The 57,671-nt window shown below is 30.2% G+C and carries 58 protein-coding genes and 1 pseudogene (2 of these 59 cut by a window edge); 41 read left to right on the top strand and 18 right to left on the bottom strand.

The features are described 5' to 3' along the window. The 13 genes in view from secF to SR62_RS05290 are tightly spaced (at most 9 nt apart) and all read left to right on the top strand, a layout consistent with a single transcriptional unit that may run on beyond the window. A protein-coding gene (secF, locus tag SR62_RS05350; RefSeq protein ID WP_002858025.1) for a protein translocase subunit SecF crosses the window boundary here: on the top strand, window positions 1-420 show its 3' end. The gene continues 552 nt to the left of window position 1, outside the view; the window shows 420 of its 972 coding nt (coding positions 553-972); the start codon falls outside the window, past its left edge; the stop codon is at window positions 418-420. Between the two features lie 9 nt (window positions 421-429). Continuing rightward, window positions 430-2,859, top strand: coding sequence for a leucine--tRNA ligase (gene leuS, locus SR62_RS05345; protein WP_002872537.1), 2,430 nt, complete (start codon window positions 430-432; stop codon window positions 2,857-2,859). Continuing rightward, a complete protein-coding gene (gene lptE / locus SR62_RS05340) occupies window positions 2,856-3,368 on the top strand; it encodes an LPS assembly lipoprotein LptE (protein ID WP_002867193.1) in 513 nt (170 codons plus the stop codon). Before leuS ends, lptE begins: the two co-directional genes overlap by 4 nt. Then, entirely contained in the window at window positions 3,352-4,749 is a 1,398-nt protein-coding gene (locus SR62_RS05335) for a hypothetical protein (RefSeq protein ID WP_147502294.1), read from the top strand. The genes lptE and SR62_RS05335 overlap by 17 nt, the downstream gene beginning before the upstream one ends. Continuing rightward, a complete protein-coding gene (locus tag SR62_RS05330) occupies window positions 4,715-5,899 on the top strand; it encodes a folylpolyglutamate synthase/dihydrofolate synthase family protein (RefSeq protein WP_074484149.1) in 1,185 nt (394 codons plus the stop codon). Before SR62_RS05335 ends, SR62_RS05330 begins: the two co-directional genes overlap by 35 nt. Beyond that, entirely contained in the window at window positions 5,886-6,788 is a 903-nt protein-coding gene (locus SR62_RS05325; RefSeq protein WP_002866112.1) for a M23 family metallopeptidase, read from the top strand. The genes SR62_RS05330 and SR62_RS05325 overlap by 14 nt, the downstream gene beginning before the upstream one ends. Beyond that, window positions 6,725-7,120, top strand: coding sequence for a polymer-forming cytoskeletal protein (locus SR62_RS05320; protein WP_002868630.1), 396 nt, complete (start codon window positions 6,725-6,727; stop codon window positions 7,118-7,120). Before SR62_RS05325 ends, SR62_RS05320 begins: the two co-directional genes overlap by 64 nt. Beyond that, a complete protein-coding gene (locus SR62_RS05315; protein WP_002892221.1) occupies window positions 7,120-10,056 on the top strand; it encodes a DEAD/DEAH box helicase in 2,937 nt (978 codons plus the stop codon). The genes SR62_RS05320 and SR62_RS05315 overlap by 1 nt, the downstream gene beginning before the upstream one ends. 1 nt (window position 10,057) lies before the next feature. Beyond that, window positions 10,058-10,819 (top strand): ATP-binding protein, encoded by a 762-nt coding sequence (locus tag SR62_RS05310; RefSeq protein WP_002892222.1) that lies wholly within the window; start codon window positions 10,058-10,060, stop codon window positions 10,817-10,819. Then, window positions 10,816-11,502: an endonuclease III domain-containing protein gene (locus SR62_RS05305; protein WP_002892223.1), complete on the top strand. Its 687-nt coding sequence runs from the start codon at window positions 10,816-10,818 to the stop codon at window positions 11,500-11,502. Before SR62_RS05310 ends, SR62_RS05305 begins: the two co-directional genes overlap by 4 nt. Then, complete coding sequence (thiD, locus tag SR62_RS05300; protein ID WP_002892225.1) at window positions 11,499-12,311, top strand: bifunctional hydroxymethylpyrimidine kinase/phosphomethylpyrimidine kinase; 813 nt, start codon at window positions 11,499-11,501, stop codon at window positions 12,309-12,311. The genes SR62_RS05305 and thiD overlap by 4 nt, the downstream gene beginning before the upstream one ends. Beyond that, the gene (gene thiE, locus SR62_RS05295; protein WP_002892226.1) at window positions 12,301-12,933 is read left to right on the top strand and encodes a thiamine phosphate synthase; all 633 of its coding nucleotides are present in this window, start codon (window positions 12,301-12,303) and stop codon (window positions 12,931-12,933) included. The genes thiD and thiE overlap by 11 nt, the downstream gene beginning before the upstream one ends. Further along, window positions 12,911-13,540 (top strand): uroporphyrinogen-III synthase, encoded by a 630-nt coding sequence (locus SR62_RS05290; protein WP_147502293.1) that lies wholly within the window; start codon window positions 12,911-12,913, stop codon window positions 13,538-13,540. Before thiE ends, SR62_RS05290 begins: the two co-directional genes overlap by 23 nt. On the opposite strand, the gene SR62_RS05285 is transcribed toward SR62_RS05290, so the two are convergent. From SR62_RS05285 to fliW, 5 genes are read right to left on the bottom strand one after another with little or no spacing between them, the layout of a single operon-like run. Further along, complete coding sequence (locus SR62_RS05285) at window positions 13,537-13,989, bottom strand: hypothetical protein (protein ID WP_002869049.1); 453 nt, start codon at window positions 13,987-13,989, stop codon at window positions 13,537-13,539. The two genes, SR62_RS05290 and SR62_RS05285, sit on opposite strands and share 4 nt — an antisense overlap. Continuing rightward, a complete protein-coding gene (locus tag SR62_RS05280; RefSeq protein ID WP_002866103.1) occupies window positions 13,986-14,648 on the bottom strand; it encodes a hypothetical protein in 663 nt (220 codons plus the stop codon). Before SR62_RS05280 ends, SR62_RS05285 begins: the two co-directional genes overlap by 4 nt. Further along, window positions 14,645-14,947 carry a transformation system protein gene (locus SR62_RS05275; RefSeq protein WP_002855822.1) on the bottom strand — a complete coding sequence of 101 codons (303 nt, stop codon included), beginning with the start codon at window positions 14,945-14,947 and terminating at the stop codon, window positions 14,645-14,647. Before SR62_RS05275 ends, SR62_RS05280 begins: the two co-directional genes overlap by 4 nt. After that, a complete protein-coding gene (locus SR62_RS05270) occupies window positions 14,944-15,675 on the bottom strand; it encodes a pyrroline-5-carboxylate reductase (RefSeq protein WP_002880800.1) in 732 nt (243 codons plus the stop codon). The genes SR62_RS05275 and SR62_RS05270 overlap by 4 nt, the downstream gene beginning before the upstream one ends. Next, a complete protein-coding gene (fliW, locus tag SR62_RS05265) occupies window positions 15,675-16,064 on the bottom strand; it encodes a flagellar assembly protein FliW (RefSeq protein WP_002852982.1) in 390 nt (129 codons plus the stop codon). Before fliW ends, SR62_RS05270 begins: the two co-directional genes overlap by 1 nt. 160 nt (window positions 16,065-16,224) lie before the next feature. Here fliW and SR62_RS05260 point away from each other — a divergent pair, with 160 nt between their 5' ends. Together SR62_RS05260 and lon are read left to right on the top strand one after the other, a co-directional pair. After that, window positions 16,225-16,872: an outer membrane protein assembly factor BamD gene (locus SR62_RS05260; RefSeq protein WP_002852961.1), complete on the top strand. Its 648-nt coding sequence runs from the start codon at window positions 16,225-16,227 to the stop codon at window positions 16,870-16,872. Window positions 16,873-16,888: 16 nt separating this feature from the next. After that, on the top strand, window positions 16,889-19,264 hold the full coding sequence (lon, locus tag SR62_RS05255; RefSeq protein ID WP_002892228.1) for an endopeptidase La: 2,376 nt from the start codon (window positions 16,889-16,891) through the stop codon (window positions 19,262-19,264). Window positions 19,265-19,324: 60 nt separating this feature from the next. On the opposite strand, the gene rpsR is transcribed toward lon, so the two are convergent. From rpsR to SR62_RS05200, 10 genes and pseudogenes are all read right to left on the bottom strand, one after another. Then, window positions 19,325-19,585 carry a 30S ribosomal protein S18 gene (rpsR, locus tag SR62_RS05250; RefSeq protein ID WP_002853032.1) on the bottom strand — a complete coding sequence of 87 codons (261 nt, stop codon included), beginning with the start codon at window positions 19,583-19,585 and terminating at the stop codon, window positions 19,325-19,327. A gap of 10 nt (window positions 19,586-19,595) precedes the next feature. Then, the gene (locus SR62_RS05245) at window positions 19,596-20,144 is read right to left on the bottom strand and encodes a single-stranded DNA-binding protein (RefSeq protein WP_002892229.1); all 549 of its coding nucleotides are present in this window, start codon (window positions 20,142-20,144) and stop codon (window positions 19,596-19,598) included. 8 nt (window positions 20,145-20,152) lie between these two features. Continuing rightward, window positions 20,153-20,530 (bottom strand): 30S ribosomal protein S6, encoded by a 378-nt coding sequence (rpsF, locus tag SR62_RS05240; RefSeq protein ID WP_002812868.1) that lies wholly within the window; start codon window positions 20,528-20,530, stop codon window positions 20,153-20,155. A gap of 86 nt (window positions 20,531-20,616) precedes the next feature. Further along, complete coding sequence (locus SR62_RS05235) at window positions 20,617-21,483, bottom strand: VirK family antimicrobial peptide resistance protein (RefSeq protein ID WP_002892230.1); 867 nt, start codon at window positions 21,481-21,483, stop codon at window positions 20,617-20,619. After that, entirely contained in the window at window positions 21,476-22,582 is a 1,107-nt protein-coding gene (gene rseP, locus SR62_RS05230) for an RIP metalloprotease RseP (RefSeq protein WP_002892231.1), read from the bottom strand. The genes SR62_RS05235 and rseP overlap by 8 nt, the downstream gene beginning before the upstream one ends. Beyond that, window positions 22,579-23,115, bottom strand: coding sequence for a CDP-diacylglycerol--glycerol-3-phosphate 3-phosphatidyltransferase (gene pgsA / locus SR62_RS05225; RefSeq protein WP_002812871.1), 537 nt, complete (start codon window positions 23,113-23,115; stop codon window positions 22,579-22,581). The genes rseP and pgsA overlap by 4 nt, the downstream gene beginning before the upstream one ends. A gap of 124 nt (window positions 23,116-23,239) precedes the next feature. Beyond that, window positions 23,240-23,845 (bottom strand): NAD(P)H-dependent oxidoreductase, encoded by a 606-nt coding sequence (locus tag SR62_RS05220; protein ID WP_002880781.1) that lies wholly within the window; start codon window positions 23,843-23,845, stop codon window positions 23,240-23,242. Beyond that, window positions 23,845-24,464, bottom strand: a pseudogene (locus SR62_RS05210) (nitroreductase family protein). The gene SR62_RS05220 and the pseudogene SR62_RS05210 overlap by 1 nt, the downstream one beginning before the upstream one ends. Window positions 24,465-24,527: 63 nt before the next feature. Further along, window positions 24,528-24,953 carry a GNAT family N-acetyltransferase gene (locus tag SR62_RS05205; RefSeq protein ID WP_002892233.1) on the bottom strand — a complete coding sequence of 142 codons (426 nt, stop codon included), beginning with the start codon at window positions 24,951-24,953 and terminating at the stop codon, window positions 24,528-24,530. Window positions 24,954-24,964: 11 nt separating this feature from the next. Continuing rightward, a complete protein-coding gene (locus SR62_RS05200; RefSeq protein ID WP_002892234.1) occupies window positions 24,965-26,053 on the bottom strand; it encodes a CinA family protein in 1,089 nt (362 codons plus the stop codon). A gap of 98 nt (window positions 26,054-26,151) precedes the next feature. Here SR62_RS05200 and ileS point away from each other — a divergent pair, with 98 nt between their 5' ends. From ileS to SR62_RS05090, 22 genes are all read left to right on the top strand, one after another. Continuing rightward, on the top strand, window positions 26,152-28,905 hold the full coding sequence (ileS, locus tag SR62_RS05195; protein ID WP_070306629.1) for an isoleucine--tRNA ligase: 2,754 nt from the start codon (window positions 26,152-26,154) through the stop codon (window positions 28,903-28,905). Further along, the gene (locus SR62_RS05190) at window positions 28,899-29,009 is read left to right on the top strand and encodes a hypothetical protein (RefSeq protein WP_070306630.1); all 111 of its coding nucleotides are present in this window, start codon (window positions 28,899-28,901) and stop codon (window positions 29,007-29,009) included. Before ileS ends, SR62_RS05190 begins: the two co-directional genes overlap by 7 nt. Beyond that, window positions 29,006-30,367 carry an Asp-tRNA(Asn)/Glu-tRNA(Gln) amidotransferase subunit GatA gene (gene gatA, locus SR62_RS05185; protein WP_070306631.1) on the top strand — a complete coding sequence of 454 codons (1,362 nt, stop codon included), beginning with the start codon at window positions 29,006-29,008 and terminating at the stop codon, window positions 30,365-30,367. The genes SR62_RS05190 and gatA overlap by 4 nt, the downstream gene beginning before the upstream one ends. A gap of 9 nt (window positions 30,368-30,376) precedes the next feature. Next, the gene (gene guaB / locus SR62_RS05180) at window positions 30,377-31,834 is read left to right on the top strand and encodes an IMP dehydrogenase (protein ID WP_002856408.1); all 1,458 of its coding nucleotides are present in this window, start codon (window positions 30,377-30,379) and stop codon (window positions 31,832-31,834) included. Further along, window positions 31,831-32,004 carry an exodeoxyribonuclease VII small subunit gene (xseB, locus tag SR62_RS05175; RefSeq protein WP_002853034.1) on the top strand — a complete coding sequence of 58 codons (174 nt, stop codon included), beginning with the start codon at window positions 31,831-31,833 and terminating at the stop codon, window positions 32,002-32,004. The genes guaB and xseB overlap by 4 nt, the downstream gene beginning before the upstream one ends. Then, window positions 31,997-32,773, top strand: coding sequence for a carbon-nitrogen hydrolase family protein (locus tag SR62_RS05170; RefSeq protein WP_002853489.1), 777 nt, complete (start codon window positions 31,997-31,999; stop codon window positions 32,771-32,773). Before xseB ends, SR62_RS05170 begins: the two co-directional genes overlap by 8 nt. Before the next feature lie 11 nt (window positions 32,774-32,784). Next, complete coding sequence (locus SR62_RS05165; protein ID WP_002912775.1) at window positions 32,785-34,758, top strand: LTA synthase family protein; 1,974 nt, start codon at window positions 32,785-32,787, stop codon at window positions 34,756-34,758. A 63-nt stretch (window positions 34,759-34,821) separates the two neighbouring features. Further along, window positions 34,822-36,120, top strand: coding sequence for a UDP-N-acetylmuramate--L-alanine ligase (gene murC / locus SR62_RS05160; RefSeq protein ID WP_023890496.1), 1,299 nt, complete (start codon window positions 34,822-34,824; stop codon window positions 36,118-36,120). Continuing rightward, complete coding sequence (locus SR62_RS05155) at window positions 36,113-36,463, top strand: hypothetical protein (RefSeq protein WP_002779109.1); 351 nt, start codon at window positions 36,113-36,115, stop codon at window positions 36,461-36,463. The genes murC and SR62_RS05155 overlap by 8 nt, the downstream gene beginning before the upstream one ends. Then, on the top strand, window positions 36,456-38,663 hold the full coding sequence (locus SR62_RS05150) for an endonuclease MutS2 (RefSeq protein ID WP_074484147.1): 2,208 nt from the start codon (window positions 36,456-36,458) through the stop codon (window positions 38,661-38,663). Before SR62_RS05155 ends, SR62_RS05150 begins: the two co-directional genes overlap by 8 nt. An 8-nt stretch (window positions 38,664-38,671) precedes the next feature. Next, window positions 38,672-42,511 carry a restriction endonuclease subunit S gene (locus SR62_RS05145; protein ID WP_074484146.1) on the top strand — a complete coding sequence of 1,280 codons (3,840 nt, stop codon included), beginning with the start codon at window positions 38,672-38,674 and terminating at the stop codon, window positions 42,509-42,511. Between the two features lie 42 nt (window positions 42,512-42,553). Beyond that, a complete protein-coding gene (locus SR62_RS05140) occupies window positions 42,554-43,255 on the top strand; it encodes an SIR2 family NAD-dependent protein deacylase (RefSeq protein WP_002866083.1) in 702 nt (233 codons plus the stop codon). Continuing rightward, window positions 43,248-43,847 (top strand): LysE family translocator, encoded by a 600-nt coding sequence (locus SR62_RS05135; RefSeq protein ID WP_002779102.1) that lies wholly within the window; start codon window positions 43,248-43,250, stop codon window positions 43,845-43,847. Before SR62_RS05140 ends, SR62_RS05135 begins: the two co-directional genes overlap by 8 nt. A gap of 3 nt (window positions 43,848-43,850) precedes the next feature. Further along, window positions 43,851-44,948 (top strand): succinyl-diaminopimelate desuccinylase, encoded by a 1,098-nt coding sequence (gene dapE, locus SR62_RS05130; protein ID WP_002877725.1) that lies wholly within the window; start codon window positions 43,851-43,853, stop codon window positions 44,946-44,948. A 9-nt stretch (window positions 44,949-44,957) separates the two neighbouring features. Continuing rightward, window positions 44,958-45,149, top strand: coding sequence for a sulfur carrier protein ThiS (thiS, locus tag SR62_RS05125; protein WP_002858367.1), 192 nt, complete (start codon window positions 44,958-44,960; stop codon window positions 45,147-45,149). Further along, window positions 45,146-45,949: a thiamine biosynthesis protein ThiF gene (thiF, locus tag SR62_RS05120; RefSeq protein ID WP_074484145.1), complete on the top strand. Its 804-nt coding sequence runs from the start codon at window positions 45,146-45,148 to the stop codon at window positions 45,947-45,949. Before thiS ends, thiF begins: the two co-directional genes overlap by 4 nt. A 2-nt stretch (window positions 45,950-45,951) precedes the next feature. After that, the gene (locus SR62_RS05115) at window positions 45,952-46,728 is read left to right on the top strand and encodes a thiazole synthase (RefSeq protein ID WP_002868652.1); all 777 of its coding nucleotides are present in this window, start codon (window positions 45,952-45,954) and stop codon (window positions 46,726-46,728) included. Window positions 46,729-46,730: 2 nt separating this feature from the next. Next, window positions 46,731-47,876 (top strand): 2-iminoacetate synthase ThiH, encoded by a 1,146-nt coding sequence (gene thiH, locus SR62_RS05110; protein WP_147502290.1) that lies wholly within the window; start codon window positions 46,731-46,733, stop codon window positions 47,874-47,876. Beyond that, window positions 47,866-48,471: a thiamine phosphate synthase gene (locus SR62_RS05105; protein WP_002866073.1), complete on the top strand. Its 606-nt coding sequence runs from the start codon at window positions 47,866-47,868 to the stop codon at window positions 48,469-48,471. The genes thiH and SR62_RS05105 overlap by 11 nt, the downstream gene beginning before the upstream one ends. Continuing rightward, a complete protein-coding gene (locus SR62_RS05100) occupies window positions 48,468-49,358 on the top strand; it encodes a helix-turn-helix domain-containing protein (protein WP_002852985.1) in 891 nt (296 codons plus the stop codon). The genes SR62_RS05105 and SR62_RS05100 overlap by 4 nt, the downstream gene beginning before the upstream one ends. 62 nt (window positions 49,359-49,420) lie before the next feature. After that, window positions 49,421-50,272: an ATP-binding protein gene (locus SR62_RS05095; RefSeq protein ID WP_002866072.1), complete on the top strand. Its 852-nt coding sequence runs from the start codon at window positions 49,421-49,423 to the stop codon at window positions 50,270-50,272. A gap of 7 nt (window positions 50,273-50,279) precedes the next feature. Further along, on the top strand, window positions 50,280-51,443 hold the full coding sequence (locus tag SR62_RS05090; protein ID WP_002866071.1) for an MFS transporter: 1,164 nt from the start codon (window positions 50,280-50,282) through the stop codon (window positions 51,441-51,443). On the opposite strand, the gene murG is transcribed toward SR62_RS05090, so the two are convergent. Then, window positions 51,414-52,442: an undecaprenyldiphospho-muramoylpentapeptide beta-N-acetylglucosaminyltransferase gene (gene murG, locus SR62_RS05085; protein WP_002866070.1), complete on the bottom strand. Its 1,029-nt coding sequence runs from the start codon at window positions 52,440-52,442 to the stop codon at window positions 51,414-51,416. The genes SR62_RS05090 and murG overlap by 30 nt on opposite strands. Continuing rightward, complete coding sequence (ftsW, locus tag SR62_RS05080) at window positions 52,439-53,602, bottom strand: putative lipid II flippase FtsW (RefSeq protein ID WP_002853553.1); 1,164 nt, start codon at window positions 53,600-53,602, stop codon at window positions 52,439-52,441. The genes murG and ftsW overlap by 4 nt, the downstream gene beginning before the upstream one ends. A gap of 139 nt (window positions 53,603-53,741) precedes the next feature. On the opposite strand from ftsW, the gene SR62_RS05075 reads away from it, so the two are divergent. The 4 genes from SR62_RS05075 to SR62_RS05060 are packed head-to-tail and all read left to right on the top strand — an operon-like array spanning window position 53,742 to window position 56,968. Then, window positions 53,742-55,187, top strand: coding sequence for an acetyl-CoA carboxylase subunit A (locus SR62_RS05075; RefSeq protein ID WP_002859175.1), 1,446 nt, complete (start codon window positions 53,742-53,744; stop codon window positions 55,185-55,187). A gap of 3 nt (window positions 55,188-55,190) precedes the next feature. Then, window positions 55,191-55,442, top strand: a complete 252-nt coding sequence (locus SR62_RS05070) for a hypothetical protein (protein ID WP_002853000.1) — start codon at window positions 55,191-55,193, stop codon at window positions 55,440-55,442. Continuing rightward, window positions 55,442-56,161 carry an arginyltransferase gene (locus tag SR62_RS05065; RefSeq protein ID WP_002853863.1) on the top strand — a complete coding sequence of 240 codons (720 nt, stop codon included), beginning with the start codon at window positions 55,442-55,444 and terminating at the stop codon, window positions 56,159-56,161. The genes SR62_RS05070 and SR62_RS05065 overlap by 1 nt, the downstream gene beginning before the upstream one ends. Further along, window positions 56,162-56,968, top strand: a complete 807-nt coding sequence (locus SR62_RS05060; RefSeq protein ID WP_002852998.1) for an adenylosuccinate lyase — start codon at window positions 56,162-56,164, stop codon at window positions 56,966-56,968. It begins immediately after the preceding gene. Window positions 56,969-56,991: 23 nt separating this feature from the next. On the opposite strand, the gene cmeF is transcribed toward SR62_RS05060, so the two are convergent. Next, window positions 56,992-57,671, bottom strand: the end of a protein-coding gene (gene cmeF / locus SR62_RS05055) for a multidrug efflux RND transporter permease subunit CmeF (protein ID WP_038401396.1). Its footprint extends 2,338 nt past the window's final position; only the last 680 of its 3,018 coding nucleotides appear in the window; the start codon falls outside the window, past its right edge; its stop codon occupies window positions 56,992-56,994.

Here is a 57,671-nt window from a genome sequence, read left to right as displayed (position 1 = left end):
GATGTCAATTTAGATACTTTGGCTGCTGTTTTAACTGTGCTTGGGTACTCTTTGAATGATACAATTATTATTTTTGATAGAATCAGAGAAGGTATTAAAACAAGTAAAAAAACCGAACTTGCACCTATTATCAATGAAAGTGTTTCAGCAACTTTATCAAGAACGGTTTTAACTTCAGGGTTGACTTTAGCAACCGTTGTGATACTTTATTTCTTTGGCGGGGAAATGATACAAGGATTTTCTTTGGCTTTAATTGTAGGTATTATAGCGGGAACTTTAAGCTCTATTTTTGTTGCAAGTCCGACATTATTATGGTTTAAATTTAGTGTGCTTGAGTTTAGAAATAAAGAAATTGAAAAAGCAAAAAGAAAACAAGATAAAGAACGCAATCGTGCAATGTATGAAAAAGGAACTGTGTAAGGAGAATTTATGGCTTATGAAGCAAGTTTAATAGAAAAAAAATGGCAAAAAATTTGGGATGAAAATGAATATTTTGAGCCAAAAGATGACTTAAATTTGCCTAAAAAATATATTTTATCGATGTTTCCTTATCCTAGTGGACGCATTCATATGGGGCATGTAAGAAATTATACTATAGGTGATGCTTTGGCAAGATATTATCGCAAGATAGGTTTTAATGTTTTACATCCTATAGGTTTTGATAGTTTTGGTATGCCTGCTGAAAATGCAGCTATTAAACATAAAATTCATCCTAAGTCATGGACTTATGAAAATATAGCTTATATGAAAAAAGAACTTTTTTCTTTAGGGTTTTCTTTTTCTAAAAAAAGAATGCTTGCTACTTCAGATCCACTTTATACAAAATTTGAGCAAGAATTTTTTATTAAGATGTTTGAAAAAGGTTTGATTTACACTAAAGAAGCAAATGTAAATTGGTGTGAACAAGATCAAACGGTTTTGGCTAATGAGCAAGTTGAAGACGGAAAATGTTGGCGTTGTGGTCATGAAGTGGTGCAGAAAAAAATGCCAGGTTATTATGTAAAAATCACTGCTTATGCTGAGGAACTTTTAAAAGATTTAGAAGAATTAAAAGATAAATGGCCTAATCAAGTTTTAACTATGCAAGAAAATTGGATTGGTAAAAGCGAAGGTTTGGAATTTTCTTTAAATTTAGACGAAGAAAGCAAGCAAAAAGCCAAAGAAAGTTCTTTAGAAGTTTTTACTACAAGAGCAGATACAATTTATGGAGTTTCGTATATCGCTTTAGCTCCAGAACATAAGATTGTTCAAAATTTGCTTTCACAAAATTTATTAAATCAAGATGTATTAAATAAAATCAAAGTTATTCAAAATCAAAGCCCAAGAGAAAGACAAAGTTCTGAAAAAGAAGGTTATTTTTTAGGAATTTATGCCATTCATCCTTTAAGCGGAGAAAAAATTCCTTTATGGGTGGCTAATTTTGTCTTGGCTGATTATGGTAGTGGAGCGGTTATGGCTGTTCCAGCTCATGATGAAAGAGATTTTGAATTTGCAACAAAATATAATCTTGCCATCAAACAAGTTATTCAAACTCAAGAAAATTTACCTTATATGCAAAAATTAGGAAAATTAATTAATAGTCAAGAATTTGATAATCTTGATTGTAATGAAGCAAGATTAAAAATCATTTCTCAGTTTGAAGCTAAAAATATAGGAAAAAGGGTTGTAAATTTTAAAATTCGTGATTGGGGTGTTTCGCGTCAAAGATATTGGGGTGCGCCTATTCCTATGATTAAATGTCAAAGTTGTGGTGTAGTGCCTCAAAAACTAGAAAATTTACCTATTACTCTGCCTGAAGATGTGCAAATTACAGGTGAGGGTAATCCACTTGATAAACATCCAACTTGGAAAAATTGTATCTGTCCAAAATGTGGTAAAGAGGCTCAAAAAGAAAGTGATACTTTAGATACTTTTTTTGAAAGTTCTTGGTATTTTGCACGTTTTGCAAGTGATGAGAAAACTTGGCAGGAAAAAGCTTTAGATGAAAAAAGTGTAAAGTATTGGATGAGTGTGGATCAATATATAGGTGGTATTGAACATGCAATCTTGCATTTACTTTATGCGAGATTTTTCCAAAAAGCTTTAAGAGACTTGGGTTATTTAACACAAAATGAACCTTTTGATAGACTTTTAACTCAGGGTATGGTGTTAAAAGATGGTGCTAAAATGTCAAAATCAAAAGGCAATGTTGTAGATCCTGATGAGATTATAGAAAAATACGGTGCTGATACCGCAAGACTTTTTATACTTTTTGCTGCGCCTCCGGCTAAAGAGCTTGAATGGAATGATGATGCGGTTGAAGGGGCTTATAGATTTATTTGCAAACTCTATGATAGGGCGCAAAATGTTAAAAAAGGTGAGCTTGTAGAATTAAAACAAGAAAATTTAAATAAAGAAGAAAAATATGCAAGATTAAAGGTATATGAAGCTTTAAAAAAATCTTTTGAAGTTTATCATCAGAGTTTTACTTTTAATACTTTAATTGCAGCTTGTATGGAAGCTTTAAATGCTTTAGCACTTTGTAAAAATGAGGCTTTGGAGCAAGAGGCTTTTTATATTATTTTAAATATCTTAGAGCCTATTATTCCTCATGTTTGTTTTGAGCTTAGCGAGGAGCTTTTTAAATGTAAAAATTTCAAAAAATTAGAACTTAAAGAAGAGGTTTTTGTAAAAGATACTTTAAATTTAGCTGTAAGCATCAATGGTAAGAAAAGGGCTGAATTTGAAATTTCAAGTAGTGCGAGTAAAGAAGAAATTTTAGCTTTTGCAAAAGAAAATACCGCTAAATGGCTTGAAGGTAAAAGTATAGTTAAAGAAATTTATGTGGAAGGAAAGCTAGTTAATCTAGTAATCAAATGAAAAAGATTTTGATTTTTTGTATAGGTTTATTTTTAGGTGCTTGTGGATATGTTCCTACATCAAAAATCGCTAATAATATTTTTGATGAGAAAGTTTATGTTAATGTTGAATTAAGTCAACAAGACCCAAAAAATAGTATCTATGTTGCCGATACTTTAAAAGAAATGGTGATTTCAAAACTAGGGCGTAAGCTTGCTTTAAAACATGAAGCTGATGATGTAATCAATGTTAAAATGAACAATTTAGAATTTATTCCTTTGGCCTATGATAAAAATGGCTATGTTATTAGTTATAAAGCTAAGTTAAATTTAGATTTTAATGTTGTTTTTAAAGATGGCTCAAGTCAGGCTTTTAGTACAAGTGGGAGTTATAATTTTGAAATTTCTCCAAATAGCATTATTAGTGATTCTGCAAGGTATGAGGCTATTAGAGCGGCTTCAAGTGAGGCATTTGATGAGTTTATTTCTGTAATTGCTATTAAAGGGCAAAAACGTGGTTCCAAATACTAATGAAATAGCAAGGCAAACTTTAATTACATTAAAAGAAAGAAAACTAAAGCCAACCCCTGAAAATTATACGGAAATTTTTGAAGAATTGTCTTTAAAATATGGTATTACAAGTTCAAATAAGGCTAAACTTGATAAATACAAAACCTTGCTTTTACCGATTTATCAACAAGAATTAAATTCTAAAACTATAAGAAGTTTAGAAGAGTTAATTAGTTTTTTAATTTCTGTTTTAAATAGACAAAGCGGAAAACAATTTAGTGAATTTTTTGATTTTTTATCTACCATATCTAAAACTTTGCAAATAAGTAAAGACAAAAAGATAAGAGATTTGGCTAAAGTGACTTCGATTAGAATTTCTAAAACTATGGATAGTGAAAGTATTTACTTGCTTACTAAAAAATGGAAAGAGCTTGAAAGAAATTACGATGAAAATGACTTAGAGGAACAAGCTCGTAAATATGGCGTTAGCAAATATGATGATTATGATAGTGTGATTAAAAAACTTTTAGTCAAACTTGAAGAGCGTAGTTATGAGCGTTTTAGTGAATTATTATGTTTAGGTTTAAATCCTTCATTGGTGGAAGATTTAAAAATTCAAGGTTTTATACAAAATTTAACACAAAAGCCTTTTGTAATAGGCGAAGAAAATTTCAAAAACGAATTAATGGAATTTATAAATCATCGTATAATGGTTGATAATATGTATGTCCAAAAAAATTTAAATTTTTTTAATGATAATCTAAAAAAAATCTATGAATTGCTTGTCTTGCTTAATAAATCGAATGAAAAAAATATGGATTTTATCAATACCTTAAAACCAGATGAAAATGGGGAAGTAAAACTTAGTTTTGAGGATTTAAAACTAAAATTTAAACAACTTGGAGAAAAAATTACATCTTTAAATAATCAAATTGAATTCACGCAAAGCTTAGAAGAGAGAGAGGCTTGGAGTGTTCTTAAAGAGCTTGATAAAATGGATGAAAATTTTAATAAGTATAAAGTTAATTATTCTTTAGCTTTATTTTCTATAGTAAATTACCGTTTCATTATGGAAAAATATGGTATGGGAAGTTTGAATGAAATTTTTGTTCGATTTAAAAAAATTTTAAAAGATTCTTGTAGCGAATTTGATGAACTATGGATGATAGATGAAAAGAGTTATTTGATTGTTTCGCCAGGAAAAAGCAAAGATGAAATTACACAGCTTGTAAATACAAATCTTAAAACTATAGAAAATTTTAGATTTATTTATAAGCAAGATATTATAACTCCTAAAATTCACGTGGCTTATCTTGATAAGCAAAGTAAGCCAAGTATTAATATTTTAGATGAGTTAATAAAGCAAATTGCAGCGGTTAATGAACAACATAATGAAAGTTGAGAATTTTTTAGCTCAAAAAAGTATAAATTACGATAAAATTGATCGTTTTTTGATGTTTAGAATGTATGAAAAATATAAGAAATATTTTAAAAATATTCCTATAATCCAACTTATAGGCACAAATGGTAAAGGTAGCACGGGTAGATATTTAACCCAACTTTTAGAAAATTTAAATTATAAAATAGGGCATTATACTAGCCCGCACATTTTCAGTTTTAATGAAAGATTTTATCTTGATGGTAAGATTGCGAATGATGAAGAATTAGAACAAGCTCATATAAGACTTGAAGAAATTTTTAAACAAGACTTGCAAAAATTAAGTTATTTCGAATATGCTACTTTTTTAGCTATGATTTTATTTCAAAAATGTGATTTCATTGTTTTAGAAGCAGGAGTGGGTGGAGAATATGATGCTACTTCTGTTTTTGAAAGAAGAATGAATATTTTTACAAGAATTGGATTTGATCATATTCAAATTTTGGGCAATTCTTTAGAAGATATTGCAAGAACCAAGCTTAAAGTTATGGCGCCTATAGCACTTATAAGTGATGAGCAAGAGCAAAATGTTTTAAATTTAGCAAAAAAAATTGCTTTTTTAAAAAAAGCTAATTTGCAAGTTTCTTCCTTAAATCCTTTTTTGAAAGAAAAATTTGAGATTTATTGTAAAAAGTTTGTTTTACCTTGTTTTTTAAAGCATAATTTAAAGCTTGCATTAAAGGCTTGTGAAATTTTAATTTCGCAAGAAAAAACCTTAGAAGCTTTAAAAAAGTTACAAGAGTTAAATTTACAAGGAAGATGCCAAGAAATTTCTCCAAATTTTTTTGTTGATGTGGGTCATAATCCCATGGCTGCTAAGGCTATGCTTGATAAATTTCAAGGAGAAAAAATAAATCTTATTTATAATGCTTATTTGGATAAGGATATTTTTCAAATTTTAAATACATTAAAGCCTATTATTGATACAATACAAATATATAAATATAAAAGTGCAGAACGAAAGCTGGCCGATGATGAAATTTATAGTATTGCATCAAAGCTAGGTATACAATGTAAAGAATTTGTAAAATTAGAAGAGAATAAAAAAAATCTAGTTTTTGGTTCTTTTATGCTGGTAGAAAATTTTTTAAAGGAGTGGTGTGGTAAAAAATAAATTCACTATTACCATTACAGATATTAACGGTTCAAGACATTTTTATTTAAATCAAATAATCAAAAAAATAGTTTTTTATACTATTGCTTTTATTGTTTTATTTTTAGTTTTTAGTGGTTTTTATATCAAATATCTCGATAGCAAACTTAGCGATATCAGTGAAAAGCGTGAGGAGCTTTTGAAAAAAAGCAAAGAATTGGAATTATCTAATTCGCAAATGCAAAAAAGCATAGAAGAAAAAACTCAGCAGTATGCAGCTATAGAAGATAAAATAGCTTCTTTTGAAGAGGCTTTGGGCTTAGAAGCAGAAAATAATCTTACAATTAGTGCAAGACTTGATAATCTTCAGCTTACCAATGAGCAGCAACTTGGAATTTTGGGACAAATTCCTAATGGATGGCCTATTGAAAATAAAGGCATTACAGGAAATTTTGGCTGGAGAGAGCATCCGCTTTTAAAAAGAAGGGAATTTCATCCTGGTATTGATTTAAGAGCAGAAATTGGTACCCCTATTTATGCACCAGCAAGTGGAGTAGTGGAATTTTCAGGTTATAGTGATAATGGCTATGGCTATAATGTAATTTTATTGCATAATTTTGGTTTTAAAACAGTATTTGCTCATATGATGCGCAAAGAAGTAGTCAAAGCAGGTCAATTTGTTAGCAAGGGGCAGTTGATAGGTTATAGTGGCAATACAGGTCTTTCTACGGGACCGCATTTGCACTATGAGGTAAGGTTTATTAATAAAACTTTAGAACCTTTGTATTTTTTAAATTTGCAAAGAAAAAATATGAATGATTTTTTTAATCAAGAAAGGAGAGTTCCATGGCAATCTTTAATAAAGGCGGTATCAGCCCAACATCCAGCTCTAGCTCAGAAACAACAGTAATTTCTTCAGGTGCGAGAATTGAGGGTAAATTTTATTTTGCTTCTATGCTTCATGTTGATGGAGAGTTAAGTGGTATTATTCATTCTGAAAGCATTGTGGTTATCGGAAAAAATGGAAATTTAAAAGGTGAATTACAAGCAGATAAAATTGTAGTAAATGGGTATTTTGAAGGGCAACTTGAGGCCAATAGTTTAGAAATTTTAGCAGGCGGAGTTGTTAATGGCGATATTTCAACGCAAAAAATTTCTATAGAAAATGGCGGTCGCTTTAATGGAACTAGTAAAATTAAAGAAGATACTATCAAACTTATTGAAAATAATAACGAAGAATAATGCAAGCTTCATTTTATGAATACCTACAAAATCCAAAAATTTGTGAACTTTTGCTTTGTAAAGATGAAAAACAAGCAGATTTACTTGCTCAAGTTTCACGATTTAAGGGTTTAAAAACCTTTGTTTTACCTGATTTTAGAGCGCAGTTTGGAGATGATTTAAGGGCTTTTTCCAAAGAACTTTTTGATCTTTGCAAGATTTTAAATGCTTATCATAAAGAAGAAGAAAAAAAAATCCTTATTTCTCCTTTAAATACTGTTTTAAAAAAACTTCCTTCAAAAAAACATTTGCAAAATTATCATATCGATAAAAAACAAAATTTTAATTTGAAATGTTTTAAAGATGAAATTTCAAGATTGGGATACGAATTTGTAGATATAGTTCAGGATAAAGGTGAAATTTCAATTCGTGCGGATATTATTGATATTTTTTGTATCAATGAAGAAAATCCTATTAGAATTTTGCTTTTTGGCGAAGAGATTGAAAGTATAAGATATTTTGATTTGCAAAGTCAAAAGTCTATTCCTAATGAACTAGAACATTTTGAAATTTGTCCTTTTTTAAAATATTTTGACAAAGAAAATTATGAAATTTTTAAGGACAAATTAGAAGATTTTCAAAGTGATACTTTAATACATGATATCAATTCTTTAGGGTTTTGGTGTATTGATGATTTTTTTGATTATTTAGAACTTGATTTTTTAGCTTGTGAAAAGTTTGATATTAACGAATATGAAAAAGATATAAGTTTTGTGAATGCAAAAATTTTACCTCAAGCTAAAAAATTTAAAGAATTGCAAAGTTCTTACAATAAAGATTTTTTTGAATTTCATAAAAATAAAAAAATCACACTTTTAGCTAAAAACGAAGCTTTGTTTAAAGCTTTGGAGCTTGAAGATACTCAAAATATCCATTTTGTAAAAAGTGATTTAAGGCTTAATCTTATTAGTCCTGAAGAGCTAATCATTTCTTTAAATCAAAAAGAAAAACAAAAAACAAGAAAAAAAGCTAGTTTGATTATAGATGAGCTTAAAAATGGGGATTATATAGTACACGAAGATTACGGAGTGGGTAAATTTTTAGGTCTTGAGATGATAGTGATAAGCGGAGCAAAAAAAGAGTTTGTTGCTATAGAGTATCAAAATTCTGATAAGCTTTTATTACCAGTGGAAAATCTTTATTTAATTGATAAATATTTGGGCGTGAGTGGATCTATTCCAAGTTTAGACAAATTAGGTAAAACAAGCTTTATTAAACTTAAAGAAAAATTAAAAACTAAACTTTTAGCCATAGCTTCTGAAATTGTTATTATGGCAGCTAAAAGATCTTTAGTGCAAGCAAAAAAAATCACAGTGGATTTAAATAGACAAGCTGATTTTATAACTAGTGCGGGTTTTATTTATACAAGCGATCAAGAGAAAGCTTGTCATGAAATTTTGCAAGATTTTCAAAGTGGAAAAGTTATGGATAGGCTTTTAAGCGGTGATGTGGGTTTTGGAAAAACTGAAGTCGCTATGAATGCTATTTATCCAGTAGTTAAAAGTGGATTTTGTGCATTTTTATTTGCGCCTACAACTTTGCTTTCTCATCAGCATTATAAAACCTTAAAAAAGCGTTTTGATCCTTTTGATATAGAGGTTTTTAAACTGGATCGCTTTACAAGTAGTGCAGAAAAAAAACAAGTTCTACAAAATTTAAAAGAAAATAAAGCTTGTGTAGTTATAGGAACTCATGCGCTTTTAAGTGTAGAATGTGAAAATTTAGCCCTTGTTATTATTGATGAAGAGCATAAATTTGGAGTGAAGCAAAAAGAAAAGCTTAAAGAAATCACTCAAAATTCACATATTTTATCCATGTCAGCAACCCCTATACCAAGAAGCTTAAATCAAGCTTTAAGTTCTATAAAATCTTATAGTGTTTTGCAAACTCCACCAGAAGATAGAATGGATGTAAGAACTTTTGTCAAAGAAAATGATGACGCACTTTTAAAAGAAGCTATAGCAAGAGAGTTAAGACGTGGTGGGCAAATTTTTTATATTCATAATCATATTGCAAGTATAGAGCAGTGTAAAAAACATTTATTAGAACTTTTTTCCACTTTGCGTATTTTGATTTTGCATTCTAAAATCGATGCCAAGGTGCAAGAAGAAGAAATGTTGAAATTTGAAAACAAAGAATATGATTTGCTTTTAAGTACCTCTATCGTAGAAAGTGGGATTGATTTACCTAATGCAAATACTATTATAGTAGAAAAAAGCGATCGTTTTGGTATGGCTGATTTGCATCAATTGCGTGGGCGTGTAGGAAGAAGTGATAAGCAAGGTTATTGTTATTTTTTAATCGAAGATAAAAATGCTATCACAAAAGATGCTTTAAAGCGTCTAGTTTCTTTAGAAAGTAATTCTTTTTTAGGTGCAGGTTCTGTTTTGGCTTATCATGATCTTGAAATTCGTGGCGGTGGAAATTTATTAGGCGTAGATCAAAGTGGACATATCGAGCAAATTGGATATAGCTTATATCTTAAAATGTTAGAAGATGAACTTAATGCTTTAAGTAAAAATGAAGTGGATCAAAAAGAAAATAAACTTGATTTAAAACTCAATGTTAATGCCTTTTTAAACAGCGAACTTATCAGCGAAGATCGCTTAAGATTAGAACTTTATAGAAGACTTAGCAAGTGTGAGCAAGTTCATGAGGTTTATGAGATCGAAGGTGAAATTGAAGATCGCTTTGGAAAACTTGATGTTTATACTAAGCAATTTTTATCTTTGATTATCATTAAAATTTTAGCTTTAAATAAATTTAAAAGTATTAGCAATTATGAGCAAAATATTCAATTTACTGCTTTAAATGATGAAAAAGAACTCATCAAGGCAAAAAGCAAAGACGATGATGATATTTTAGAGGCAATTTTGACGCATTTAAGAAAGGCTTAAAATGGATTGGAATAAAACTTATGCAGCAATTTATAGAGCAAGAAAAGACTATTTAAAGCCTATTTTTGAAATCGATCCTATCACTTTAAAAGATTTAGTAGGTATGGAAAGTCAAAAAAAAGCACTTTATGAAAATACTTTAAATTTCATTCAAAATAAAGGAGCAAATCACGCACTTTTATGGGGATCTAAGGGCACTGGAAAATCAAGTTTAATTAAAGCCATATTTAACGAATTTAAAGATCAGGGCTTAAGACTTGTCGAATTAAATAAAGAAGATTTATTTGCCTTAGCAGATATCATCGATGAAATCAGATTAGAAAATTTTAAATTTATACTTTTTTGTGATGATTTTTCTTTTGAGAAAGGAGATGATAGTTATAAATTTTTAAAACCTTTGCTTGAGGGAAGCATAGAAAAAGCCCCAAATAATGTAATTATTTATGCGAGTTCAAATCGTAGGCATTTATTAAGTGAAAGTATTGCTGATAATCTTGATACGCAAATTGCACATACAGAACTTCATTTAAGCGATGCTGCCGAAGAAAGATTAAGCTTGAGTGATAGATTTGGTTTGTGGTTAAGTTTTTATCAAGGAAATTTAGAAGAGTATTTAAAGATGATAGATTTTTATTTTAAAGATTATTCTTGTGATAAAGAGCTTTTACACGCTAAAGCTAAAGAATTTGCTACTCTAAGAGCAAGTAGAAGTGGTCGTACTGCAAAGCAATTTTATTTGGCTTTTAAGGAGAATTTTAAATGACTGGAGCACAAATTTTTACCAAGCTTTTAAATTTGGATTTAAATTATCATGATTTTGATTGGCTTGAAAATCAAGGATTGAGTGAATTTGAGCTTTTAATTTCTGTGATTTTAACTCAAAATACAAATTGGAAAAATGTCTTAAAAGCTTTAGAAAATTTAAAAAAAGAAAATATTGCAAGATTAGAACAAATCAATACTTTATCCAATTTAGAACTTGCAACTTTAATCAAGCCTAGCGGATTTTATAACACCAAAGCCAAGCGTTTGAAAGGCTTAGTAGAAAGTATCATAAACACTTATGAAAATTTAGAAAATTTTAAAACAAATGTAAGCAGAGAATGGCTTTTAAATATCAAAGGTTTGGGTTTTGAAAGTGTTGATGGTATTTTAAATTATCTTTGCAAAAGAGAGATTTTGGTTGTAGATAATTATAGTTTGCGTTTGGCTTTTTGCTTAGGCTATGAGTTTGAAAATTATGAAGAATTAAGAGAATTTTTTCAAAGTGGTATAGAGAGTGAGCAAGAAAATTTGTGTAAAATTTTAGGGAGAAAATGCGAACTTTACGAACTTTATCAAATTTTTCATGCTTTGATTGTAGCTTTTGCAAAACAGAGTTTTAAAGGACAAAAATTAAGCTCTAAGGGTGAAGAATGGATCAAAATTTTAAAGGAAGATTTATGAAAGCAAAAGGAAGCGAACTTATACCTGTTTTAACTATAGCAGGGAGTGATTGTAGTGGTGGAGCAGGGATACAAGCCGATCTTAAAACCTTTAGTGCGCACAATCTTTTTGGTATGAGTGTGGTTTTAAGTGTGGTAGCTGAAAATACCGCAAGGGTGATTTCTGTACACGATATACCTACTCAAAGCGTAGATGAACAAATGCTTGCCGTATTTGAAGATATAGTGCCAAAGGCAACTAAAATCGGAATGATAGGATCTTGTGAATTAATGAGCTGTGTAGCTAAAAATTTAAGCGAGTTTAAACCTCAAAATGTAGTGATTGATCCTGTAATGTTTGCTAAAAATGGCTATGCTTTAATGCCGCAAGAAAATTGTGATTTTTTCAAACAAACCATAGTAAAATTTGCAGACATTCTTACGCCTAATATTCCTGAAGCAGAGTTTTTATGTGGTTTTAAGATCGCTAATGAAGAGCAGATGATAAAAGCAGCTAAGCATTTATGCAGCTTGGGGGCTAAGGCAGTTTTGCTTAAAGGCGGACATAGTGAAACAAATGCCAATGATGTGCTTTATGATGGAAAAGAAATTTATATTTTAAAAGGCGAACGCATAGAAACTAAAAATACTCACGGTACAGGTTGTACGCTTTCTTCGGCTATTGCTAGTAATTTAGCTAAAGGCAAGGATTTGTTTCATGCTGTTAGTGAAGCTAAAGAATATGTAAGAAATGCGATTTATTATTCACTCAATCTTGGAAAAGGTTGTGGTCCTACAAATCATTTTTTCAAGTTTTTAGATGAAAAATAAATTAGATCTTAGTCTTTATCTAGTTGCTTCTCAGGGAAATAAAAGCGAGGAGTGTTTTTTAAATACTTTAGAAAATGCTATAAAAGGCGGAGTAAGTATCATACAACTTCGTGAAAAAGAGCTTAATGCAAGAGAATTTTATAAACTAGGCTTAAAGGTGCAAAAACTTTGCAAGGCTTATAAAATACCTTTTTTGATTAACGATAGAGTGGACATAGCTTTAGCCTTAGATGCTGATGGGGTGCATTTAGGACAGGAAGATTTAGAAGTAAAACTAGCTAGAAAGCTTTTAGGAGATGAAAAAATCATAGGCTTAAGCCTTAAAAAGCTAGAACAACTTGAGTTCATACAAGGAGCAAATTATTTAGGTTGTGGAGCTATCAAGGCAACGCCTACTAAAGAAAGTTCGCTTTTAAGCCTTGAGCTTTTAAGCCAAATTTGTGATAAAAGTCCTATAGGGGTTGTAGCTATAGGAGGGGTTGATAAAGCGGTGCTTGATGAGTTAAAGAGTATAAATTTAAGCGGCGTGGCTGTGGTTAGGGCGATCATGGATGCTAAAGATGCTTTTTTGGCAGCTAAAGAGCTAAAGTGTAAAATCTATGAAAATTTATCTCTTAAATGAAACTCCTTTTGAAGGGGTAGAAAATCTTATTTTAAATGAGATTGTTTTTTATGATTTTAGTATAGATTTGAGTTTGTATGATGCTTTAATCTGTACTTCAAAAAATGCTTTAAAAGCTTTACAACATGCAAAAATCACTTTAAATTTCAAACTCAATTTATACGCTGTAGGACAAAGTACAGCTCAATACGCTAAAAATTTAGGTTTTAAAAAGATTAAAATTTCATCAAAGGCTTATGGAAAAGATCTTTTTCTTGAATTTAAAGAGGAATTAAAAACGCAAAAATGTTTGTATTTAAGGGCTAAAAATATTGTTTCAACTTTAAATTTGGATCTTAAAAATGCAGGTGTGGATTTAGATGAAGTGATTGTTTATGAAAATGTTTTTAAAAAAGGTGACAAAAAACTTACTCATCCTGCTATTTTTATATTTACCTCTCCTTTAAGTGTAGAAAATTTTTTAAAATTGTATAGCTTAAAAGAAGAAGATAAGGTTGTAGTTATAGGACAAAGCACAGCAAAGAAGCTTTTAAATTTTAAAAATCTTTATATATGCGAAAATCAAAGTCTTTTAGAGTGTGTTAAGCTTGCTAAGACTTTGGTTTAATTTTTTAAATTCCAAAAATTTTCTTTGGGATAAATGATAATGCTTTTTGTGAGTAAAATTTCATCATTGACATTTTTATCACGATTTAAAGCAATGCTAATGTGGGCTATAATAACACCATCTTTGTTTAAATTTGCATCGGGATTGAAGTTGGAAAATTTAAAATTAACACATTGTGCAATAGGATAAAAATATTTTATTTTAATCAAAGCTTTTGCGTAATTAAAATATATATTATCTAAACATTCTTTATTTTCTTGCTTTGCTTGATATAAAAAATATTTAGAAAATTGTGTTGCATTGTGACTTAAAATTTGAGCTTGAAGGTAGTAATAACTATCTTGGATTATTTTTGGAGTGTAGCTAGATATGTTTAAGGTCAAGCTCATCCATAGACTTATTAGTAGTATTAAAAAAATTGTCCAAATTAAAACATAAGCTTTTTTCATAGTAAAATTCTTTTTTCAAGGCAATATTTTGTTTGTCTTTTTAGGCAAATTTTTAATTTATTGTTTTGCAGGTTAAATGAGCTTATGTTTTTAGAAATTAATCCTTGTTGGTTTAATTGTTCATTAAATTTTGGCTTTATTTCATATATAAGTTCTTCATTTTGCAATTTGATAACTAATTGAGCTTGCAAAGGAATAAAACTACCTGTAAAATTTGTAGATATACCATTTTCTAAGATGGATATTTTTTCAATCTTATTAATTTTATAAGCATAGCTAATATGCTCATTGTCATTGTATAAATCTTTTCTATTTTGGAGTTGTGTTTTAAAATCAGAATGAGGTGAATAAAGTGTATGATTATTTTCTAAAATAAGAGCAGAATTAATAAGATAAAGTTTATTATCTTTTAGGCTAATTAACTCATCTTTTAAAAGACATTTTAATGTATTTTGTGAAAATGTAATATTAATACAATTTTGTATTAATTTTTCTATTTTAAGCAAGTTTAAATGTGCTTGAGTGATAAGATTGTTTGTATGTAAAGCAGTGAAATTTAAATGATAAAAATCCATTAAAGGTTTTGAAAGTAAGCTAGTTATAAAAGTAAAAAGTATTAGTGATATTATAAGTTCAAAAAGTGTAAAAGCTTTGCTCATTCTTTAAAATAAACGCTATAATTTTGATCTTGAAAGTATAATTTTTGAAATTGAAATATACCATCATTAACAAACTGTTCTTGTAAAACTATAGGTTTTAAGGCTGAAGTTTGAAGTATGATGGTTTTAAAAATGGGCTTTTCATATAATTCTTCTTGAAGTTTATAGAGTCTTTCAAAAATATTTAAATTTTCATAGTTTTTGTAAAGTTGAGTATAGTAATAAAAAATGCCAATGAAAATTAAAGATATGATCGTTATAGCACTAATACTTTCTATAAGTATGAAAGCCTTTTTCATTTAGTGCTGCTAGCATTTATGGCTTCAAAAAAACTTCCGCGAATTCCTTTTTGTTCGAGTATTTTTATGCCTTTTATTGTAACTCCGCCAGGGGAGCAAATATTTTCTTTGATAATAGCTGGATGTTCATGTTCTAGTAAAGCACTAGAGCTTTTAAATAAAGAGCGCGTAAGATTAAGACTAAGTTCTTTTGATAAACCTTCATAAACTCCAGCATTAGCAATGCTTTCTGCTATAAGTGCTAAAAAAGCAGGAGCGCAGCCGCTAATCGCCATAGCTGCATTCATTTGTATTTCATTATCTAATTTATAAGCCGAGCCAAAAGTTTTTAAAATGTCTAAAATTTCATTTTCAAAATGAGAGTTTTTAAGTATATATGGTGTGGTTGAAGCCTTGTATTTAGCTGCTGTATTGGGTATTATTCTAACATAATTTTGAGCTTTGATGGTTTGTAGTTTTTCAAAATCAACATTGGCTAAAACAGAGATTAAGATACGTGCTTGTCCTTTTAGCATTTGAGCAATATTTTCTAAAGCATAAGGTTTAAATGCTAAAATAACATCTTTACCTTCTATGTTAAAATCTTTGTAAAGTAAGGTTTTAAAGCCTTCTTTGGCGAGGGCTTGAAGTTTTTCTATACTTCTTCCTACTATACAAATTTCATAATCATCTTTTAATCCATAGGCTAAGGCTGTTGCCATAGATCCATTTGCAAGTATATAGAGCATTATTTTTTAATATAATTAGCAATTTGATCAGCTTGAAAAAAGTCGGGATAATTAACTGTATCTAGTATCACTTGTACCATAGTATTATTATCAAGATTAATGACTACTGGAGCTAGAAAATTCACTGTCGATTCTTCAATGCTTTTTGCTATGGCTACTATATTAAAAATTTTCATATTAGATTCAGGTGTTAAAGAAAGAAGCTCTTGATAATAAGTTGGTATATCAAATTCATAATCAGGTCTAATCAAATAAGGATTAATTAAAACAAAAGAAAAGTCTTTACCATCAAGACTTTTAAGTCTTACAAATACTTCATCGATAGTTGAAAATTCCATATTTTTGGTTTCTTCAAAACCTAAGATAGGGCATTTAACAGCTAGGGTCATGTTTTCTCCTTAAGTTATAATGTTTAATATTTTAACATAAAATAAGCAATAATCATTCCAAAATTTTAAATTATTTAATTAATTTTATTATAATTTTAGAAGAACATAATTATAAAATCGTTAAAATATATATTTTTGAGAATATAAATCAAGGTGAAGTATGAAAAAAGGTATTTTTTTATTGGTTTTTTTAAGTGTTTTTTTTAGTGCGTGTAGTACGAAAAATGATGAAGGTTTATACAATCTTAGTGCTAGTGAGTGGTATAAGCAAATTATTAAAGATTTGCAGGACAAGGATTTGGAAAAAGCTGATGATCATTATAATGGTATGGCAAGTGAGCATGTTGCCGATCCTTTATTGGAAACTACTTTAATTATTTTAGCACAAGCTCATATGGATGAAGAGGAATATAAGTTAGCTGAATTTTATTTAGATGAATATAATAAAAAATTTGGAAATTCACGCAATGCTGATTATATTCGTTATCTTAAAATTAAAGCAAAATTTGATGCATTTGCAGTGCCAAATCGTAATCAGGCTTTAATGCTTGAAAGCCAAAAAGAAATAGATACTTTTTTGAAAGATTATCCTTATACAGAATATGAACCTTTGGTTCAAACAATGCTTACAAAATTTAATTTAGCGGTTTTTTATCTTAATAGTACTATAGAAAATCTATACCAGCGCATAGGGCATGATGAAAGTGCGCAAATTTATAAACAAAGACTTCAAGAAAGTGAATTTTATCAGCAAAGTATTATCAAACCTGAGCTTCCTTGGTATAGAAGTATATTTGAAAGATTTTAATAAACAAGGAAAATAAATGCAGATTGAAGAGATACAAAATTATCCAGCAAATTTACCAGTATTGGTTGAAGATGAATTATTTTTATATCCTTTTATGATAACTCCTATTTTTATTAACGATTCATCCAATATGAAAGCTTTAGATCTTGCGATTAAAAATGATAGTATGCTTTTTGTTGCACCTTCAAAGTTGGAAAATGGAAGAAATTTTGATGAAATTTATAATTGTGGAGTGATTGGGACTATCATGCGAAAAGTTCCTTTACCCGATGGAAGGGTGAAAATACTTTTTCAAGGATATGCTAAGGGCAAAATTATAGAGCAAATTTCTAATAAACCTTTAGAAGCCAAGATAGAACTTATAAAAGAAGACTTTTTAGAAGGAACTAAAAAAGAAGCGCTTCTTGAAGTTTTAAAAGAGAAGGTAAAAAATTTGGCAAATATTAGTCATTATTTTTCTCCAGATCTTTTAAGAACAATTGAAGAAGGTTTTGATGCGTCTAGGATTTGTGATTTGATTTTAAATACTGTGCGTATTAAAAAACAAGTTGCTTATGAGTTTTTTGTTTTAACAGATCTTGAGCAAAAATTAGTAAAATTAATAGATTTAATTGCCCAAGAAATAGAAGCCAATAAAATTCAAAAAGAAATTAAAAATAAAGTACATTCTCGTATTGATAAGGTAAATAAAGAATATTTTTTAAAAGAACAATTAAGACAAATTCAAAAAGAGCTTGGTTCTGATACACAAAAAGAAGATGAGGTTAGAGAGTATCAAAAGCGTCTGGAGTTAAAGAAGAAATTTATGCACGAAGACGCTTATAAAGAAATCAAAAAGCAAATTGAAAAATTTGAACGCATTCATCAAGATAATTCCGAAGCATCGATGATTCAAACTTACATAGAAACAGCATTAGATATTCCTTTTGAAAAAATTTCTAAGAAAAAACTTGATATTAAAGAAGTTTCAAAACAGCTCAACCATGATCATTATGCATTAAACAAACCAAAAGAACGCATAGAAGAATATTTTGCAGTTAGGGAACTTTTAGAAAAAAGAAAAATAGCAGAAAAAGATGGTGCTAAAGTTATACTTTGTCTTTATGGACCTCCTGGCGTGGGTAAAACTTCACTGGCAAATTCTGTTTCAAAAGCTTTAAAAAGAGAGCTTATTCGCATAGCCTTAGGCGGACTTGAAGATGTTAATGAGCTACGTGGTCATCGTAGAACTTATATAGGCGCTATGCCTGGACGTATTACCCAAGGACTCATAGAGGCAAAACAAATTAATCCTGTAATTGTATTGGATGAAATTGATAAATTAAATCGCAGTTTTAGAGGCGATCCAAGTGCGGTGCTTTTAGAAATTTTAGATCCAGAGCAAAATTCTAAATTTAGAGATTATTATTTAAATTTTAATATTGATTTAAGTAAAGTCATTTTTATAGCAACGGCAAATGATATTAGCAATATTCCTACACCTTTAAGAGATAGAATGGAATTTATAGAACTTAGCTCTTATACTCCAAGTGAAAAATTTCATATAATGAAAAAATATTTAATTCCAGATGAGCTTAAAAAACATGGCTTAAAATCCAATGAATTATCTATTGATGATGAAACTATAGAGTTAATCATTAGTGATTATACTCGTGAATCAGGAGTTAGAAATTTGCGTCGCAAAGTGACAGAGTTGTGTCGTAAGAGTGCTAAAAAACTACTTTTAGAAAATATTAAAAAAGTCATTATTAATACAAAAAATTTGAATGAATTTTTAGATAAAAAAGTTTTTGAAATAGAAAAAAATAATGGAGAAAATCAAGTAGGTCAGGTTAATGGTTTGGCTTGGACAAGTGTAGGTGGAGATGTTTTAAAAGTAGAGGCTGTAAAAATTAAAGGTAAAGGAGAATTAACGCTCACGGGAAGTTTGGGTGATGTAATGAAAGAATCAGCTAGAATTGCTTTTAGCATGATAAAAGTTTTAATCGATGAAGGAAAAATAAAAATACCTAAAAAAATAATTATCGATCCTAAAGTTAATGTTTATGATAGTTATAATATTCATATACATGTGCCAGATGGAGCTACTCCAAAAGATGGCCCAAGTGCAGGCATTACGATAAGCACAGCCATTGCTTCTATTTTTAGTGATAAAAAGGTTAAAGCAGATGTTGCAATGACAGGTGAAATAGATTTAAAAGGAAAAGTTTTACCAATAGGCGGATTAAAAGAAAAATTAATTGCAGCTTATAAAGCAGATATAAAAACAGCTTTAATCCCAAGAAAAAATTACGAAAGGGATTTAAAAGATATTCCTAGTGAGGTTAGAGACAATATGGAAATCATTGCTGTTGATACTTTTAGTGATGTTTTAGAATATACTTTGGTTTAATTTTATTTTGAGAATAAATGTATAAGAAAGCAAACTTTTTATAAGTTTGCTTTTAAAAGATTATAGTCCTTCAAAAGGATTATTGATTACTTCTTTTCTATCCACTATATAAGGGATAAGAGCTACATGTCTTGCACGTTTGATTGCAACTTCTACCATTTCTTGGTATTTTTTGCTTGTACCTGTTAAACGGCGTGGCATGATTTTAAATCTTTCAGATAAAGCATGTTTTAACATTGCTGTATCTTTATAATCAATAAATTCAACTTTTGCTTCAGTGTATTTGCAATATTTGCGAGAGTATTTTCTTTTTTCTGCCATAGTTTATCCTTTAAAATGGTAAATTAGTATCATCGCTATCATAAGCATCGATATCAATTTCTTTTATTTTTTCTTCGTGTTGTGGGTTTTGGTTTCTTTGTGGAGCAGGGTTTGCTTTTGCTTTATTAAAATTTTGATTTTCACTCATATAAGGATCATAGCTTTGATTTTCATAGTTTCCACTATAATTGTTGTTTGAAAAGCTATTATTGCCAATTCCACCTTGTTGTGGAGTGCTGGAATTTCCAAGCATTTCCATATTTTCAACTTGTATGCTATGTTTAGAGCGATTTTGTCCATTTTGATCACTCCACTGTTCAAATCTCAAACGTCCTTCTATAAGCACTTTTGAACCTTTTGTAAGGTATTGGTTTGCAACTTCTGCGGTGCGACCATAAAAGCTTATATCAATAAAGCAAGTTTCTTCTCTTTTTTCTCCATTTGTGGTAAATCTTCTTGTTACTGCTATAGCGGAAGCTCCAATAGCACTACCGCTTTGTGCATAACGCATTTCTATATCGCGTGTAAGATTTCCAACCAAAACAACTTTGTTAAACATCTTTTTCCTTATTGAATTTCAGGAGCATCTAAAGGTTTGATTTCTTTTTTAGATTGCTTAATCCCGTGGCTTAGTTTTTCCCAAGCTGCAATTTCTTTTTTATTTTCATATTTTACGATTAAAAATCTTATTACTTCTTCAGTGATTCTTAACACCCTTTCAAGCTCAGCGATCAAGTTTGTAGGAGCTTTGAAATAAATCACAAAATAAGTTCCTCTTTCGTATTTTTTGATTTTATACGCTAATTTTCTAGTGCCCATTGGAACAACAGTTTCAATTTCTGCACCATTTTTGGTTAGGACTTCTTTAACAAATTCCAACTTCGCATTCACTTCCTCTTCGGTAAGTGTTGGTTTTAAGATAAATAAAACCTCATAATGTTTCATCTTTTCTCCTTATGGATATTAAAGCCCATTTTCATGAGCAAGGATTTTGCATAAAGCAAGACTAGATTATATCAAAATATACTTAATTAGTCTTGAATATCCAATGTCTTATCTAAATTTACTTTGATTTCTTCAAGCATGGCAAAACGTTTTTTATACATGGAGCGTTTTTGTGAAGGGATTTCTTCTAGGTTTTTTTGAGAGTGGTGGAGTTTATAGTATTTGTGTTTATTGATTTTTATTAATTCTCCACCATTTTCTAGCCAAATTTTTTGATAATCTACAAAATATCCTTTTTCTTTTCCTTTTTGAGAACGGATTTGATTTTTTTCATGCACACCTAAAGTAGCTTGAAGTTTTAAAATTTCACAAAGCATCTTAGAGCATTCTATAAGTAAAGCAACAGGGCGCAAACCATGACATTTTTTAGTTAAAATTTTATTAATTTCTAAAATATTAAAATCTTTGTATTTATATCCTTGTATGCAAGAAAGTAGAAGATTATTTTCTAAAGTAAAGCAAAAATTACATTGTGAGATAGTGTATTTTTTAAATTTTAAAGAAAAAGCCCAAAAACCTTCTTCGTAAACATTATGGTTATATCCTAAAAAAAGCTCAAAATCTTCATCAAAAGAAAAAATCATTTGTTCTTCGGGAAGAAATTTAAAACAAGTAAGTCCCTTATCAACATCATAAATAAGTGTTTTAACGCGTTCATTTGCTTTAAAACTTTTATCGCAAAATCTTCTTATAGCATTGTAGCAAGCATAGGGTCTTTGAGAGAAAAAGTCTTTTAAATGTTTATTTTTTTCTTCATTAAGCGTTTTTTCTAGAAGCCTTACTTGAGGAAAATATAGAATTTTTCTTGCTTGAAAACGCAAATAGCGCCAAAAGATGATACTTTTTCTTCTATCAGTAAAATTTGGAATAGGGTAGGAAAATTTTTTATTCACCTGTAATCCTTGATATATCATTATAAGTTGCAAAGAGCATTAGACTTAAAAGTATTGCCATACCTGCGTAACTTAAGTATTCAAAAGCACGCTGTGGAACCTTGCGTCTAAAAATCATTTCATAAAGATTAAAAAGTATATGTCCTCCATCAAGCATAGGAATAGGTAAAAGATTTAAAATGCCTAAATTTATAGAAATTAAAGCAGTGATAAATAAAAGCAAAGTAAAGCTATTTTGTGCAGCCTTTGAGGTAATTTCAGTCATGGTGATAATACCGCCTAAATTTTTTGCTTCAACTTCACCACTTATGAGTTTTATTATACCCTTGATGATGAGTGTAGAAGCTTGAAAACTTTCTTGTATGGCATATTTAAAACTTTCTAAACCTTGATGTTTTACAAGAGTGCTTGTCGCATTTGGACTGACTCCAAGTTGAGGTTTTTCAACGATTTGTCCAAAGTCATTATATCCTTGTCCTATTTTTGGAGTTAGGGTAAATTCTAAATTTTTTCCTTCTCTATCGATTAATATTTTCAAAGGCTCTAAACTTAAATGCTTTGAAATTTCATCAAAGCTTTGAATTTTTACACCGTTAATTTCTAAGATAGTATCATTTTTTTGAAGTCCTATTTCTTGTGCAGCAGAGTTTGGCGCTATGTTTCCTATTTGCGGAGCAAGTTTGTTTAGACCTAAATTTCCTATGATAATATAAAGAAAAAAAGCTAAAATTAGATTAAAAAATGGTCCAGCAAAAAGAATATAAATCTTTTTTAAAGGACTTAAAATGCTATAGCTATCTTTGTCTAGATTTTCAAAACCAGGACGCATATCATCTTGTCCTTTAAGTTTAACATATCCTCCAAGTGGCAAAGCACTTAAGCGATAGTTCGTGCCTTTAAATTCACGCTCTATAAGACTTTTTCCAAATCCTATGCTAAAGACTTCAACTTTTACACCCAAAGATCTTGCAGCTAAAAAATGTCCTAATTCGTGAAAGAAAATTAAAAATGAGATGACTAAAATAGTTGCTAAAAATTCAATAGAATAAAATTTAATTCCCAAAATCAAAATAACAATTAAAAACAATAAAGATCTCATTTTTCTCCTTTTTTTTGAGCTTTTATATAAGTATAGATGTATTCAAATCCAGAATAAAGAGTTAAAATCAAAGCTATGTAAAGTAGAATTTCACCGCCTATCCACTCCATGATTAAAAATCCTATCGCAGTCATTTGAAAAGCGGTTTTAAGTTTACCTGCAAAAGAAGCATTGACATTTAAATTTTCGCTAATCATCACAACTCTAAAACCTGTGATAAAAAATTCCCTTACTAATATAATATAAATTACCCATTCATTAGCTTTTCCTGTAAGCAAAAGTCCTAAAAAAGCTGCTAAAACAAGCATTTTATCAGCTAATGGATCTAAGATTCCACCCAGTTTTGTAGTTTGTTTCCAAGTTCTTGCGATGTATCCATCAAAAAAATCACTTAAAGCCGCTAATGAAAAAGTTAAAGCAGCAAAATAATTAATCCAACTTTGATGAATATTTTCAAATTTATGAATTAACAAAAAAAATAGCAAAGGCGCTAAAACCATTCTAAAAATCGCCAAGATATTGGGTAAATTCATAACAAGCCTTGTGAAATTAAATGTAAAATTATAATTAAAATTGTATAAAATTTAAGCAAAGACTTAGTAAAAATACAAAAAAGAATCAGTTTATTTTTATTTAAATTTTGCTTAAAAGCAAAATTTAAATAAATTTTACAACTTCATCAAAACTAAAACGATTTTTTTGAGGATTTTTTTTATCGTTGCAATATCCTAAAGCCACCACCAAACTTGATCTTTCTTTTTGAATATCAAGCGATAAATAAGAATCAAGCTTTTCTTTATCAAAACCACCTATAGTGCAGCTTGCTATATTTAAAGCATTAGCACTGTAAAGTATGCTAGCTAGAGCTATATGAGCTTGTTCTCTTGCATAAGATATTTTTTGTTCTTGATTTAGAGATTTTAAAAAAGGCATATAAGTATCTAAGCGTTTTTGAATTTCTGTTTCACTCATATCTCTTTTTCTAAGTTTTTCTTCAAAATAATCCAAAAAATCAAGTCTTGAAATGATGATAATTAATGCAGCACAATCTTTTACATGTTTTTGTTGATTGCAAATTTTAGAAAGTTCTTCTTTTCTTTTCTCATCTTGTGCTACTATAAATTTCCAAGGTTCCAGTCCTAAGGAGCTGGGGCTTAATCTTGCTATTTCTAAAATAGAATTTAAATCCTCTTTTTTGAGTTTTTCATTTTTAAAATTTCTACAAGAATATCTTGTGCTAAAAATTTCAAGTTCTTTTTTCATTATTTTTCCTTGTAAAATTCGACGACTTCATTAAAATTTAAGCGTTGAGTAGAATATTTTGGTTCGTGGGCTTTATATCCTAGGGATAAAATTACAGCAGTTTCAAAAGGATAAGTTAAATGAAAAAAATCATCAACCTTAGCTTTTTCAAAGCCACCTATCATACAAGAATCAATACCTAAGCTCATTGCAGCCAGCGACTTTGCATCATAGCAAGATAGCATTGAAGTTGTGCGTAATGATAGAGTTCATTATCATTCATTGCATTGGTTTTATGGGTGTAAATTTCTAAAATTTTTTGAAAATTTTCTTCGCTAGAACCTGAGAAACGACGCACTTGTTTTTGTGCAAATTCATCTTTGCTTTGAAGATCTTTTCTTGCTAGAAAAATGATATTATGACTCGCACTTGCTACATTTTGTTGATTGTAACATAGGGTTGAGAGTTTAAGATTGTGTTCTTTTTGTTCTAATACTACAAATTTCCAAGGCTCAAATCCATGTGAGCTTGGGGCTAAGACTCCACTTTCTAAGATAAAATGCAAATCCTTTTCATTGATTTTTTTATCATTAAAAAGTTTACAAGCTCTGCGTTTTGAAATTAGTTCTTTAAAATTCATTTTATTCCTTAAAATCAAAAATAATAATATTAATTATAAAATGCAAAGCTTAATCAAAAAATATTATAGTTTGATATTTTTCTTAAAAACAAAACCGGATTTTTCAAAACCCATTTTTTGGATATAAAATTCATGAGCTTGTGTTCTAAAAAAACTTGAACTTAGTTCTAATTCTTCATATCCTTGATCTTTTGCCCAAATTTGGATTTTTTTCAAAAAAGCTTGACCTATACCTTTTCCTCTTAAAGCTTCATCTACGACAAAATCACAAATATAAAGACAATGATTATGATAAAGTACATTAAAGGGCATGACTCCACAAGCTGCTTTGTAGCTTCCCTCATTTTTATAGGCAAAAAGTTTATAATGTTGAGTTTGTGTAGCAAGTTGGATTTTGTCTAAAAAATCTTTCAAAGATAGGTTATTTCTTAATTGTTTTATCAAGGGATAAATTTTTTCCAAGTCTTCTTTTAGCTTAATTTCTTTCATTTTTAAATCCCTTAAATTTCAAAAATCTCAGGTTTTAATTTTAAAAGTAGGCAAAAAGTTGCTAAAACAGCTTGTTCTTGCATAAATTCACGATCTCCATCTAAATAAAGCGTTTCTTGGATAAAAGTTCCATCTCTAAACATTGCGCCTATATAAATAGTGCCTGATTTTATTTTTCCCTCATCTTTTTCGCCAACTACTCCGCTAATAGCTAAGGCAAAATCAGGATTAGCCGTTTTAAAAATACCTTTTAGCATAAAATAAACACAACGTTCACTGTATTCGCCATTATTTTCTAAGACGCTTTCGCTAATTCCAAGCCATTCGTGTTTGATGCGGTTGGAATAACTTACAATAGATCCTTCAAAAATTTCACTTACACCTGAAATTTTGGTTAAGGTGCTTGCACAAAGTCCACCTGTGCAACTTTCAGCAAAAGAAATTTTTAATTTTTTTTCTAAAAGTTTAGAGTTTATAAAATGTATGGGATCTTTACCTAAAAATACCTTTTGTCCAAAAAGATTTTTTACGCTATTTAAAAAACCATCAAGTTTTCCAAAATTAGCACAAGTGGCCTTAATAAGCACAAGATTATCTAAAAGCTTGGTTGATTTTATACTTATCTCATAAGATTTTGTTAGGGTTTGCAGTAGCAATATAGCGCTTTCATCATCCATGCCAAAAATGCAAAAATATGCAAAATTTAATTTTATATGCCCAAGAAGATCAGGTAATTTTTCGCTTGGATTTATTTTAACGACATTGATTTTTGAATTTGAAAAATTACACACAAAGCTATTTTTACTAAATTCTGCTTTATCTGGAACCAAGGTATCATCTTTTAAGATAAGATTATCATCATTTAAAGTTGCTAAAATTTTAGCAACAGTCGCATAATGCAAAGGGCTTGTAAATAAAGTGATAAAATCATACTGATTTAAGAGGTTTTCAAGCAAAAAGGGTAAATCTTTATCGGTTTTATTTTGTATGCGAATTTCGTTGATTTCTTTAAATTTTTCTTCATAAGTTCTATAAATATAATTTTTGAATTTTTCGTTTATAGTAAGCTCATCTCCTATAAGATAAAGCAAATGTTTCATAAATTTTCCTTTTTTTCTTATAATTATAGCCAAAAACAAAGTAGAAATTAAAGCTAATTTGAGTAGAATTTAAGATTATTAAAAATTAGGTGGAAAAAATGGACTACAAAGAAACTCTACTTTTGCCCAGCACTACTTTTGCTATGCGGGCGAATTTAGCGGAACTTGAACCGCAAAGATTTAAAAAATGGTTTGAGCAAAATTATGCTTATGAAAAAATGAAAGAAAATCGCAAAAATGCGAAAAAAAGTTTTACTTTACACGATGGCCCCCCTTATGCTAACGGACATATCCATATAGGACATGCTTTAAATAAAATTTTAAAAGAAACTATTATCAAAACACATTATTTTAAAGGTGAGAGTGTGCGTTTTACTCCAGGGTGGGATTGTCATGGTTTACCTATAGAACAACAAGTAGAAGTAAAGCTTGGAGAAAAGAAAAAAAGCTTAAGTAAAAAAGAAATTCGTGAGTTTTGCAGACAACATGCGAGTGAATTTGTAGATATCCAAAGAGAAGAATTTAAAAATTTAGGCATTATTGCGGATTGGGATAAGCCTTATTTGACTATGAAATTTGAGTTTGAAGCAGCGATTTATAGAATTTTATGTGAGATTGCTAAAAAAGGCTTACTTTGCGAGCGTTCTAAACCTGTTTTTTGGAGTTGGGCGGCAAAGTCAGCTTTAGCGGAAGCTGAAGTAGAGTATCAAGATAAAGAAGATTATTCTATCTTTGTAGCTTTTGATTTAGATGTAAAAGCTTGCGAAAAATTAGGCGTATCAAAAGCAAGTGCAGTGATATGGACAACCACCCCTTGGACTTTGGTGGCTAATCAAGCTATAGCTTTAAATCCTAATGAAAATTATGTGATCACCAAAGAAGGTTTGATTTTTGCAAGTGCTTTACTTAAAAGTATGGTAGAAAAAGGACTTACAAGTGGAGAAATTCAAAAAGAATTAAACGCAAAAGAATTTGAAAAACTTGAAGCTATCAATCCTTTAAATGGAAGAAAATCTGTTTTAATCATGGGCGAGCATGTATTGATGGATGGTGGAAGTGGACTTGTACATACTGCACCAGGACATGGCGAAGATGATTACTATGCTTGTTTGAAATACGGTATTGAAGTTTTAATGCCTGTTGATGATGGTGGATGTTATGATGAAACTTTAAGAGCTAAAGAGCTTTTGCCTTCTCATTTGCTTGAAGAGTTTATAGGTCTTCATATTTTTAAGGCCAATGAAAAAATTTTAGAACTTTTAGGCGCAAAACTGTTACATTCTTCTAAATTTATACACTCTTATCCGTTTTGCTGGAGAACGCATAAGCCTGTAATTTATAGAGCTACTAAACAATGGTTTATTTTAATGGATGAACCAAAACTTCAAGGAAAAACTTTAAGAGAGTGTGCAAAAGAACAACTTTTAAAAACAACTTTTTATCCGCAAAGTGGAGTAAAAAGAATAGGTTCTATGGTGGAAAATCGCCCAGATTGGTGTATTTCAAGACAAAGAGACTGGGGAACGCCTATAGCCTTTTTTAGAGATAAAAACACTAAAGAAGTCATTTTTGATGATGAGCTTTTTGACTTTGTAGCGGCTATTTTTGAAAAACATGGCGCTGATGCGTGGTGGGAGTTTGAAATCAAAGATTTAATTCCTACAAATTCAAAATATAAAGCTGAAAATTTAGAAAAAGTATATGATATTTTAGATGTTTGGTTTGATAGTGGAAGTACTTTTAATGCGGTTTTAAATAGTGGGCTTTATGACGCAGGAGAAAAAAGAGCAAGTATGTATTTAGAGGGAAGCGATCAACATCGGGGTTGGTTTCAAAGCTCTTTGCTTGTAGGTACAGCGATCAATGAAAACGCACCTTATGAAAGCATTTTGACTCATGGTTTTACCACCGATGAAAAAGGGCAAAAAATGTCTAAATCTAAAGGCAATGTGATCGCTCCTGAATATGTAGCAAAAACTTATGGAGTTGAAATTTTAAGACTTTGGATACTTTTAAGTGATTATTCAAGTGATTTAAAAATTTCAGACAATATCTTAAAACAAGTGGGCGAACAATACCGTAAAATAAGAAACACTATAAGATTTTTACTTGCCAATACAAACGATTTAAAAGATTTAGAAGTTAAAGAATTTAGTTTTATTGATAAATGGATATTAAGCCGTGCAACTAAAGTTTTTAAAGCAAGCAAAGAGGCATTTTTTACTTATGAATTTGCTAAAGGTTTTAGTTTGCTTTTAAATTTCTTAAGTGCGGATTTAAGTGGGATTTATCTTGATATCAGTAAAGATAGACTTTATTGCGATAGCGAAAATGCCCAAAGAAGAAAATCCGCTCAAGTAGCTATGGCTTTGATAGCAAAAGAGCTTTTAAATTTACTTGCTCCAAATTTAAGCTATAGTGTAGATGAGGCTTTAGAACATGCTAATGTTTTAATCAAAGGTGATGCAAAAGATGTATTTGATCTAAGTTTAACTCAAGATTTTGATTATGATTTTGGTATAGATGATACATTTTTAATGAGCGCTAGAGAGAAATTTTTTGAACAAATTGATATACTTAAAAAAGATAAAATCATTAAATCTACTTTGGAATTAAATTTAAACATCAGTTTTAATAAATTCCCAAATGAGGAATTAGCTGATTGGTTTATGGTGAGTCAAATCAGCAATGAAAATGAAGAAATTTTGGCTGAATTTGAAGTAGAGAATGAGAAATTTAAAATCACCAAAGCTTCACTTTGTAAATGCCCAAGATGTTGGAAACTTCAAAGTAAAAATGAAGAAATACCTTGTTTAAGATGTGAAGAAGTCTTAAAAGGAGTTCAATGCTAGAAAATCCTATTTCAAATAGTATTATCATCGCAACTATAGCGGTGGTTTTAGCTTTTAGTGCTTTAGCGGTATTTTTGATCAAAAAAACAAAGGAAAATAAATGATAACTTTAAAAGAAGCTTTAAAATACTCCAAAGAAGAACTTGAAAATTTAAAAAAAGAACTCAATGAAAAAGCAAAAAAAGAAAAAAAATTAGGTGCTTATATCGAACAATTTTTAGATAAAGACTTAAGTGTTTCAGGTGAAGGTGTGCCTGTAGCCATAAAAGATAATATCAGCGTAAAGGGCTGGGAGCTTACTAGTGCGAGTAAGATTTTACAAGGTTACATTGCTCCTTATGATGCAAGTGCGATTGTTAATTTAAAAGCTAATGGTTTTTCTCCTTTTGGGCGTTGTAATATGGATGAATTTGCTATGGGAAGTTCAACAGCGAGTTCTTGTTATGGAAAAACTTTAAATCCTTTAAATTTTGAGCGTGTTCCAGGTGGATCAAGTGGTGGAAGTGCTGCTGCGGTAGCGGGTGGCTTGGCTTTGGCAAGTTTGGGTTCTGATACAGGTGGATCTGTACGTCAACCCGCAGCTTTTTGTGGTTGTGTAGGATTTAAACCGAGTTATGGAAGAGTGAGTCGCTATGGCTTAGCTTCTTATTCTTCAAGTTTGGATCAAATCGGGGTTTTAACGCAAAATGTAGAAGATGCGGCAATTTTATATGATGCGATCGCAGGATATGATAAAATGGATAGCACGAGTGCAAATATCGAGTTTATCAAAACTGCTCCAAATTTAAATGCAAATAAAAAATTAAAAATCGCAGTGATTGAAAATTATGTCAATGATGCAGATAGTGAAGTAAAAAACACACTTTTAAAAACCATAGATATATTAAAAGCTAATGGACATGAGATTGTATATAAAAATTTGCTTGATTCTAAGTTTGATATCGCAGCGTATTATATCATCGCAACAGCTGAAGCAAGTGCAAATTTAAGCCGTTATGATGGGGTGCGTTATGGCAAGCGTTCTGAAAATATCCAAAATTTAAAAGAAATGTATGTAAATACACGCAGCGAAGGTTTTGGAGAAGAAGTAAAAAGAAGAATTTTGTTAGGAACTTTTGTTTTAAGCAGTGGATATTATGATGCGTATTATATCAAAGCACAAAAAGCTAGAGCTTTTATCAAGGCAAAATATGAAGAAATTTTGCAAGATTGTGATCTTATTTTTATGCCTGTAACGCCTACAACGGCTTTTAAATTTGATACTCAAAAAAGCCCTATGCAAACTTATTTAGAAGATGTTTATACTATCTCTGTAAATTTAGCAGGACTTGGAGGCATTAGTGTGCCTGTTGCAAAAGATAAAGAAGGGCTTAATATATCAGCACAACTGATTTGCAAAGCTTATGATGAACAAACCTTGTTAGATGGGGCTTTAAGTTTAGAACAAATGATTAAAAATTAAGGATGAAAGATGAAAATTGTAAAAAGAGCTTTAACTTTTGAAGATGTATTATTGCGTCCTGGGTATTCTGAAGTTCTACCTAAGGAAGTAAAAATTCATACTAAACTGACAAAAAATATCACTTTAAATATGCCTTTAATCTCTGCGGCTATGGATACCGTTACTGAACACAGGGCTGCTATTATGATGGCAAGACTTGGAGGACTTGGAGTGATTCATAAAAATATGGATATAGCCTCGCAGGTTAGAGAAGTAAAAAGAGTGAAAAAAAGTGAAAGCGGGGTGATTATCGATCCTATTTTTGTAAGTCCTAAAGCAAGTGTTGCAGAGGCTTTAGAAATCATGGCAGAGTATAGAATTTCAGGTGTTCCTGTAGTAGATGAAGATAAGAAACTAATAGGCATACTTACCAATCGTGATTTAAGATTTGAGAGCGATTTTTCAAATTTGGTTGAAAATGTTATGACTAAAATGCCTTTAATCACTGCTCCAAAGGGTTGTACTTTAGATGATGCGGAAAAAATTTTCAGTACCAACAAAGTAGAAAAACTTCCTATAGTTGATGAACAAGGACGCTTGGAAGGACTTATCACTATAAAAGATCTTAAAAAACGCAAAGAATATCCTGATGCCAATAAAGATAATTTTGGAAGATTACGCGTGGGTGCGGCTATAGGAGTAGGGCAAATGGATCGTGTGAATGCTTTAGTTGAAGCGGGTGTTGATGTTGTTGTGCTTGATTCTGCGCATGGACATTCTAAGGGTATTATTGATACAGTAAAAGCGATTAAAGCTAAATATCCAAATTTAGATCTTATCGCAGGAAATATCGCCACTGCAGCTGCAGCAAAAGCACTTTGTGAAGCAGGAGTAGATGCGGTTAAAGTAGGTATTGGGCCAGGAAGTATTTGTACTACGCGTATTGTTTCAGGTGTGGGCGTGCCACAAATTTCAGCCATTGATGAATGTGTGGAAGAAGCAAATAAATTTGGCGTTCCTGTGATAGCTGATGGTGGGATTAAATATTCAGGTGATATTGCAAAAGCTTTAGCTGTAGGTGCGAGTTCTGTTATGATAGGATCGCTTTTAGCTGGAACGGATGAAAGTCCAGGAGAGCTTTTTACTTATCAAGGAAGGCAATATAAGTCTTATCGTGGTATGGGCTCACTTGGGGCTATGCAAAAGGGAAGTTCGGATAGATATTTTCAGCAAGGTACTGCTCAAGATAAACTCGTTCCTGAAGGTATAGAAGGACGTGTTCCTTATGTGGGAAGTATAAGAAGCGTGGTGCACCAACTTTTAGGAGGTTTGCGTTCTTCCATGGGTTATGTTGGGGCTAAAGATATAGAAGATTTTCAAAAAAGAGCTGAATTTGTTGAAATTACTACTGCAGGGCTTAAAGAAAGCCATGTACATGATGTTACTATCACTCATGAAGCACCAAATTACAAGGTCAATCATCAATGAGTTTTGAAGAAAATTTAAAACACGCTAATGAATCTTTGGAAAAATTAAACAATCAAGAGCTTGCCTTAGATGAAAGTGTAAAAATTTATAAAGAAGGTTTAGAGAGTATCAAAAAAGCAAGACTTGAGCTTGAAAAAGCAAAATTAGAAGTGGAGCAAATCGATGAGTAAAATAGCGGCTTTACAGTTTCCAACTTTAGCTTTAAGTGAATCAAGGCTTGATTATTATCTCAAAGCTTCAAAAGACAATGGAGCAAATTTAGTAGTTTTGGGCGAATATGTGATCAATAGTTTTTTTACAGAACTTTTGCATATGCCAAAAAATATGATAAAAGAGCAAAGTGAAGCTAAAAAAGAAAGCTTGATTAAGCTTGCTAAAAAATACGAATTAGAAATTATCGCTCCTTATGTAAGCGTTGAAGCTAAAAGTTATAAAAAACTTTGCTTAAAAGTTACTCCAAATGGTGTTAAAAGTTATGAACAGCAAATTTTAATGCCTTATGAACATTGGAATGAAGAAAAATTTTTCAGCAACAAAACTCCATCAGAGTTAAAAATTTTTACTTTTAATTATGAAAAATTAAAATGTGCCTTACTTTTTGGTTTTGAGACACATTTTGATATTTTTTGGCAACAGATTATGGCGAAAAAAATTGATTTGGTTATCGTTCCTAGTGCTTGTACCTTTGAAAGCAAACAAAGATGGGAAGAACTTTTAAAAACAAGAGCTTTTTTAAATTCTACAAGCATTTTAAGAGTAAATCGCATAGGCAAAACAAAAGATGAGTGGAATTTTTACGGCGATACTTTGTTTATTAATGCTTTTGGTGAGATAGAAAGTAAATTAGGTTCTGAAGAAGAAATGCTTATTATAGAGCCTAAAAAAAGTGATGAAGCAAGAAAACTTTGGGGTTTTGATAAAATTCTTAAGAATTTTTAAAGAAGGTGAATATGAGAAAAATTTTACTTCAAATTTTTATTTTTAGTGTATTATTTATAGTAACTTTTACCATTAATCGTATTTTAATGCAAAATTCTTTTATCCCCACTGGTTTAATTAGTGATAAAAATGAAATCTTTTTAATGTATCTTTTAGGTGTTTTTCATGATATAAGATTTTTAAGCGCAGCGTTTTTACCATTCTTGCTTTGTGGTTTTTTAAGTTTAATTTTTTCTAATATAAAAATAAATAATAAGTTAGTAATATATAGTAAAAATTTTTATTTCATTTTTTCAAGCATTTATATAATTGTTATTTCTTGTCTTTGTATAGGATTTTCTTATGCAAAATACTATTATTACGAAATTTACAAGACTAAATTTGATATTTTTATGTTTACTCTAAAAGATGATAACGCAAAAACTATTTTAAGTATTATTTATCACGATTATCCAATTTTAAAAATTTTAGCTTTAATGTTAATTTTTGGAGTTTTTGTATTTTTTTTAAATTTGAAAATATTAAATTTAAAGCTAAAACCTGTTAATTTAAGATTATTTCCCTTGATAGCTTTAAATTTAATATTAATTATTGTTTATGTTATAGCCTTAAGGGGTCCATTTAAGCATGTGGCTATAAATGTGCAAAATTATTCTTTTAGCGAATATAGTGTTGTAAATGATACAATGTTAAATCCAATTATGGCATTTTCTTGGGCTTTAAAACAATATAAAGAAGAAGCAGCTTTGAAGGCTATCACACCTTTAAAAGCACAAGAACTTAAAGAAAAACTTTTTGATTATTTGCATCAAAGTCCTATAAATCTAAAAGCTGAAAAGAATCATCCTAGTGTATTTGTTAACTTAATGGAAAGTTTTGGGCTTAATTTGGCTGATTTTGCAAATACAGAACATAATTTTTTGGGTTCGTTAGATAAACATTTTAAGCAAGATTTTTTATTCAAACGTTTTTTGAGTTCTAGTAATGGAACTATACCAAGTTTTGCAAACTTATTTTTTGTAAGTCCATTTTCTAATATTTCTACAAGCAAATTTCAGAAAACTTATTTGGATTTAACACCTATTGCTATTTATAAGAAAGCAGGATATAAGGTGATTTTTGTAAGTGCAGGTAATGGATCTTGGCAAAATATTAAAAATTATCTTAGTATTTTGGGAGTAGATGAGATTATAGATGAAAATATTTTAATGAAAGAGTATAATGGAGCAAAAGATAGTGAAAATGGTTATGGGGTAGCTGATGAGTTTTTATATAAAAAAGTTTATGACTTACTTCAAAAAAATCCACACAACACCCTTATAATTGCTCTTACCATATCCAATCATCCACCTTATAAAATTCCGCAAAATGATTTGCCAAAATTACAAAACATTCCACAAACTTTGCTTAATATGCTTCCTTATGAAAAAGATAAACAAGATAATATTATCAAAGCTTATACTTATGCAAATAATGAATTTGGAAAATTTCTAGATAAAGTAAAACAAAGTCCATTTAAGAATAGTGTTATTATAGCAGCAACTGGAGATCATAGAGTACGCGAAATGAGTATGGATTTAAATTCCCAAAAAGCTTTTGCTTATAGTGTACCTTTTTATCTTTATATTCCTAAGGATTTGCAAGATAATATTTATTATGATAAAGATCGTGTAGGATCTCATAAAGATATTTTTCCAACTCTTTATGCTTTAAGTTTAAATAATGTCAAGTATTTAAGCGTAGGCGGAAGAAATATGTTAGCAAGACCAAATGATGAGAAATTAGAATTTGGGATCAACGATGCTGTATGGATTGATAAAAAAGGTATTTATAGTGGCGGTAAAGGGTACTATTTTGAAAGTAATGATACTTTAAAAGATATGAATAAAGCTTTTAATCTTGATGGTTATACTAAAGACTTTGATAAATTTTATAGAGAGTTAAATTTATATCAATTAGCCGAGCGTTTAGGCATTTCAAAATAGGATTTATATTTTCTTTTTAGTAAAAAAGTGCTAAAATTTAGCCTTTAAAGTATAAAGGTTTAAATGATGCAAAATATCCATTTTATCGGCATAGGCGGTATAGGAATTTCCGCTTTAGCAAGATTTTTAAAAGAAAAAGGTTTTAAAATTAGCGGAAGTGATCTTAAAGAGAGTAAAATCACTAAAGAACTAGAAAAAGAAGGGGTTAAGGTCAGTATCCCTCATCATAAAGACAATATTTTAAATAAAGATTTAGTTATTTATTCTGCCGCTATCAAAGAAGAAAATCCTGAATTTAAACACGCTAAAGAATTAGGCATTGAATGCCTTTCACGCAAGGAGGCCTTACCTCTTATCTTAGAAGATAAGCGCGTTTTTGCAGTTGCAGGAGCACATGGAAAAAGCACAACTTCAAGTATTTTGGCTTCTTTGCTTGATGATGCTTCTGTGATCATCGGAGCGATTTTAAAAGAATTTGGTTCAAATATGATTTATAAAGAAAGTCAAAACCTTGTTTTTGAAGCTGATGAGAGCGATAGTTCTTTTTTAAATTCAAATCCTTATTTGGCTATAGTTACTAATGCAGAAGCAGAGCATTTAGATCATTATGGCAATGAAGTTTCAAAACTCCATCATGCTTATACGCAGTTTTTAGATGTGGCTAAAATTCGCGTGATTAATGCTGAAGATGAGTTTTTGAAAAATTATAAAAATGAGTCAACCAAGCTTTATCCGAGCAAAGATATCAAAAACTGCACCATGTGTATAGAAAATTTCAAACCTTTTACAAGCTTTGAGTTGAAAGATTTAGGTGAATTTAAGGTTTTTGGCATGGGATATCATTTAGCCCTTGATGCGTCTTTGGCGATTTTGGCGGCTTTAAATTTCTTAGATATAGAAACGATAAGAACTAGGCTTAAAAATTATCAAGGTATTAAAAAGCGTTTTGATATTTTACATGCTGATGAAAATTTGGTTTTAATCGATGATTATGGTCATCATCCTACCGAAATAAAAGCGACTTTAAGCGCAGCACAAGAATACGCAAAATTAGGTAGATATAAAAAAATTACAGCCATTTTTGAACCTCACCGCTACACGCGTTTGGCTACAAATTTAAAGGAATTTGCAAAGGCTTTTGAAGGTGTTGATGAGCTTGTAATTTTACCTGTTTATGCTGCAGGAGAAGAGCCTATAGAACTTGATTTAAAAGCGGTTTTTCCTAAGGCTTTATTTGTAGAAGATATCAAAAGAGAGGGTAAATTTTTGGTGGCTTCTAAGGGGCAAGTTTTTGAAGAAGGGCTTATTATAGGTTTTGGTGCAGGAGATATCAGTAATAAATTAAGGCAAAAAAATGAGTAGGTTTTTTTTATATCTTTTAATTATTTTAATTTTAGCCTTAATCACTTTTGCTTTGCGTGAAAAATTAGGCAAAAAAACTAAACCTTTTTTTGGTATTTTGCTTGTGATTTTTATTGTTTTAGCAGTATTTTTTGAATTTGAAAACACGCAAAAAAGTCATTTAAGAACAGATATTATCGTAGCTTTTAATCAAAATAAAAATATTTTATGTAAAGATATAAATATCTCTAAAGCTTATTTTAATTACGAATTTGGGACAGGAAGCTTTATATCAAAGGATAATAATCAAAGCTTTAATTCGTTGATTATCGATATTAGAGATTGTAGGTTAAACGATGAATGAGATCAAAGAAGAATTACTTTTAAAACTTGATTTAAATACTTATTTGTATGAATTTAAGTCTTGTTTTGCAAGGGATAAAGAAATTTTTTTACAGGGGGATTCTCACCTTCATTTTAAGCGTATTAATGAGCTTTGCGAGACTGAATTTCCAAATTTGCCCGAGCTTTCAAATTTGGATAAGGCTTTGGTACATTTAAGCAAACAAGGAGTTTTACATTTAGATGAGATTTTTGAATTTGTAAAAATTTTTCGCTATTTTGAAAAGATCAAAAAGCTCAATTTAGGCAGCAATTTAAATTCATGGCTTGAAAAGATTGAATTTGTCAATGGAATTTTAGATCTTTGTGAAAAATTTGATGAAAAGGGCGAGTTAAAAGAAAGCTTAGATGAAAGATTGGTAAATATCAATACAGCTCTAAGATTAAAAAATGAAAGCATAATAGCTGAGTTTAAGAAATTTTGCTATACAAAAGCTTTAATGCCTTATCTTATAGATACACAAATCCATCTTATAAACAATCTTGAAGCCTTGCTTGTAAGAGGGGGATTTAACCACGCTATAAAAGCTAAAATCATAGGTAGAAGTAGTGGGGGAGGATTTTACATCGTTCCGCTTAGTGTTGAAAATTTGCAAAATGATATAGAAAAAATCAAAAATCAAAAAGAAGAAATTTATTATGAATACGCTAAAAATTTCTCAGCTTTTTTGGCAAAAAATCTACCTTTTTTAAAATTTATCAATACAGCCTTTGATCTTTTTGATCATTATAGTGCTAGGGTTTTGCTTGCTAAAAAAAGGGATTTTGAATTTGTTTTGTGTGATCAAAGTACGGATTTAGTGCTTAAAAATTTCGCTCATCCTGCCTTAAAAAATCCAAAAAGCGTGAGTTTGGAATTTAAAAAACAAGTTTTAATCATCACAGGGGTAAATGCAGGCGGAAAATCCATGCTTTTAAAATCCATGCTAAGCGCAGCATTTTTAGCTAAACATCTTTTGCCTATGCATATAAAAGCCAGTGAAAGTAAAATCGGTACTTTTAAAGAATTTGATGCCATCATAGAAGATCCACAAAATGTTAAAAACGACATTTCAACTTTTGCAGGAAGAATGTTGCATTTTTCTAGACTTTTTTCTAGGAAAAATTTGCTTTTAGGTATCGATGAAATAGAGCTTGGAACAGATTTTGAAGAAGCGGCTTGTTTGTATAGTGTGTTAATTTCAAAACTCATAGCTAATAATCTTAAAATCATCATCACCACGCACCACAAACGCCTTGCCATGCTTTTAGCAAAGAATGAGCAAGTTGAACTCATCGCTGCTTTATATGATGAAGAGCTTTCACGCCCAAAATACGAGTTTTTAAAAGGCACCATAGGAAAATCTTATGCCTTTGAAACCGCTTTGCGTTATCAGATTCCGCCGAATTTAGTTAGCGAGGCTAAAAAGCTTTATGGCGAGGATAAAGAAAATTTAGAAGAGCTTGTGGGTAAAAATATCAATCTTGAATTAGAACTAAAAGCTAAGCTTGAAAATGTCGAGAAAAAAGAGCAAAAAGTCGATGAAATTTTACTTTCCTTAAAAGAGCAAAAAGAAAAAAATGAACAAGAATTTCGTACGAGTTTGAGAAATTTAGAATTTAAATTTCACAAAGCCATAGAAGAAGCTAAAAAAACCATACAGCTTAAAGATATAAAAGACAAGCAAAGAAGTCTTAATAAAGCCAATGAACTTAAAAAAGAAATCATCTTGCCAAGTATGGAGCAAAACGAAGAATTGCGTGTGGGGGATTTTGTAAAATATGAAAAAATTAAGGGTAAAATCATAAGCATTTCTAAAAACGATGCTATGGTTGAAAGTGATGGGATCAAACTTCGTATGCCTTTAAAACTGCTTAAAAAAAGCACTCCTACACCTAAAATAAGTCCAAAAACAAGCATTAGTGTGGCAAAACCGACTAATCTTAGCGTTAGCTTGGATTTGCACGGGCTTAGGAGTGATGAAGCTATTTCAAGGCTTGATAAATTTATTTCAGATGCTTTGCTTGCAGGCTTTGATGAAGTTTTAGTTTACCATGGTATAGGAACAGGAAAGCTTGCCTTTGCTGTAAGAGAGTTTTTGAAAACTCATAAAAGTGTCAAGGGCTTTAATGACGCACCGATCAATCAAGGTGGCTTTGGTGCTAAGGTGGTGAGATTATAAGGAAATAAATGATTACAAAAGATAATTTAAAACAAGTTCTAGAAAACTTAGGCTTTAAAAATAAAAATGAAAATTATGTAAAAACAATCAATAATTACACACTTTTAATAGATTATAAAAACCAAAGTATTAATTACCCAAAAGAAATAAAAATTCACGATAAAACTACTTCTAATTTTTCACACCCTGAAAATTTTGTAGTTTTTGAATGTGTGCATAGACTTTTAGAAAAAGGTTATAAGGCTGAACATTTAGAGTTAGAGCCAAAATGGAATCTTGGCAGGGATAAAAAAGGTGGTAAGGCTGATATTTTAGTAAAGGATAATGAAAAAAATCCTTATTTGATTATAGAATGTAAAACCACAGATTCTAAAAATAGTGAATTTATAAAAGAATGGAATAGAATGCAAGAAGATGGCGGGCAGCTTTTTTCTTATTTTCAGCAAGAAAAAGGTGTAAAATATCTTTGTCTTTATACAAGTGATTTTAGCGATAAGTTAGAATATAAAAATTACATCATACAAGCTTACGATAACGAAGAATATCTAAAAGAAAAGGAATTACAAAATTCTTATAAAAAATCTAATAACAATATAGAACTTTTTAAAACTTGGAAAGAAAGTTATGAACTGCAATATTTTAAACAAGGTATTTTTGAAGCAAATGTCAATGCTTATAAAATTTTAGAAATTACTCCAACTTTTGATAATCTTAAGGAACTTAAAGAAGAAGGTAAATATCACGAATTTGCAAAAATTTTACGCAAGCATAATATATCAGGCAAGGAAAATGCCTTTGATAAACTTGTAAATATTTTTCTTTGTAAAATCTATGATGAAACTTTTAATAAAAACAATCTCAAATTTGGATATTTTGGTGTAATGGCAGATACTTATGCAAATATGCAAGATAGATTAATGTGGCTTTATAAAGAAGCTATGAAAGAATTCTTAGGAGAGAAAATTACCTTTGTATCTAATGAAGATATAGAAAAAGACTTTAAGCAATTAAAGATAAAAACTTTAAAAGAAGTAATGCAAAATTACATCAAAGAATTAAAATTTTATTCAAATAATGATTTTGCATTTTTAGAAGTGCATAATAAAGAATTATTTTTAAAAAATGCACTTGTATTAAAAGAAATAGTAGAGCTTTTTGCAAATTACAAGCTTACTCAAAACTCTACAAATCAATTTTTAGGCAATCTTTTTGAACTTTTTTTGCAAAAAGGTATGAAGCAAGATGAAGGGCAGTTTTTTACCCCTATTCAAATTTGTGAATTTATTATGTATTCTTTACCGCTTCAAGAAATGTTAAGCAAAAACTCTAAAGCTTTAAGGGTGATTGATTATGCTTGTGGTGCTGGACATTTTTTAAACACCTATGCCAATGAGCTTAAGCGTTATCTAACAGAAGATGAGCTTAAAGAGCATTATAAAAATATTTATGGTATTGAAAAAGAGTATCGCTTAAGTAAGGTTTCTAAGGTATCAAGTGCAATGTATGGGCAAAATGAAATCAATATTTTATACGCTGATGCACTTGCTTCTTTTGAATTAGCAAATACAAATAATTTAGAAGGAGAAAAAGCAAAACCACAAATAGAATCAAATAGTTTTGATTTGCTTATAGCAAATCCGCCTTATTCTGTAAAAGGATTTTTAGAAACTTTAAGTGATAAATCTAAAAATACCTATAAACTTTTTAACGATGATATAAACATAGAAACAAATAATTCTATTGAATGCTTTTTTTGTGAGCGAGCAAATCAAATTTTAAATGATAATGCTAAAGCTGCCATTATCTTACCAAGTTCTATTTTAAATAAAGATTCTATTTATAAAAATACAAGAGAAATATTATTTCAAAATTTTGATTTTATTGCCATTGTAGAGCTAGGTAATCAAACATTTGGAGCAACAGGGACAAATACGATTATTTTATTTTTACGCAAAAAAGAAACTTTTAAACAAGAAAATCATCTTATTTCTCAAGATTATAGTTTGATTAAAGAACGCATAGAAGCTGAAAATTTAAAAGACAGTGAAAACTTTTATCAAAATTATCTAAGTGCGTATTGTGATTTTAGAAAATTTGATAAAGAGCTTTATAGCAATTTTTTAAATGGAAACTTAGATTCTAAACTTGCAGAGCTAGAAGCCTTTAAAGATTATTGCAATGCATTTAGGCAAACAAGTGATTATAAAAAACTTAAAGAATCTAAAATTTATAAAGAAAGTAAAGATAAGCAAGATTTAGAAGATAAAGCCTTTTTAGCTTATGCTCAGGCAATAGAAAAGGATAAATTGCTTTATTTTAGTCTAAGTCTTAATCAAGAAGTTTTAATCATAAAATCCCCAAGTGATATAAAAGAACAAAAGAAATTTTTAGGTTATGAGTGGAGTAATAGAAAAGGTGATGAAGGTTTAAAAGAATTGCACGAGCCTTATTTGAGCCCACTTTTTGAAAGAGGCAATCCACAAAATGAGACTAAGCTTAATACTTTAATCTACAAATCTTTTTTAAATACGCTTGATGTTATCCCGCAAGAATTACAGACTTATGCTACAAAAGCAAGGCTTGTTGATATGATAGATTTTGAAAAAGTGGAATTTAATAAAGCTATAAGTTTAAATCCAAAAACTCAAAGAGAAGAAATAAAGTCTCAATACCCATTGGTTAAATTGAAAATTTGTGGAGATTTTTTCATGGGAGGAACACCATCAAGAAAAAATATAAATTATTGGAATGGGGATATTAAGTGGCTAACAATTAGCGATTACTCTAACCATCAAGTTATTATGGATACTAAAGAAAAAATTACAAGAGAGGGTTTTAAGAATTCTAATGCAAAAATGATACAAAAAGGTGCTGTTGTTGTTTCAATTTATGCAACTATTGGTAGAGTTGGAATATTAGGCGAAGATATGACAACAAATCAAGCTATAGTAGCTATTATTCCAAATGAAGAATTTATAAATAAATATCTTATGTATGCTATTGATTATTTTAAATTTCAATTATATAACGAAGTTATTACAACTTCGCAACAAAATATAAATTTAGGAATCTTGCAAAATATGGTTATTCCAAAACCACCGCTTGAAATTCAAAAACAAATCGTAGCAGAGTGTGAAAAGATAGAAGAGCAGTATAATACTTTAAGTTTGAGTATAAAAGAGTATCAAAACCTAATCAAAGCAATGCTTCAAAAATGTGGTATTATAGAGGACAATCAAGAATATGAACTAAATTCTATTTTAGATAAAATTAATAATTTGTGTAAAATAAATTTGGATAGTGAATTTTTATCATCATTTAATAAAACAATTAAAGAATATGCTTTATCAAATCCAATTTTTAAACTAAGTATTGGAAAAAGAGTTTTAAATAATGAGCTGCTTGAAAATGGACAAATTCCTGTTTATAGTGCAAATGTGTTGGAAGTATTTGGATTTGTTAATAAAGAAATTTTGCAAGATTATGATAATGATTCTGTTTTGTGGGGTATAGATGGAGATTGGATGGTGGGATTTATACCAAAAAATAAAAAGTTTTATCCAACTGATCATTGTGGGGTATTAAGGGTTGATGATACAAAAATAAATGCTAAATACATAAGTTTTATTTTAAATGAAGCTGGTAAAAAACAAGGATTTTCAAGAAAACTTAGAGCTTCAATAGATAGAATAAAAGCATTAAGAGTTAAACTTCCTTCTTTAGAATTTCAAGATCAAATAGCAGATATAATTGACAAGATTGAGAAAAAAATCAATGAATATAAAATAGAACTTGATAGATTAGAAAAAGAAAAAGAAAAAATCTTGCAAAAATATTTATTTTCTTAAAGCATTTTTCGCTAAACTTTGTAAATTTTATAAGGTTTAGCGATGAAAAACATTATGATATTAAGCGGAGCGGGTTTGTCTGCTCCAAGTGGGCTTAAAACTTTTAGAGATAATGATGGACTTTGGGAAGAATACGATGTGATGGAGGTTTGCTCTGCAACAGGTTTTAGAAAAAATCCTAAAAAAGTACTTGATTTTTACGATGCAAGAAGGGCACAACTTCAAAATGTAAAGCCAAATCATGCTCATGAAAAAATCGCACAATTAAAAGAAAAATGGGGTAAAAACCTTTTTGTCATCACGCAAAATGTAGATGATTTACTAGAGCGTGCAGGGTGTAAAGATGTGATTCATTTGCATGGCTTTTTGCCCGAACTTCGTTGCCTAAAATGTGAAGGAATTTTTAATATAGGCTATGAAAAATTCACAGATAAACAATGCCCAAAATGCAAAAGTAAGGATTTAAGACACAATATAGTCATGTTTGAAGAGCAAGCTCCTGCTTATGCTACGCTTTATTCTTTACTTCATCAAACTTCATTATTTATTAGCATAGGCACAAGTGGGGCGGTTTTGCCTGTGGGGCAGTATGCTTCAATGTGTGAAAAAAGTATTTTAAATATTTATGAAAAAGATGTGAATTTAGAGCGATATTTTGATAAAATCTATATAGAAGATATTATAAGCGCTATTGATAAAATCACACTTGATATAGAAAATTTTATGAAAGATGGTAATGTTTGATTCTTTTTTAAGTGGAGTTTTTTTGGGCTTTGGAGTGAGTGTGCCTTTTGGACCTGTAAATATTTTGATTTTAACTTATGCACTAAAAGCTTTTAAAAATTCCATAGCTGTAGGACTTGGAGCATTTAGTATAGATATGCTTTATCTTTTTTTGCTTCAATTTGGGCTTTTAAATTTCTTAGACAATGTCATTTTTATGCGTTTTTTGGCGATTTTTGGTTTTTGTTTTTTAACTTATATGGCGTATTTGATGCTAAGAAAAAAGAAAGAAAGCTTAAATTTAGAGCATAAAGAATTTAAAGAAAGTCTTTTGAAAAGTTATATTAAAGGAGCTTTTTTAAATGGTTCAAATCCTTTTGTGATAGGATTTTGGCTTAGTGCTGCAAGTGTGGTTTTAAGCAGCGATCATGCTTATTTGATGACTTTAGGGCTTGTTGTGGCTATACTTTTTTGGGTAAGTGCTTTAGCCTTTGTGGTGGCAAGATATAGTCATGTTTTTAGTGCAAAAGTTGTTTTTATAATCAATATAATTTCAGCTATAATTATAGAGTATTTTGCTCTTAATTTATTATATAAAACTTTCTTAGGATAAAAAATGAATGCAAAAGAATTTTTAATCGAACTTTTAAAATTTAAATCTGTTACGCCAAATGATGATGGAGCTTTAAATTTCATCGCTATGGAACTGAGTGATTTTGAAGCTTTTTTCATAGAAAAAGAAGGCATTAAAAACCTTTTACTCACTAAAAAATTTAAAGATGAGGGTGAGCATTTAGCTTTTGGTGGGCATGTAGATGTGGTGCCTGCAGGCGAGGGTTGGAGTAGCGATGCTTTCGTGCCTATGGAAAAAGAAGGCTTTATCTATGCAAGGGGTGCTCAAGATATGAAAAGCGGAGTAGCAGCCTTTGTAGATGCGGCAAAGAATGCGGATTTTAAAGGAGCTAGGCTGAGTCTTATTTTAACAAGTGATGAAGAAGGCGAAGCTATATATGGAACTAAGGCTGTTTTAGAATGGATGCAAGAAAGAGATATGCTACCTGATTATGCTGTGGTTGCCGAGCCAACCTGTGTTAAAAAAATTGGTGATAGTATTAAAATAGGGCGTCGTGGTTCTATCAATGGAAAGCTTTTAATCCGTGGAAAACAAGGGCATGTTGCTTATCCTGAAAAATGTATCAATCCTGTGCATGATTTTGCGCCAGTTTTAAAGCTTTTAGCGGGTTTTGATCTTGATCCTGGAAGTGCTGAATTTAGTCCTTCAAAAATCGTTATTACCGATATTCGCGGAGGTATGGGGGTGTGTAATGTTACGCCAAATGATTTAAAACTTATGTTTAATGTTCGCAATTCCCCTGATACAAGTTTAGAAGATGTAAAAAGTTATGTAGAAAAAATTTGTCATGGTTTAAACTATGAGTTAGAGCTAAAACAATCAAGCGAAGCTTTTTTGACAAATATCGATAATAAAATCGTTCAAAAAATGAATGAAAGCGTTCAAAAAATCACTCATGAAGTGCCAGAGCTTAATACCAAAGGCGGTACAAGTGATGCAAGGTATTTTGCAAAATATGGTGTAAAAGTAGTGGAATTTGGGGTTTGTAATGATAGAATTCACGCTATTGATGAAAGAGTAAGTATAGAAGAATTTGAAAAACTTTGCCTTGTTTTTAAAGACTTGATAGAAAATTTTTAAAGGTTTAGAATGATTATCAATGGACAAAAGCTTGAGTTAAAAGAGCTTAAATTTATGGATTTTATCAAAGAAAAAGGTTTTAAAATTGAACTTATTGCTTTAGAATTAAATGGAGAAATCGTACCAAAAAGCGAATTTGAAAATTTGATTTTAAAAGAAAACGATAAAGCTGAAATTGTAAGTTTTGTAGGAGGTGGATGATGAGAGTAAAATTTAATGGCAAAGAACTTGATACAGACTTTAAAACAAGTTTGGAATTTTTTGAAAATATCAGCAAAAATGAAAATGATGTATGGATTATCAATGGTTTTGCAACAAAAGAGAATATCGCTTTAAACGAAGATGATGAGCTTTTTTGTATAGAAAGAAATACTTTACCTCTAAAAGATGCGCTAGACGCTATGATGAGAGCAAGACACACTCCAAAACTTCATGATAAACTTAAAAATGGGCGCGTGGCAGTTTGTGGTTTAGGTGGGCTTGGATCGCACATTGCGATAAATTTAGCAAGAAGTGGAGTGGGGTATTTAAAGTTGATTGATTTTGATGTGATTGAGCCTAGCAATTTGAATCGTCAAGCTTATCGTGTAAGTGATTTGGGTAAATTTAAAACCGAAGCTTTAAAAGAGCAAATTAGCGAGATTAACCCTTATATCAGCGTTGAAATTTGCACTTTGAAAATCAATGAGGATAATTTAAAATCTTTGTTTAAAGATATAGATATAGTTTGTGAAGCCTTTGATAGTGCTATCGCAAAAGCAATGATGGCACAAAATTTTCATAGATTTTACAAAGATAGTATTTTAATCTGCGCTTCAGGGCTTGCGGGCTATGGTGATAGCAACAGCATACAAACAAGAAAAATTGCTAAAAATTTCTATGTGTGTGGGGATTTGGTAAATGGTGCTAAGCTAGGAAATGGACTTATGGCGCCAAGGGTAAATATTTGCGCAGGACATCAAAGTAACCTTGTTTTAGAACTTTTAGCAAATAAGGAGTAAAAATGCAAGAAAATTTAAAAAACGATAAATTAAAAATAGGCAAATACGAGTTTGATTCAAGATTTATTTTAGGTTCTGGAAAATATTCGCTAGAGCTTATAAAATCAGCTATAGAAGAAGCTAAAGCGCAGATCATCACTCTAGCCTTACGCCGTGCAAATACAGGGGAAATTGCTAATATACTTGATTATATCCCTAAAAATATCACACTTTTACCCAACACTTCAGGCGCAAGAAACGCCGATGAAGCTTTACGCATTGCAAGGCTTTCAAGAGAGCTTGGTTGTGGAGAACTTATCAAGATAGAAGTGATAAGCGATAGTAGGTATTTGCTGCCTGATAATTATGAAACGATTAAAGCTTGTGAGCTTTTAGCTAAAGAGGGTTTTACGCCCCTACCTTACATGCATGCTGATCTTTACGCAGCTAGAGCTATGCGTGATGCTGGAGCTGCGGCTATCATGCCTTTAGCAGCGCCTATTGGGAGCAATAAAGGTTTATGTGCTAAGGAATTTATACAAATTTTGCTTAATGAAATTGATTTGCCTATCATTGTAGATGCGGGTATTGGAAGTCCTTCACAAGCTTGTGAAGCTATGCAAATGGGAGTAAGTGCGGTGATGGTAAATACAGCCATAGCTGAAGCAAAAGATGTTGCTTTAATGGCTAAAGCGTTTTCTTTGGCAGTAAATGCGGGAAGAGCGGCTTTTTTAGCAGGTTTGGCAAGTGTGAGTAAAGCTAAAGCAAGTTCTCCATTAACAGGCTTTTTAAGGGATTGATTATGCAAGATTATATGCAGTATTTACCTCATATGCAGGAAATAAAAAGCGAAATTTTAAACAAGGTTTTAACTCAATTTCAAAGTTATGATGAGAGTCAATTTAGCGCTAAAGATGTTAAAAATGCTTTAAATCAAACACATTTAAGCATAGAGCATTTAAAAGCTTTGCTTTCAAGTGCAGCAGAAGATTTCATAGAAGAATTAGCCTTTAAATCCGCTAAAGTCAAGCAAAAATATTTTGGAAATTCTATCTCTCTTTTTACCCCACTTTATTTGTCAAATTATTGTAATTCTAAATGTGTTTATTGTGGTTTTCAAAAAGGTAATAAAATCGCAAGAGCCAAGCTAAGTGAAGCTGAAATTCACGAAGAAATGCAAGCCATTGCTAAAAGTGGTTTAGAAGAAATTTTAATGCTAACAGGCGAGGGTAGGGAGTTTGCAAGTGTAGAATATATAGCAAATGCTTGTAAAATAGCTAGAGAGTATTTTAAGGTTGTAGGCGTTGAAATTTATCCTATGAATGAAGATGAATATAAAATTTTGCATGAAAAGGGTTGTGATTATGTGACTGTTTTTCAAGAAACTTACAATGCTTTAAAATATTCTAAAATTCATTTAGCTGGTGAAAAACGCATTTTCCCTTATCGCTTTAATGCTCAAGAAAGAGCTTTAAAAGCGGGTATGCGTGGAGTGGCTTTTGGCGCACTTTTGGGTATAGATGATTTTAGAAAAGACGCCCTTGCTACGGCACTTCATGCGCATTTTTTACAACAAGCTTATCCTCATGCTGAAATTTCTATTTCAGTACCACGTTTAAGGCCTATTATCAATAATGCTAAAATTCATCCTAAAGATGTGAGTGAAAAACGCCTTTTGCAAGTACTTTGTGCTTATAGACTTTTTTTACCTTTTGCAGGCATTACCATTTCAAGTCGTGAAAGAATAGGCTTTAGAGATGAGGTTATTAAGCTTGGTGCTACTAAAATGAGTGCAGGAGTGAGTGTGGGTATAGGTGAGCATAAGGGTGAGAAAAAGGGTGATGAGCAGTTTGAAATTTCAGATGATAGAAGCGTAGATGAAATTTTAGCTATGCTTAAAAGATCCAATTTACAAGCTGTGATGAGCGATAGTATCTATGTGGGATAAAAAAATCATCGCCATAAGCGATAGAAAATGTGTAGAAATAGACTTTTTAAAGCAGATTGAAAAACTTGCTAAGGCTAAGGTAGATGCTATAGTTTTAAGAGAAAAAGATTTAAGCGAATTTGAGTATTATGATTTAGCAAAAGAAGTTTTAAGCATTTGCGTAAAGCAAAAAGTGACTTGTTTTTTGCATTTTTTTGATAGGGAGTGTTTAAAATTGGGGCATCGTTATTTTCACGCACCGCTTTCTTTGCTAAGAAAAGAGCCTAAATTAATAAAATATTTTCATATACTTGGCACTTCAGTCCATAGTAAAGAAGAGCTTTTAGAGGCGATGAGTTATAAGGTAAATTATGCTTTTGTAGGGCATATTTTTGAAAGTTCTTGCAAGGTGGGTTTAGAGCCTAAAGGGATTGATTTTTTAAAATCCTTGCTTGAATTTAGTCAAATTCCACTTTATGCTATAGGCGGTATCAATACTCAAAATATAGAAAATTTTAAAGATATAAATATAGCAGGCGTTTGTATGCGTGAAATTTTAATGAAAGAAAAAGATCTTAAAAAGTATCTTTTAGAATGTAGGCAAAATTTACGATGAATAAAATTCTTTCTTTACCAGAAGATTTAAAGCAATTAAAAGGTGTCAATTATAAAAAAATTAAATCTTGCACTTTTGCTAAATATACACAAACGGATACTTCGCATTCTACTTTTGTTAATGTAGGAAGTCATCTTTTAACTTTTGTTCGCAAAGGATATAAAATTTTACACACTGCATCAAAAGATTATAAGATTAACTCTTATGAAACTTTGTTTTTAAAAGCTGGGAGCTATACTTTAAGCAATGTAGGACTTAGTAAAGGAGTTTATGAAGCTTATTTATTTTTTTTTGACAATGCATTTTTAATTGAGCTTATTTATAAGTATAAAGATTTTTTTAAACTAGATCAAAAGTTTCAAAACTATGAAATTTTTTGGGTAAAAAATGATAAGATTTTGCAAGGAATTTTGGAAAGTTTTTCACCGCATTTTGAAGAAAATACGCAAATTTTAGATCCTATAGTGAGTTTGAAATTTGAAGAGATTTTTTTACATTTGCTTTTAAATAAGAATATTTATTTTATTAGTTTTTTATCAGGAATTTTAAAAGAATTTCGCCTTGATCTTTCCCAGCTTTTTGAGTATTGTGGTAGAGAATTTTTAAGCGTAAATGAAATGTCTAATTTTGCGAAATTAGATTTAGCAACTTTTTCTAAAGAATTTAAGAAATGTTTTGGACAAAGTCCTAAAAAATGGTTAGATGAAAAAAGGTTGCAAAAAGCAAAGATTTTACTTAAATTTTCTAAAAAAAATATCAATGAAATAGCTAATGAGTGCGCTTTTTCTTCGGTAGCTTGGTTTATTGAAAGATTTAAAGAGAAATATGAGCAAACTCCTAAGCAATATCAAAAAACAAAAAACTTGTATTTTTTATCAAAAAACTAGCACATTTTTTTTATCTAAATAAATATAATTCAATGAAAATATTTTTAAATAAAGGAGAAAATATGAAAAAATATGTTTTAAGTTTAGCGCTTCTTGGAAGTTTGCTTGGTGCAAGTGAATTAAAATATCAAGAATTTGATGGTTTTAAAAACCCTGAAAGTATTTTTGTAGATAAAAACTATGTTTATGTATCTAATGTAGGAGAAAAACTTGAACCTTTGGCGAAAGATAATGATGGATTTATTTCTAAACTTGATAAAAATGGCAAAGTGCTAGAATATAAATTTTTAACCCATCTTAATGCACCAAAAGGTATGATGGAGATTGGAAAAACTCTTTATGTGGTAGATATCGATGTTTTACGCGGTTTTGATCTTAAAACTAAAAAAGAAATTTTTAATTTACCTATTAAAGGTGCAATCTTTTTAAATGACATAGAAAAATTAGACGACAATACGCTTTTGGTTAGCGATACTGGCACAGGACTTATTTTAAAGGTTGATTTAAAAACTAAGCAATATGATGAATTATTAAAACTTGATTTAGCAAAATTTGGCGGTCCAAATGGGTTATATCTAGATAGAAAAAAACATAAGCTTTTTATAGCTGGTTATCATCCTGATGGTGTAAGTGGCGGTGTTGTAATGGCTTATGATTTAAATACAAAAGAACTCAGTATAATTAAAAATGAAAAAGAATCTTATGATGGAATAGTTCCTTATAAAGATGGTTTATTGGTAAGTTCTTGGGGAAATAATCTAAATGGATATATTTATAATTTAGATAATGTTAAATCTGTAAAACTTGAACTTCCTTTGATGAAAGGTCCTGCAGATATATTTATTGAAGGTAATATTTTATGGATTCCTAAGATGGCAGAAGGTAAAATATTCAAAGTAGAACTTAATAAATAAGGCTTTTATGGCTTCTTTTAAAAAGATATTTTGGATTAATGTTATTATTGTTATTATTGTAGCTTTTAATCTTAGAGCCCCAATTACTGCAGTGGGGCCTATTATTGATATTATTAAAGATAAGTATTATTTAAACTCAACCGTAGCGGGCATACTTACAAGTCTTCCTTTGATAGCTTTTGGAAGTATTTCTTTTATTGTGGGGTATTTTTCTCCTATTCGTGCTATTGTTTTTGGAATTTTTTTAATTTTTTTAGGCGAAATTATTCGTTCTTATTTTGGTGTATATGGCTTATTTTTAGGAATGTTAGCAATGGGCTGTGGTATTGCAATTGCAAATGTTTTACTTCCTAGTTTTATTAAAGAAAAATTTCCAAAAAAAATGGCAAGTATAATGGGAATTTATAGTCTTGTTTTGAGTATTTCTTCGATTATGGGTATTGCTTTAGCTATACCTTTGCTTAGTGTATTTGATTTAGCTGGAGCTATGTTTTTCTGGGCTATTTTTTCTTTTATAGCTTTAGTAGTTTACTATCCTCAAGCTAAAAATGGTAGATTTTTTCGCATTAAGAAAAAAGCTCATAAAAAAATCAATCTTTTTACAAATTTAACAACTTGGAAAATTACTCTTTTTATGGGATTTCAAAGTTTTTTAGCTTATTCTTTGTTTTTTTGGTATGTTCAAATTGTTGTAGAAAAAGGATTTGATAAAGAATTTTCTACAAGTATGGTTTTATTTGCTCAACTTGTTGCAGCTCCAGTGTCTCTTTTTGGCCCTTTACTTTTAGGAAAATTAAGACAAAATTTACATACTTTTTACATAGCAGGTTTGTGCAGTATGTATGTGATCGCTTTTGGTATACTCTTTATTTTTGATAGCAAAATTTCTATTATTATTAGTGCTTTTATCATGGGTTTTCCATGGGGTGGAGTTTTTGGCATTGCGTTGCTTTTTATTGCACAAAAAAGCTCTAATGCTCAAATAGCAGCGAGACTTTCTGCTTTAGCTCAGGGTTTTGGATATTTAATTGCAGCACAAGGACAATGGATTATAGGTTTTTTGCATGATAAATTTGAAAATTTTTCATTTGCTATTTTGATGTTAGTTTTTGTTGGAATTTTAGTAAATATCTTTGGATATTTATCTTATAAAAGTCAAATTATCAAATAAAGCTTTTTGGATTAGCATATCTGCGCCATTTTTTTGGGTTATATTTTGCAATCTTGTAGAAATATTTTCTAGATTTAGTTTTAATATTGACTTAAAAAATTCATCAAGATTAATAGAGTTTTGCATAAAAATTTGACATAAAGCTTGATCTTGTAAAAATTTAGCATTAAAGTATTGATGATTTTTAGCTGCATAAGGATAAGGTATAAAAATAGTGGGTAAAGTATTAGCGCAAAGTTCAAAAAGAGTACTTGCACCTGCTCTTGATATAGCTAGATCTGCATTTTTCATTTTTTCTTCCAAATTTAAACTAAAATCAAAAATATCAGCTTGGATATTTAAGCTTTGATAATGTTTTTTGCACTTTTCAAAATCATTTTTTCCACATTGATGGATGATTTTGATATTTTGTTCTTGAAGTTTTGGTGCTAAATTTAAAGCTAGTTCGTTGATAAATTGAGCTCCTTGTGATCCTCCTAGGAAAATAATATTTTTTAATTCTTTGCGAATCCTAGCATTATCAAAAAATTTATCTGCTACGGGATAAGGGCTAATTTCTTTTTCAAAGGCGCTAAAAAATTTTGTAGCGAAAGGTTTTAAAAGCATATTTAAAGAGCCGCTTTTTGAATTTTGTTCATGTATAAAAAGAGGCAAATGTGAGAATAAAGCTGCAAAAGATGCAGGAGCTGCACTATATCCACCTACACTAAAAACGGCTTGGATGTGGTATTTTTTAAAAATTTCTCTACAATCTTTGGAGAGTTTTAAGGTGTGGAGTAAAGAACTGATTTTGCCAAATTTGCTTTGATTAACCACTCCTTTAGAGCTTAAAAAAAATTTTTCCTTAAAGCGTACTTCATTTTCAAACCAAGCTTTATCTTGACCATTTTGACTGCCTATGTATACACATTCTATATTTTTTTTAATCGCACTTTCTAATAAGCAACGCACTATGGCCAAATGTCCTCCAGTTCCACCACCTGTTAAAGCTATTGTCATAATTTAACCTTTTTTGAAATCATTAATACATATCCTATGCCTATGCAAATTGCCCACATTGAACTTCCTCCATAGCTTAAAAGTGGAACCGCTACACCTTTTAGTGGAGTAAGAGAAATAATACCAAAAGCATTCATAAAGAAAGAAAAAAGTAAAAGTAAGGCTATGCCTGAACAAAAAATAAAATCTTGTTTAGCTTCACATCTTCCTGCAATTCTAAAAATTCTTAAAATCATCCAAAGATAAATATAGCAAATAACCCCAAGACCTAAGAGTCCTATTTCTTCAGTAATTCCTGAAAGAACAAAGTCAGTATGCACTTCACTTAAAAAGCCTAATTTAAAAGTTCCAAGTCCTAAGCCTTCGCCAAACATTCCTCCATGGGCTATAGCATTTAAAGAGTGTGAAATTTGATAAGGCTCGCTGTTGCTACTTACTCTTAAAGCATTTGCCAGCCAATCAGGAAGCATAGGTAAAAAAGCATCTTGTATATTTCCCCACCAAGAAGCGATTCTTTGAATTCTTCTTTGGTTGCTAAAAATTACCATTATACCTATCATCATAATGATTAAAGTTCCAAAAGCAAAAAGTCTTTTACTAGCTCCTGCAAAAAAAGCTAAAGCTAGAATCAAAAAGAAAGAAATTACACTTTGTCCTAAATCGTTTTGAGTGATATAAATATATCCTATAACTATAGAAGCTAAGATACAATAAGGCAGAAGAATTAAAGCCTCGTGTCTGATAGCTTTTTTACTATCATCAATACGCCTTGTATAGCTCCATGCTAAAAAATAAATCAATCCTATTTTAAAAAATTCCACAGGAGAGATAGAGAGTGGGCCTAAGCGTATCCAGCGTTTAGCTCCTCCGCTAGCTGTTGCTAATGCAGAAGGTAAAAATGGCAAAATGATGATAAAGATAAAAGAAATAATCAAAATAGCTAAAATAATTTTTTTAGAAAGTGCTTTATCAGGATCCAATCGAGAAATAAAAAACATTATAAGTATGCCACTAATTCCAAAAAAAAGCTGACGAATAAAAAAATGAAACTCGCTATAGTCAAGAAAAAGAACAGTAAAAGCTGTAAGAGAGTATGAAAATACTATTCCTATGGTGATTAAAATACAACTTAAATAAAATAATCTTTTATCAGCAACCATTATAATTATAACTTTTCTTTATTGGAATTAAAATTTTAAAAAGTTTTATTATAACTAAAATAAATTAAATTTTTTGCTAAGTTTTTGTAAGGAAAATTTGCTAAAATTAACAATAAAAATATAACAAAAAAGGCAAATTATGAATCAAATCCATAAAATTCTCATAGCAAATAGAGCTGAAATAGCTGTTAGAGTAATCCGTGCTTGTAGAGATTTACATATTAAAAGTGTTGCAGTTTTTACAGAGCCTGATCGTGAATGTTTGCATGTAAAAATCGCAGATGAGGCTTATCGCATAGGAACGGATGCTATAAGAGGATATTTAGATGTTGCTCGTATTGTCGAGATTGCTAAGGCTTGTGGTGCTGATGCGATCCATCCTGGTTATGGATTTTTAAGTGAGAATTACGAATTTGCTAAGGCTTGTGAAGATACTGGAATTATTTTTATAGGTCCAAAATCTGAAGTAATCCATAAGATGGGAAATAAAAATATCGCTCGTAAGTTAATGGCTAAAAATGGCATACCTATTGTTCCAGGGACTGAAAAATTAAATTCCTATAGCATGGAAGAAATTAAAATTTTTGCTGAGAAGATTGGTTATCCTGTTATTTTAAAAGCTTCAGGTGGTGGAGGTGGACGCGGAATTCGCGTTGTTCATAAAGAACAAGATCTTGAAAATGCCTTTGAATCTTGCAAAAGAGAAGCTTTAACATACTTTAATAATGATGAAGTATTTATGGAAAAATATGTAGTTAATCCCAGACATATAGAATTTCAAATTTTAGGAGATAACTACGGAAATATTATCCATCTTTGTGAAAGGGATTGTTCTATTCAAAGAAGACATCAAAAGGTAATTGAGATAGCACCTTGCCCTGGAATTTCAGATAATCTTAGAAAAACCATGGGTGTTACAGCTGTGGCAGCTGCTAAGGCTGTAGGTTATACAAATGCTGGAACTATAGAGTTTTTGCTTGATGATTATAATCGCTTTTATTTTATGGAAATGAATACAAGAATTCAAGTTGAGCATCCAATTACTGAAGAAATTACAGGTATTGATCTTATTGTAAGACAAATTCGTATTGCAGCAGGAGAAATTTTGGACTTAGAACAAAGCGATATTAAACCTAGGGGTTTTGCTATTGAAGCTAGAATTACTGCTGAAAATGTATGGAAAAATTTTATTCCAAGTCCTGGAAAAATAGGAGAATACTACCCAGCTCTTGGACCATCTGTTAGGGTTGATAGTCATATTTATAAAGACTATACTGTGCCGCCTTATTATGATTCCATGCTTGCAAAGCTTATTATTAAAGCAACAAGTTATGATTTAGCGGTTAATAAACTTGAGCGTGCTTTGAAGGAATTTGTGATTGATGATATTAGAACAACAATACCATTTTTAATTGCCATTACAAAAACAAGAGAATTTAGAAGGGGGTATTTAGACACCTCTTTCATAGAAACACATATGCAAGAATTATTAGAAAAAACAGAAGATCGTCATCAAGAAAATAAAGAAGAAGTTATAGCTGCAATAGCTGCTACGCTTAAAAAAATACGAGAAAGTAGGGAATAATAGATGGATTTTTTAGACAGTCTTAAAAGTATTAAAAAAGAAATGCAAGCTAACACCAATACTTCAAAATTAGCGAAGAAATCAAGCAAGAGTGGTGCAAGTGTAAAAAATTTAGAAAAACTAGCTAAAGATATTCGCGAAAAAAATCAAGAAACAAACATAGATAAGGAAATGCAAGAAATTTTCTTAAAGCAAGAAAAACTACAGGATGAATTTTCCGAATTTATCAAAAATACAGATATTAAGAAAATTTAATGCTTGAGATTGGTTTTTGTACTCTTGAAGATCAGTGTCCTTACTTAAAGGATAAACGTTCAAGAATAGAGTATAAATACATTGAAAATTGCCCTAAAGAAATCAATAATGAGCTAATAAAACGAGGTTGGCGTCGTTTTGGTAGGTATTTTTCACGCCCTATTTGTAAAGATTGTGATGAATGTTTAAGTCTTAGAATTTTAGTTAATGAATATAATTTTTCAAGAAGTGAAAGAAGGGTTGTAAATAAAAATATTAACACCAAAGTTATACTTAGAACGCCCAATTTAAGCAATGAACATTTGTTTTTATATGATAAATACCATCGTTTTATGGAAGAAAAAAAGAACTGGAAGCGTTATGATTTAAGCTTTAAACAGTATTATAATCTTTATGTCGATGGTTTTATGAATTTTGGATATGAGCTTGCATTTTATATAGAAGATAAGCTCGTTTGTGTTGATTTGATTGATATTTTAGAGGATGGAATTTCAAGCATTTATTGTTTTTATGATCCTGATTTTTCGTATTTTTCTTTGGGTAAATTTTCTTTGCTCAATGAAATACAAATAGCTAAAAAAATGAACTTAGATTATATTTATCTTGGGTATTTTGTAAAAAAGTGTCAATCTTTATCTTATAAAGCCGATTATACACCCAATGAAATTTTAAAAGGCACTAAAGAGCTTTTTGAAAATGAGGTTTTATGGGAGAAATAGATGCAAATCGTGCAAACTTTAGAAACTATCAATGTTAATACAGATGATATTAGCGTATTTCAGTATTTTAAAGACTTGATTACCAAAAATTTCACAAAGGTTATAGGACGAAAAAATAAAATTTTTTCTTTTTTTGAAGAAAATGAAATTCCACAGCGCCGTTATTTCTTAAAAGTTTTAGATCAAAAATATCGTAAAAGCACAAATGAAGGTATAGAGAATTTACAAGATGCTCATTTTAAAACTTTTAGATTAATTTTTGAGCAAAATAATATGCTTAAGCCTATGTTGTTTATCAAGATTGATTTTGTTGCGGGTAGAATTTTGATGAAGTTAAGCTCTAATGAAAAATTATTTATTACTTATATAAGAAATTATTTTCAAGATCATAATATAGAATATAATGAAATGACAAATATTCTAATTTTAGAATATAAAAACGAGAATACCCTTGAACTTTTTGAAGCTTTTGCAGATGAGAGCGAGCATTTAAAATATTGCGTGAATTTTGAAGTTGACCGCGAAGAGTATAAAAAATTTCGCCAAAATATTCACAATAAAGAAAATATGAAATGGAAATTTAATGCTTTAGCTAAGCTTTTTAGTAATTATTTTAATACTTTAGAATGCACTCCGCAAAATGATCTTAGTGAAATCAGACAAAAATATTTGATTTTGGTAAAACTTTATCATCCTGATTTTCATCAAGGAAAAAGTGCAATAGAAAAAGCTTACGCAAGAGAACAGTTTGAAAAAATACAAATCGCCTATGATAACTTAAAAGCACTTTATAAGAATAATACTTAAAAAAATTAAATTAATCATTTTGGTTAATTTAATTTTTCTCTCTCATAAATTTTTCTTAATTTGCTATCTAGTTTAAAACAAAATTTAAAAAGTGCAGGTACTACGAGTAAGGTAAGCAAAGTCGAACTTATAAGTCCAAAGATAATGGCTATTGCCATAGGAGAATTAGCTTCATAGCCCGCACCCCTTGAAAGAGCAAGTGGGAGCATAGCAAAAATCATAGCAAAAGTTGTCATCAATATAGCCCTTAAGCGCGATTTTCCAGCGATTAAAAGAGCTTTATCGGGATCTAAACCTTCATGGCATTTTTTATTAGCTACATCTACGAGTAAAATAGCATTTTTCCCCACCATACCAAAAAGTAAGATGATGGCAATAAGTACAAAAAGTGAAAAATTATGCCCTGTGATAAAAAGCCCTATAGAAGCTCCGCCAAAGGCTAAAGGCATGGTTATCATGATGATTAAAGGCAGAATAAAACTTTCATAAAGTGCGGCTAAAACAAGATAAATTAAAACAAAAGCAAGTGCTACTGCCATAGCAAAACCTTGCACGGTTTCACCTAAAAGATTGATAAAGCCTGAAAAAGCATAGCTAAGACTTGGATTGTTATTTAAAATTTTATCCATATTATCTAGTAAAAGTTTTTGCACCGCTCCTAAGGAAAGATCATTCACTCCAGCTGTGATTTTCACAGAGCGGT

The sequence above is a fragment of the Campylobacter sp. 2014D-0258 genome (assembly GCF_008000495.1).
In the GTDB taxonomy this organism is placed as follows: domain Bacteria; phylum Campylobacterota; class Campylobacteria; order Campylobacterales; family Campylobacteraceae; genus Campylobacter_D; species Campylobacter_D jejuni.
This window is presented reverse-complemented; position numbering and strand designations above follow the sequence as displayed.

Excerpts from the sequence above, each read along its gene's own strand:
- leuS (WP_002872537.1), top strand. The coding sequence starts at position 430 with ATGGCTTATGAAGCAAGTTTAATAGAAAAAAAATGGCAAAAAATTTGG.
- lptE (WP_002867193.1), top strand. The coding sequence starts at position 2,856 with ATGAAAAAGATTTTGATTTTTTGTATAGGTTTATTTTTAGGTGCTTGT.
- SR62_RS05320 (WP_002868630.1), top strand. The coding sequence starts at position 6,725 with ATGGCAATCTTTAATAAAGGCGGTATCAGCCCAACATCCAGCTCTAGC.
- SR62_RS05315 (WP_002892221.1), top strand. The coding sequence starts at position 7,120 with ATGCAAGCTTCATTTTATGAATACCTACAAAATCCAAAAATTTGTGAA.
- SR62_RS05310 (WP_002892222.1), top strand. The coding sequence starts at position 10,058 with ATGGATTGGAATAAAACTTATGCAGCAATTTATAGAGCAAGAAAAGAC.
- SR62_RS05305 (WP_002892223.1), top strand. The coding sequence starts at position 10,816 with ATGACTGGAGCACAAATTTTTACCAAGCTTTTAAATTTGGATTTAAAT.
- thiD (WP_002892225.1), top strand. The coding sequence starts at position 11,499 with ATGAAAGCAAAAGGAAGCGAACTTATACCTGTTTTAACTATAGCAGGG.
- thiE (WP_002892226.1), top strand. The coding sequence starts at position 12,301 with ATGAAAAATAAATTAGATCTTAGTCTTTATCTAGTTGCTTCTCAGGGA.
- SR62_RS05290 (WP_147502293.1), top strand. The coding sequence starts at position 12,911 with ATGAAAATTTATCTCTTAAATGAAACTCCTTTTGAAGGGGTAGAAAAT.
- SR62_RS05285 (WP_002869049.1), bottom strand. The coding sequence starts at position 13,989 with ATGAAAAAAGCTTATGTTTTAATTTGGACAATTTTTTTAATACTACTA.
- SR62_RS05280 (WP_002866103.1), bottom strand. The coding sequence starts at position 14,648 with ATGAGCAAAGCTTTTACACTTTTTGAACTTATAATATCACTAATACTT.
- SR62_RS05275 (WP_002855822.1), bottom strand. The coding sequence starts at position 14,947 with ATGAAAAAGGCTTTCATACTTATAGAAAGTATTAGTGCTATAACGATC.
- SR62_RS05270 (WP_002880800.1), bottom strand. The coding sequence starts at position 15,675 with ATGCTCTATATACTTGCAAATGGATCTATGGCAACAGCCTTAGCCTAT.
- fliW (WP_002852982.1), bottom strand. The coding sequence starts at position 16,064 with ATGACCCTAGCTGTTAAATGCCCTATCTTAGGTTTTGAAGAAACCAAA.
- SR62_RS05260 (WP_002852961.1), top strand. The coding sequence starts at position 16,225 with ATGAAAAAAGGTATTTTTTTATTGGTTTTTTTAAGTGTTTTTTTTAGT.
- lon (WP_002892228.1), top strand. The coding sequence starts at position 16,889 with ATGCAGATTGAAGAGATACAAAATTATCCAGCAAATTTACCAGTATTG.
- rpsR (WP_002853032.1), bottom strand. The coding sequence starts at position 19,585 with ATGGCAGAAAAAAGAAAATACTCTCGCAAATATTGCAAATACACTGAA.
- SR62_RS05245 (WP_002892229.1), bottom strand. The coding sequence starts at position 20,144 with ATGTTTAACAAAGTTGTTTTGGTTGGAAATCTTACACGCGATATAGAA.
- rpsF (WP_002812868.1), bottom strand. The coding sequence starts at position 20,530 with ATGAAACATTATGAGGTTTTATTTATCTTAAAACCAACACTTACCGAA.
- rseP (WP_002892231.1), bottom strand. The coding sequence starts at position 22,582 with ATGAGATCTTTATTGTTTTTAATTGTTATTTTGATTTTGGGAATTAAA.
- pgsA (WP_002812871.1), bottom strand. The coding sequence starts at position 23,115 with ATGAATTTACCCAATATCTTGGCGATTTTTAGAATGGTTTTAGCGCCT.
- SR62_RS05220 (WP_002880781.1), bottom strand. The coding sequence starts at position 23,845 with ATGAAAAAAGAACTTGAAATTTTTAGCACAAGATATTCTTGTAGAAAT.
- SR62_RS05205 (WP_002892233.1), bottom strand. The coding sequence starts at position 24,953 with ATGAAAGAAATTAAGCTAAAAGAAGACTTGGAAAAAATTTATCCCTTG.
- SR62_RS05200 (WP_002892234.1), bottom strand. The coding sequence starts at position 26,053 with ATGAAACATTTGCTTTATCTTATAGGAGATGAGCTTACTATAAACGAA.
- ileS (WP_070306629.1), top strand. The coding sequence starts at position 26,152 with ATGGACTACAAAGAAACTCTACTTTTGCCCAGCACTACTTTTGCTATG.
- SR62_RS05190 (WP_070306630.1), top strand. The coding sequence starts at position 28,899 with ATGCTAGAAAATCCTATTTCAAATAGTATTATCATCGCAACTATAGCG.
- gatA (WP_070306631.1), top strand. The coding sequence starts at position 29,006 with ATGATAACTTTAAAAGAAGCTTTAAAATACTCCAAAGAAGAACTTGAA.
- guaB (WP_002856408.1), top strand. The coding sequence starts at position 30,377 with ATGAAAATTGTAAAAAGAGCTTTAACTTTTGAAGATGTATTATTGCGT.
- xseB (WP_002853034.1), top strand. The coding sequence starts at position 31,831 with ATGAGTTTTGAAGAAAATTTAAAACACGCTAATGAATCTTTGGAAAAA.
- SR62_RS05170 (WP_002853489.1), top strand. The coding sequence starts at position 31,997 with ATGAGTAAAATAGCGGCTTTACAGTTTCCAACTTTAGCTTTAAGTGAA.
- SR62_RS05165 (WP_002912775.1), top strand. The coding sequence starts at position 32,785 with ATGAGAAAAATTTTACTTCAAATTTTTATTTTTAGTGTATTATTTATA.
- murC (WP_023890496.1), top strand. The coding sequence starts at position 34,822 with ATGATGCAAAATATCCATTTTATCGGCATAGGCGGTATAGGAATTTCC.
- SR62_RS05155 (WP_002779109.1), top strand. The coding sequence starts at position 36,113 with ATGAGTAGGTTTTTTTTATATCTTTTAATTATTTTAATTTTAGCCTTA.
- SR62_RS05150 (WP_074484147.1), top strand. The coding sequence starts at position 36,456 with ATGAATGAGATCAAAGAAGAATTACTTTTAAAACTTGATTTAAATACT.
- SR62_RS05145 (WP_074484146.1), top strand. The coding sequence starts at position 38,672 with ATGATTACAAAAGATAATTTAAAACAAGTTCTAGAAAACTTAGGCTTT.
- SR62_RS05140 (WP_002866083.1), top strand. The coding sequence starts at position 42,554 with ATGAAAAACATTATGATATTAAGCGGAGCGGGTTTGTCTGCTCCAAGT.
- SR62_RS05135 (WP_002779102.1), top strand. The coding sequence starts at position 43,248 with ATGTTTGATTCTTTTTTAAGTGGAGTTTTTTTGGGCTTTGGAGTGAGT.
- dapE (WP_002877725.1), top strand. The coding sequence starts at position 43,851 with ATGAATGCAAAAGAATTTTTAATCGAACTTTTAAAATTTAAATCTGTT.
- thiS (WP_002858367.1), top strand. The coding sequence starts at position 44,958 with ATGATTATCAATGGACAAAAGCTTGAGTTAAAAGAGCTTAAATTTATG.
- thiF (WP_074484145.1), top strand. The coding sequence starts at position 45,146 with ATGATGAGAGTAAAATTTAATGGCAAAGAACTTGATACAGACTTTAAA.
- SR62_RS05115 (WP_002868652.1), top strand. The coding sequence starts at position 45,952 with ATGCAAGAAAATTTAAAAAACGATAAATTAAAAATAGGCAAATACGAG.
- thiH (WP_147502290.1), top strand. The coding sequence starts at position 46,731 with ATGCAAGATTATATGCAGTATTTACCTCATATGCAGGAAATAAAAAGC.
- SR62_RS05105 (WP_002866073.1), top strand. The coding sequence starts at position 47,866 with ATGTGGGATAAAAAAATCATCGCCATAAGCGATAGAAAATGTGTAGAA.
- SR62_RS05100 (WP_002852985.1), top strand. The coding sequence starts at position 48,468 with ATGAATAAAATTCTTTCTTTACCAGAAGATTTAAAGCAATTAAAAGGT.
- SR62_RS05095 (WP_002866072.1), top strand. The coding sequence starts at position 49,421 with ATGAAAAAATATGTTTTAAGTTTAGCGCTTCTTGGAAGTTTGCTTGGT.
- SR62_RS05090 (WP_002866071.1), top strand. The coding sequence starts at position 50,280 with ATGGCTTCTTTTAAAAAGATATTTTGGATTAATGTTATTATTGTTATT.
- murG (WP_002866070.1), bottom strand. The coding sequence starts at position 52,442 with ATGACAATAGCTTTAACAGGTGGTGGAACTGGAGGACATTTGGCCATA.
- ftsW (WP_002853553.1), bottom strand. The coding sequence starts at position 53,602 with ATGGTTGCTGATAAAAGATTATTTTATTTAAGTTGTATTTTAATCACC.
- SR62_RS05075 (WP_002859175.1), top strand. The coding sequence starts at position 53,742 with ATGAATCAAATCCATAAAATTCTCATAGCAAATAGAGCTGAAATAGCT.
- SR62_RS05070 (WP_002853000.1), top strand. The coding sequence starts at position 55,191 with ATGGATTTTTTAGACAGTCTTAAAAGTATTAAAAAAGAAATGCAAGCT.
- SR62_RS05065 (WP_002853863.1), top strand. The coding sequence starts at position 55,442 with ATGCTTGAGATTGGTTTTTGTACTCTTGAAGATCAGTGTCCTTACTTA.
- SR62_RS05060 (WP_002852998.1), top strand. The coding sequence starts at position 56,162 with ATGCAAATCGTGCAAACTTTAGAAACTATCAATGTTAATACAGATGAT.